At 32.9% G+C, this 57,671-nt stretch carries 57 protein-coding genes and 1 other annotated feature (1 of these 58 running past the window's edge); of the genes, 30 read left to right on the forward strand and 27 right to left on the reverse strand.

Annotated features, from left to right (window positions below):
• Nucleotides 1-261: 261 nt before the first annotated feature.
• From GMA11_RS03575 to dnaA, 18 genes are all read right to left on the reverse strand, one after another.
• A complete protein-coding gene (locus tag GMA11_RS03575; RefSeq protein WP_163545848.1) occupies nucleotides 262-1,119 on the reverse strand; it encodes a competence protein ComK in 858 nt (285 codons plus the stop codon).
• A 734-nt stretch (nucleotides 1,120-1,853) separates the two neighbouring features.
• Nucleotides 1,854-3,041 carry an elongation factor Tu gene (gene tuf, locus GMA11_RS03580; protein ID WP_163545849.1) on the reverse strand — a complete coding sequence of 396 codons (1,188 nt, stop codon included), beginning with the start codon at nucleotides 3,039-3,041 and terminating at the stop codon, nucleotides 1,854-1,856.
• 132 nt (nucleotides 3,042-3,173) lie between these two features.
• Nucleotides 3,174-5,264 (reverse strand): elongation factor G, encoded by a 2,091-nt coding sequence (fusA, locus tag GMA11_RS03585; RefSeq protein ID WP_163545850.1) that lies wholly within the window; start codon nucleotides 5,262-5,264, stop codon nucleotides 3,174-3,176.
• Nucleotides 5,265-5,378: 114 nt separating this feature from the next.
• Nucleotides 5,379-5,849 carry a 30S ribosomal protein S7 gene (gene rpsG / locus GMA11_RS03590; protein WP_163545851.1) on the reverse strand — a complete coding sequence of 157 codons (471 nt, stop codon included), beginning with the start codon at nucleotides 5,847-5,849 and terminating at the stop codon, nucleotides 5,379-5,381.
• Between the two features lie 40 nt (nucleotides 5,850-5,889).
• Nucleotides 5,890-6,309, reverse strand: coding sequence for a 30S ribosomal protein S12 (rpsL, locus tag GMA11_RS03595; RefSeq protein ID WP_163545852.1), 420 nt, complete (start codon nucleotides 6,307-6,309; stop codon nucleotides 5,890-5,892).
• A gap of 291 nt (nucleotides 6,310-6,600) precedes the next feature.
• Entirely contained in the window at nucleotides 6,601-7,962 is a 1,362-nt protein-coding gene (gene dnaB / locus GMA11_RS03600; protein WP_163545853.1) for a replicative DNA helicase, read from the reverse strand.
• Between the two features lie 18 nt (nucleotides 7,963-7,980).
• Nucleotides 7,981-8,436, reverse strand: coding sequence for a 50S ribosomal protein L9 (gene rplI / locus GMA11_RS03605; RefSeq protein ID WP_163545854.1), 456 nt, complete (start codon nucleotides 8,434-8,436; stop codon nucleotides 7,981-7,983).
• A 116-nt stretch (nucleotides 8,437-8,552) separates the two neighbouring features.
• Nucleotides 8,553-8,801: a 30S ribosomal protein S18 gene (gene rpsR / locus GMA11_RS03610; RefSeq protein ID WP_163545855.1), complete on the reverse strand. Its 249-nt coding sequence runs from the start codon at nucleotides 8,799-8,801 to the stop codon at nucleotides 8,553-8,555.
• Nucleotides 8,802-8,829: 28 nt separating this feature from the next.
• A complete protein-coding gene (ssb, locus tag GMA11_RS03615) occupies nucleotides 8,830-9,273 on the reverse strand; it encodes a single-stranded DNA-binding protein (RefSeq protein WP_163545856.1) in 444 nt (147 codons plus the stop codon).
• 23 nt (nucleotides 9,274-9,296) lie between these two features.
• Entirely contained in the window at nucleotides 9,297-9,596 is a 300-nt protein-coding gene (gene rpsF / locus GMA11_RS03620) for a 30S ribosomal protein S6 (protein WP_163545857.1), read from the reverse strand.
• Nucleotides 9,597-9,760: 164 nt separating this feature from the next.
• Nucleotides 9,761-10,645: a class B sortase, LPKTxAVK-specific gene (srtB, locus tag GMA11_RS03625; RefSeq protein WP_163545858.1), complete on the reverse strand. Its 885-nt coding sequence runs from the start codon at nucleotides 10,643-10,645 to the stop codon at nucleotides 9,761-9,763.
• Nucleotides 10,646-10,732: 87 nt separating this feature from the next.
• Nucleotides 10,733-11,749 carry a hypothetical protein gene (locus GMA11_RS03630; RefSeq protein ID WP_163545859.1) on the reverse strand — a complete coding sequence of 339 codons (1,017 nt, stop codon included), beginning with the start codon at nucleotides 11,747-11,749 and terminating at the stop codon, nucleotides 10,733-10,735.
• Nucleotides 11,750-11,940: 191 nt separating this feature from the next.
• Nucleotides 11,941-14,430 (reverse strand): DNA gyrase subunit A, encoded by a 2,490-nt coding sequence (gene gyrA / locus GMA11_RS03635; RefSeq protein WP_163545860.1) that lies wholly within the window; start codon nucleotides 14,428-14,430, stop codon nucleotides 11,941-11,943.
• Between the two features lie 385 nt (nucleotides 14,431-14,815).
• A complete protein-coding gene (gene gyrB, locus GMA11_RS03640) occupies nucleotides 14,816-16,744 on the reverse strand; it encodes a DNA topoisomerase (ATP-hydrolyzing) subunit B (RefSeq protein ID WP_163545861.1) in 1,929 nt (642 codons plus the stop codon).
• Nucleotides 16,737-17,843: a DNA replication/repair protein RecF gene (gene recF, locus GMA11_RS03645; RefSeq protein WP_163545862.1), complete on the reverse strand. Its 1,107-nt coding sequence runs from the start codon at nucleotides 17,841-17,843 to the stop codon at nucleotides 16,737-16,739. Before recF ends, gyrB begins: the two co-directional genes overlap by 8 nt.
• A 1-nt stretch (nucleotide 17,844) precedes the next feature.
• Nucleotides 17,845-18,063 (reverse strand): S4 domain-containing protein YaaA, encoded by a 219-nt coding sequence (gene yaaA, locus GMA11_RS03650; protein ID WP_163545863.1) that lies wholly within the window; start codon nucleotides 18,061-18,063, stop codon nucleotides 17,845-17,847.
• Nucleotides 18,064-18,180: 117 nt separating this feature from the next.
• Nucleotides 18,181-19,320, reverse strand: a complete 1,140-nt coding sequence (gene dnaN / locus GMA11_RS03655) for a DNA polymerase III subunit beta (RefSeq protein ID WP_163545864.1) — start codon at nucleotides 19,318-19,320, stop codon at nucleotides 18,181-18,183.
• A gap of 157 nt (nucleotides 19,321-19,477) precedes the next feature.
• Entirely contained in the window at nucleotides 19,478-20,791 is a 1,314-nt protein-coding gene (gene dnaA / locus GMA11_RS03660; RefSeq protein ID WP_163545865.1) for a chromosomal replication initiator protein DnaA, read from the reverse strand.
• Nucleotides 20,792-21,246: 455 nt separating this feature from the next.
• On the opposite strand from dnaA, the gene rpmH reads away from it, so the two are divergent.
• From rpmH to jag, 4 genes are all read left to right on the forward strand, one after another.
• Nucleotides 21,247-21,381 carry a 50S ribosomal protein L34 gene (rpmH, locus tag GMA11_RS03665; RefSeq protein WP_163545866.1) on the forward strand — a complete coding sequence of 45 codons (135 nt, stop codon included), beginning with the start codon at nucleotides 21,247-21,249 and terminating at the stop codon, nucleotides 21,379-21,381.
• 79 nt (nucleotides 21,382-21,460) lie between these two features.
• Complete coding sequence (gene rnpA / locus GMA11_RS03670) at nucleotides 21,461-21,835, forward strand: ribonuclease P protein component (RefSeq protein ID WP_163545867.1); 375 nt, start codon at nucleotides 21,461-21,463, stop codon at nucleotides 21,833-21,835.
• A complete protein-coding gene (gene yidC, locus GMA11_RS03675) occupies nucleotides 21,825-22,640 on the forward strand; it encodes a membrane protein insertase YidC (protein WP_345940877.1) in 816 nt (271 codons plus the stop codon). Before rnpA ends, yidC begins: the two co-directional genes overlap by 11 nt.
• 21 nt (nucleotides 22,641-22,661) lie before the next feature.
• Nucleotides 22,662-23,399, forward strand: coding sequence for an RNA-binding cell elongation regulator Jag/EloR (gene jag, locus GMA11_RS03680; RefSeq protein ID WP_163545868.1), 738 nt, complete (start codon nucleotides 22,662-22,664; stop codon nucleotides 23,397-23,399).
• A 181-nt stretch (nucleotides 23,400-23,580) separates the two neighbouring features.
• On the opposite strand, the gene rpoE is transcribed toward jag, so the two are convergent.
• A complete protein-coding gene (rpoE, locus tag GMA11_RS03685) occupies nucleotides 23,581-24,132 on the reverse strand; it encodes a DNA-directed RNA polymerase subunit delta (protein WP_163545869.1) in 552 nt (183 codons plus the stop codon).
• A gap of 161 nt (nucleotides 24,133-24,293) precedes the next feature.
• Between rpoE and GMA11_RS03690 the strand changes: the two genes are divergently transcribed.
• Nucleotides 24,294-24,815 carry a helix-turn-helix domain-containing protein gene (locus GMA11_RS03690; protein ID WP_163545870.1) on the forward strand — a complete coding sequence of 174 codons (522 nt, stop codon included), beginning with the start codon at nucleotides 24,294-24,296 and terminating at the stop codon, nucleotides 24,813-24,815.
• Nucleotides 24,816-24,868: 53 nt separating this feature from the next.
• Here GMA11_RS03690 and GMA11_RS03695 read toward each other — a convergent pair whose 3' ends face one another.
• From GMA11_RS03695 to glmS, 3 genes are read right to left on the reverse strand one after another with little or no spacing between them, the layout of a single operon-like run.
• Nucleotides 24,869-25,288, reverse strand: a complete 420-nt coding sequence (locus GMA11_RS03695) for a thioredoxin family protein (RefSeq protein WP_163545871.1) — start codon at nucleotides 25,286-25,288, stop codon at nucleotides 24,869-24,871.
• A gap of 8 nt (nucleotides 25,289-25,296) precedes the next feature.
• Entirely contained in the window at nucleotides 25,297-25,629 is a 333-nt protein-coding gene (locus GMA11_RS03700) for a zinc ribbon domain-containing protein YjdM (protein WP_163545872.1), read from the reverse strand.
• 8 nt (nucleotides 25,630-25,637) lie between these two features.
• Entirely contained in the window at nucleotides 25,638-27,428 is a 1,791-nt protein-coding gene (gene glmS / locus GMA11_RS03705) for a glutamine--fructose-6-phosphate transaminase (isomerizing) (protein ID WP_163545873.1), read from the reverse strand.
• Between the two features lie 341 nt (nucleotides 27,429-27,769).
• Between glmS and GMA11_RS03710 the strand changes: the two genes are divergently transcribed.
• The 9 genes from GMA11_RS03710 to GMA11_RS03750 all read left to right on the forward strand — a co-directional run bounded on the left by GMA11_RS03710 (nucleotide 27,770) and on the right by GMA11_RS03750 (nucleotide 35,190).
• Nucleotides 27,770-27,940 carry a hypothetical protein gene (locus GMA11_RS03710; protein WP_163545874.1) on the forward strand — a complete coding sequence of 57 codons (171 nt, stop codon included), beginning with the start codon at nucleotides 27,770-27,772 and terminating at the stop codon, nucleotides 27,938-27,940.
• Nucleotides 27,921-29,831, forward strand: a complete 1,911-nt coding sequence (locus GMA11_RS03715) for a PTS sugar transporter subunit IIA (RefSeq protein ID WP_163545875.1) — start codon at nucleotides 27,921-27,923, stop codon at nucleotides 29,829-29,831. The genes GMA11_RS03710 and GMA11_RS03715 overlap by 20 nt, the downstream gene beginning before the upstream one ends.
• A complete protein-coding gene (locus GMA11_RS03720) occupies nucleotides 29,824-30,111 on the forward strand; it encodes a PTS sugar transporter subunit IIB (RefSeq protein WP_163545876.1) in 288 nt (95 codons plus the stop codon). The genes GMA11_RS03715 and GMA11_RS03720 overlap by 8 nt, the downstream gene beginning before the upstream one ends.
• A gap of 3 nt (nucleotides 30,112-30,114) precedes the next feature.
• Nucleotides 30,115-31,467 (forward strand): PTS ascorbate transporter subunit IIC, encoded by a 1,353-nt coding sequence (locus GMA11_RS03725; protein ID WP_163545877.1) that lies wholly within the window; start codon nucleotides 30,115-30,117, stop codon nucleotides 31,465-31,467.
• 12 nt (nucleotides 31,468-31,479) lie between these two features.
• A complete protein-coding gene (locus tag GMA11_RS03730; protein WP_163545878.1) occupies nucleotides 31,480-32,199 on the forward strand; it encodes a transaldolase in 720 nt (239 codons plus the stop codon).
• A gap of 106 nt (nucleotides 32,200-32,305) precedes the next feature.
• The gene (gene murB, locus GMA11_RS03735) at nucleotides 32,306-33,211 is read left to right on the forward strand and encodes a UDP-N-acetylmuramate dehydrogenase (protein ID WP_240332462.1); all 906 of its coding nucleotides are present in this window, start codon (nucleotides 32,306-32,308) and stop codon (nucleotides 33,209-33,211) included.
• Nucleotides 33,204-33,536 carry a metal-sulfur cluster assembly factor gene (locus GMA11_RS03740; protein WP_163545880.1) on the forward strand — a complete coding sequence of 111 codons (333 nt, stop codon included), beginning with the start codon at nucleotides 33,204-33,206 and terminating at the stop codon, nucleotides 33,534-33,536. The genes murB and GMA11_RS03740 overlap by 8 nt, the downstream gene beginning before the upstream one ends.
• On the forward strand, nucleotides 33,533-33,940 hold the full coding sequence (locus tag GMA11_RS03745) for a DUF1934 family protein (protein WP_163545881.1): 408 nt from the start codon (nucleotides 33,533-33,535) through the stop codon (nucleotides 33,938-33,940). The genes GMA11_RS03740 and GMA11_RS03745 overlap by 4 nt, the downstream gene beginning before the upstream one ends.
• A 23-nt stretch (nucleotides 33,941-33,963) precedes the next feature.
• The gene (locus GMA11_RS03750) at nucleotides 33,964-35,190 is read left to right on the forward strand and encodes a peptidoglycan bridge formation glycyltransferase FemA/FemB family protein (RefSeq protein WP_163545882.1); all 1,227 of its coding nucleotides are present in this window, start codon (nucleotides 33,964-33,966) and stop codon (nucleotides 35,188-35,190) included.
• A gap of 396 nt (nucleotides 35,191-35,586) precedes the next feature.
• Here the strand turns inward: GMA11_RS03750 and sdaAA are convergent, their stop codons facing one another.
• The 3 genes from sdaAA to hpf all read right to left on the reverse strand — a co-directional run bounded on the left by sdaAA (nucleotide 35,587) and on the right by hpf (nucleotide 37,831).
• The gene (sdaAA, locus tag GMA11_RS03755) at nucleotides 35,587-36,492 is read right to left on the reverse strand and encodes an L-serine ammonia-lyase, iron-sulfur-dependent, subunit alpha (protein ID WP_163545883.1); all 906 of its coding nucleotides are present in this window, start codon (nucleotides 36,490-36,492) and stop codon (nucleotides 35,587-35,589) included.
• A 13-nt stretch (nucleotides 36,493-36,505) separates the two neighbouring features.
• Nucleotides 36,506-37,192, reverse strand: a complete 687-nt coding sequence (locus tag GMA11_RS03760) for a serine dehydratase beta chain (protein ID WP_163545884.1) — start codon at nucleotides 37,190-37,192, stop codon at nucleotides 36,506-36,508.
• 87 nt (nucleotides 37,193-37,279) lie between these two features.
• Entirely contained in the window at nucleotides 37,280-37,831 is a 552-nt protein-coding gene (gene hpf, locus GMA11_RS03765) for a ribosome hibernation-promoting factor, HPF/YfiA family (RefSeq protein ID WP_163545909.1), read from the reverse strand.
• Between the two features lie 154 nt (nucleotides 37,832-37,985).
• Here hpf and GMA11_RS03770 point away from each other — a divergent pair, with 154 nt between their 5' ends.
• Nucleotides 37,986-39,212 (forward strand): peptidoglycan bridge formation glycyltransferase FemA/FemB family protein, encoded by a 1,227-nt coding sequence (locus GMA11_RS03770; protein WP_163545885.1) that lies wholly within the window; start codon nucleotides 37,986-37,988, stop codon nucleotides 39,210-39,212.
• Between the two features lie 45 nt (nucleotides 39,213-39,257).
• Here GMA11_RS03770 and GMA11_RS03775 read toward each other — a convergent pair whose 3' ends face one another.
• Nucleotides 39,258-40,931, reverse strand: coding sequence for a polysaccharide biosynthesis protein (locus GMA11_RS03775; protein WP_163545886.1), 1,674 nt, complete (start codon nucleotides 40,929-40,931; stop codon nucleotides 39,258-39,260).
• 156 nt (nucleotides 40,932-41,087) lie between these two features.
• Here GMA11_RS03775 and GMA11_RS03780 point away from each other — a divergent pair, with 156 nt between their 5' ends.
• From GMA11_RS03780 to GMA11_RS03850, 15 genes are all read left to right on the forward strand, one after another.
• Nucleotides 41,088-41,648: a dUTP diphosphatase gene (locus GMA11_RS03780; protein WP_163545887.1), complete on the forward strand. Its 561-nt coding sequence runs from the start codon at nucleotides 41,088-41,090 to the stop codon at nucleotides 41,646-41,648.
• A gap of 9 nt (nucleotides 41,649-41,657) precedes the next feature.
• Nucleotides 41,658-43,034: a DNA repair protein RadA gene (gene radA, locus GMA11_RS03785; RefSeq protein WP_163545888.1), complete on the forward strand. Its 1,377-nt coding sequence runs from the start codon at nucleotides 41,658-41,660 to the stop codon at nucleotides 43,032-43,034.
• Nucleotides 43,035-43,055: 21 nt separating this feature from the next.
• Entirely contained in the window at nucleotides 43,056-44,165 is a 1,110-nt protein-coding gene (locus GMA11_RS03790) for a PIN/TRAM domain-containing protein (RefSeq protein WP_163545910.1), read from the forward strand.
• Nucleotides 44,166-44,179: 14 nt separating this feature from the next.
• Nucleotides 44,180-45,643 (forward strand): glutamate--tRNA ligase, encoded by a 1,464-nt coding sequence (gene gltX, locus GMA11_RS03795; protein ID WP_163545889.1) that lies wholly within the window; start codon nucleotides 44,180-44,182, stop codon nucleotides 45,641-45,643.
• Nucleotides 45,644-45,699: 56 nt separating this feature from the next.
• Nucleotides 45,700-47,412, forward strand: a complete 1,713-nt coding sequence (locus tag GMA11_RS03800) for an ABC transporter ATP-binding protein (RefSeq protein WP_163545890.1) — start codon at nucleotides 45,700-45,702, stop codon at nucleotides 47,410-47,412.
• Between the two features lie 58 nt (nucleotides 47,413-47,470).
• Nucleotides 47,471-48,196, forward strand: a complete 726-nt coding sequence (locus tag GMA11_RS03805) for an acyl-[acyl-carrier-protein] thioesterase (RefSeq protein ID WP_163545891.1) — start codon at nucleotides 47,471-47,473, stop codon at nucleotides 48,194-48,196.
• Between the two features lie 269 nt (nucleotides 48,197-48,465).
• Nucleotides 48,466-50,430, forward strand: coding sequence for a bifunctional metallophosphatase/5'-nucleotidase (locus GMA11_RS03810; RefSeq protein WP_163545892.1), 1,965 nt, complete (start codon nucleotides 48,466-48,468; stop codon nucleotides 50,428-50,430).
• A gap of 26 nt (nucleotides 50,431-50,456) precedes the next feature.
• Nucleotides 50,457-50,714, forward strand: a binding site (T-box leader).
• Between the two features lie 50 nt (nucleotides 50,715-50,764).
• On the forward strand, nucleotides 50,765-51,817 hold the full coding sequence (locus GMA11_RS03815; protein WP_163545893.1) for a methionine ABC transporter ATP-binding protein: 1,053 nt from the start codon (nucleotides 50,765-50,767) through the stop codon (nucleotides 51,815-51,817).
• A complete protein-coding gene (locus tag GMA11_RS03820; protein ID WP_163545894.1) occupies nucleotides 51,817-52,494 on the forward strand; it encodes a methionine ABC transporter permease in 678 nt (225 codons plus the stop codon). The genes GMA11_RS03815 and GMA11_RS03820 overlap by 1 nt, the downstream gene beginning before the upstream one ends.
• A gap of 23 nt (nucleotides 52,495-52,517) precedes the next feature.
• On the forward strand, nucleotides 52,518-53,372 hold the full coding sequence (locus tag GMA11_RS03825) for a MetQ/NlpA family ABC transporter substrate-binding protein (protein ID WP_163545895.1): 855 nt from the start codon (nucleotides 52,518-52,520) through the stop codon (nucleotides 53,370-53,372).
• 34 nt (nucleotides 53,373-53,406) lie between these two features.
• On the forward strand, nucleotides 53,407-54,255 hold the full coding sequence (locus GMA11_RS03830) for a MetQ/NlpA family ABC transporter substrate-binding protein (protein WP_163545896.1): 849 nt from the start codon (nucleotides 53,407-53,409) through the stop codon (nucleotides 54,253-54,255).
• A gap of 62 nt (nucleotides 54,256-54,317) precedes the next feature.
• A complete protein-coding gene (locus GMA11_RS03835) occupies nucleotides 54,318-55,481 on the forward strand; it encodes a M20 family metallopeptidase (protein ID WP_163545897.1) in 1,164 nt (387 codons plus the stop codon).
• 158 nt (nucleotides 55,482-55,639) lie between these two features.
• Complete coding sequence (locus tag GMA11_RS03840; RefSeq protein ID WP_163545898.1) at nucleotides 55,640-56,053, forward strand: Mini-ribonuclease 3; 414 nt, start codon at nucleotides 55,640-55,642, stop codon at nucleotides 56,051-56,053.
• A 67-nt stretch (nucleotides 56,054-56,120) separates the two neighbouring features.
• Nucleotides 56,121-56,864: a 23S rRNA (guanosine(2251)-2'-O)-methyltransferase RlmB gene (rlmB, locus tag GMA11_RS03845; RefSeq protein ID WP_163545911.1), complete on the forward strand. Its 744-nt coding sequence runs from the start codon at nucleotides 56,121-56,123 to the stop codon at nucleotides 56,862-56,864.
• Nucleotides 56,865-56,890: 26 nt separating this feature from the next.
• Complete coding sequence (locus GMA11_RS03850) at nucleotides 56,891-57,445, forward strand: sigma factor (protein WP_163545899.1); 555 nt, start codon at nucleotides 56,891-56,893, stop codon at nucleotides 57,443-57,445.
• A gap of 196 nt (nucleotides 57,446-57,641) precedes the next feature.
• On the opposite strand, the gene GMA11_RS03855 is transcribed toward GMA11_RS03850, so the two are convergent.
• Nucleotides 57,642-57,671, reverse strand: the final stretch of a protein-coding gene (locus GMA11_RS03855; RefSeq protein ID WP_163545900.1) for an A24 family peptidase. The gene runs 648 nt beyond the window's last position; 30 of the gene's 678 nt are visible here — the last part of the coding sequence; its start codon lies beyond the right edge, outside the window; it ends in the stop codon at nucleotides 57,642-57,644.

Below are 57,671 nucleotides of genomic sequence, written 5' to 3' on the forward strand. Positions count from 1 at the left end.
CGACTGTTTTCAGTCGTTTTGTCGTCCCTTGCGACGACTTATACATCATACCAACACACCTTTTTTTTGTCAACACCTTTTTCAAACTTTTTTTCTTTTTTTTCAAACTTTTTTATTTCCCCCGTCATATCAACGTTTTTGGCGAGTCGCTATTTCATTGATACTATTTTATTTTTATTTCGCTTTTATAAAAGAAGTTACAAAACCGAACTTTTATAATTGCGAAAAGTTAAATATACATAAATTATATTTTTTAAATCGTTATATTTGATCTTTATTCGGCTTTATTTGGCATATTTCTTTTATCATTCTTTCAGTTACATCACTATTCCCAATAATTTTAGACAATAACAACAATAAAAGATACGGATTGTCTTTTGCTATGTTCATTCTATTTTCTTTTTGATATTTTGTTACAACATTTTCAGAAGCGGAAAAATTCAAGAACGTTTCTATATTTGAATCATATCCATATACATCTATCATGAGATATTTTAGCCCTTCTTGTTGTAGTTGGTATAAAATATTAGCTCGTTCTAGCTGTTTTTGAAATGAATCTTTTGTTAATTCTGCCTTAATATGAATATGCTGTTTAAAAGTCAGTAAAACATCTCCGTATTCAGAGTCTTTTGTATATTTTAGAATATGGTGCAAAGCATACCACGTACATGATTGTTTCGTTGGCCCAGATGCAGGTAAATACATTTTTCCACCATAAATATAAGGTAATCTATACAAAGGCGTATTAAACATCATTTTAATAATATCACAATACTGATGATACCCTATCCCTAATTTAATAAACAGTCTACTCATAATACCATTAGTCGATTCTTTGCTAATCAATGGAATTGTACTAAATGAAAGTAGCATTGATTTATATGGTGCATATTCATCTCCCAAATGAATAATTGCGTAAACATCGTCATCCACATCCATTGATTTTACTTTTTTTGCTTGAAAAAATAGATGTTGAATAGTCGTTTGATCAATAATTCTATGTTCTCTATTATGATTTTCTAAATCATCTAAAATATAATTTCTAGGAAACTCTAATGTCTGTTCACTGCCCTCTAATTTTTCTAATATCATTAACAATTTTTCAAGTAATTGTTTCATAAAATCCACCCCTAATTATAAAAGTATAATCTTTCAAATAATTTGTATATATTTTTACCCAATTTTTTAGAAATTACATACAAAAATAGAAATAGTGGATAAAATTTTCTTATTTTGGTTAATATTCTATAATACAAGTTCCTTAAATCGAATTGATTTGTATTTGCAGCATCTATATTTAAAAGTATTTTTAATATTTAATATTTTTTTAATAAATAATCAACATACTGATATATAGTATATTTATATATTGTTTTATTTATCTTTCTATTTGTTATTTTAAGATATCACTATGTATAGGGGTACTTGATTTTGTCGAATTTTCAAAAAAGATTTTTATAAAAGTAATGAGATACCTATTAGGTTTTTACCGCAGCCTATTCAAAACATTTTACAAAGTTATTAACAATAAAAAAAGTATCAAATCAATACTTGTGGATATTTAATTTGTTTATCTAGTGTTTTCTAGTGTATTAACAGATTTGAGTATATATAAAATCAGAAAATCTATTTGCTATAAACATTGATTTTTTAACTTTTACTATTTAAGAAATTCTTATTTCAGTTATACTATATATTCTGTTTACACAATTTATTATAGTACTACATAATTCGCATGCTCCACACAGATGGTGTGTGGAGCATTACGGTTTATTTCACTCCATTGTTCAAGAGATAGCTAAACTCCACAATAAAAAGAGCATTGCGAAAGCAATGCTCTTTGGAGTTGATTATTAAGCTTGGATAGATGAAACTACACCAGCACCAACTGTACGTCCACCTTCACGGATTGAGAATTTTGTACCTTCTTCAATCGCAATTGGGTGAATCAATTCAACTGTAACAGTTACGTTATCACCAGGCATTACCATTTCAGTACCTGCAGGTAATTCAACAACACCTGTAACGTCTGTTGTACGGAAGTAGAATTGAGGACGGTAGTTTGAGAAGAATGGAGTATGACGTCCACCTTCTTCTTTAGTTAAAACGTAAACCTCAGCAGTGAATTTTGTATGAGGTGTGATTGAACCTGGTTTAGATAAAACTTGTCCACGTTCAATGTTGTCACGTGTAACACCACGTAATAATGTACCAATGTTATCTCCAGCTTCTGCGTAGTCTAACAATTTACGGAACATTTCAACACCTGTAACAGTTGTTTTAGAAGTTTCTTCTGCAATACCTACGATTTCAACTTCGTCACCAACGCGAACTTGTCCACGTTCAACACGACCTGTTGCAACAGTACCACGACCAGTGATTGAGAATACGTCCTCAACTGGCATCATGAATGGTTTGTCTGTATCACGTTCTGGAGTTGGGATGTAAGCATCAACAGCATCCATTAAGTCATAGATTTTTTGTTCGTATTCAGCATCGCCTTCTAAAGCACGTAAAGCTGAACCAGCAACGATAGGAGTATCGTCACCTGGGAAGTCGTATTCTGATAATAAGTCACGAACTTCCATTTCTACCAATTCAATTAATTCTGGGTCGTCAACCATGTCCATTTTGTTTAAGAAAACAACGATGTATGGAACACCTACTTGACGAGATAATAAGATGTGCTCACGAGTTTGTGGCATTGGACCATCAGCAGCAGATACTACTAAGATAGCTCCGTCCATTTGAGCAGCACCAGTGATCATGTTTTTAACGTAGTCAGCGTGTCCTGGGCAGTCAACGTGTGCATAGTGACGGCTGTCTGTTTGGTATTCAACGTGAGCTGTGTTGATTGTGATACCACGTTCGCGTTCTTCTGGAGCTTTATCGATTGAAGCGTAGTCAGAAGCTTCTGCGTAACCTTTCTTAGCTAATACAGTTGTAATAGCTGCTGTTAAAGTTGTTTTACCATGGTCAACGTGTCCAATTGTACCAATATTTACGTGTGGTTTTGAACGGTCAAATTTTTCTTTTGCCATTTTAATTTAATTCCTCCTAAAATACATTTGTTTTAGTTATATTAGAGAAAAATCTCTACATACCCTATCAAATTATAACTATTTTTATCAAGAAAATCAACTATTACACAAGAAGATTTTCAAAACAAAATACTAGTCTTCTTTATTTCCACCATTTTTCTTGATGATTTCTTCTGCAATAGATTTAGGAACATCTTCATAGTGATCGAATGTCATTGAGAATGTACCACGACCTTGTGTTGCAGAACGTAATGTTGTTGCGTATCCGAACATTTCTGATAAAGGAATCATACCTTTAACAACTTGTGCATTACCACGAATTTCAGATCCTTCAACACGTCCACGACGTGAGTTAACGTGACCCATTACATCTCCGAAGTATTCTTCTGGAACTGTAATTTCTACTGCCATCATTGGCTCTAAAATTGTAGGTTGAGCTTTTTTAGCTGCTGCACGTAATGCAAGAGAAGCTGCAACTTTAAACGCTGTTTCAGATGAGTCAACATCATGGTATGAACCATCATATAATTTAGCTTTAATGTCTACTAATGGATAACCAGCTAATACACCATTTTCCATAGCATCTTTCAAACCAGCCTCAACAGCAGGAACATATTCACGAGGAACAACCCCACCGACGATAGCATTTTCAAATTCGAAACCTGCTCCTTCTTCATTTGGTGTAAATTCAATCCATACGTGACCGTATTGACCTTTACCACCTGATTGACGAACAAATTTACCTTCAGCTTGAGTTGAAGCACGGAATGTTTCACGGTATGAAACTTGCGGAGCACCAACAGTTGCCTCTACTTTAAACTCACGACGCATACGGTCAACGATAATGTCTAAGTGTAACTCACCCATACCAGCGATAATTGTTTCACCAGTTTCTGGGTTTGTTGAAGCACGGAATGTTGGGTCTTCTTCAGATAATTTTTGTAACGCAATACCCATTTTATCTTGGTCGCCTTTTGATTTTGGTTCAATCGCAACTTCAATAACTGGCTCTGGGAATTCCATAGATTCTAAGATAACTTCATTTTTCTCATCACATAAAGTATCTCCAGTTGTTGTGTCTTTTAAACCAACCGCAGCGGCAATATCACCTGAGAATACTTCTGGAATTTCTTGACGTGAGTTAGCGTGCATTTGTAAGATACGTCCTACACGTTCACGTTTACCTTTTGTAGCATTTTGTACATAAGAACCTGATTGTAATGTACCAGAATATACACGGAAGAATGTCAAACGACCTACGAATGGGTCAGTCATTACTTTAAATGCCAAAGCAGCAAATGGTGCTTCGTCACTTGCAGGACGTTCTGTTTCTTCGTCTGTATTTGGGTCAATACCTTTGATTGCAGGGACATCTAATGGAGATGGTAAGTATTCTACAACAGCATCTAGCATCATTTGTACACCTTTGTTTTTGAACGCAGATCCACATAATACTGGATAAAATTCAACATTAACTGTTGCTCTACGGATACCAGCTTTTAATTCTTCTACAGTGATTTCTTCACCTTCTAAGTATTTTTCCATCAATGTTTCATCAGTTTCAGCAACTGCTTCAATCAATTTAGTACGCCATTCTTCAGCTAATTCTTGATAATCAGCAGGAATTTCTGTTTCTTGAATTTCTGTACCTAAATCATTTGTGTAGATTTCAGCTTTCATTGTTACTAAGTCAATGATACCAGTAAATGTATCTTCCGCACCGATTGGTAATTGGATTGGATGAGCATTTGCTTGTAAACGATTGTGTAATGTATCAACTGAGTACAAGAAGTTTGCACCAGTTTTATCCATTTTGTTTACAAATACGATACGAGGAACACCGTATGTAGTTGCTTGACGCCATACTGTTTCTGTTTGAGGCTCAACACCTGATTGAGCATCAAGCAAAGCAACCGCACCGTCTAAAACACGTAGTGAACGTTCAACCTCAACAGTGAAGTCCACGTGTCCTGGTGTGTCAATGATGTTGATACGTGTATTATTCCATTGTGCTGTTGTTGCAGCAGAAGTGATTGTAATTCCACGTTCTTGTTCTTGTTCCATCCAGTCCATTTGTGAAGCACCTTCGTGTGTTTCACCAATTTTATGGATACGGCCTGTGTAGTATAGGACACGCTCAGTTGTTGTTGTTTTACCAGCATCAATATGAGCCATGATACCAATATTACGTGTGTTTTCTAATGAAAACTCTCTTTTTGCCATTGGTTTTTTCTCACCTTTCTTTTTACTAACTTTAAATACAAACTAGTGAAATACCGAAGCTATATAACTTCGGCAAATCTATATGTCAATATAACACGGACTAGTTTTTCTATCTTACCAACGATAGTGAGCAAATGCTTTGTTTGCTTCAGCCATTTTATGTGTATCTTCACGTTTTTTAACAGAAGCACCAGAATTATTCGCTGCATCCATGATTTCACGAGCTAAGCGTAATTCCATTGTATTTTCTCCACGTAAACGTGCGTAGTTTACTAACCAACGTAATCCTAATGTTGTACGACGTTCAGCACGAACTTCGACTGGTACTTGGTAGTTAGAACCACCTACACGACGAGCTTTAACTTCAAGAACTGGCATAATGTTTTCCATTGCTTGTTCGAAAACTTCCATTGGATCATTTCCAGTTTGTTCTTTAACGATATCAAATGCTTTATATAAAATAGTTGCTGCTTTACCACGTTTTCCATCAACCATTAAACGGTTAATCAAACGAGTTACTAATTTTGAATTGTATAACGGATCTGGTAATACATCACGTTTTGCAACTGGACCTTTACGAGGCATTTAATTTCCTCCTTTCAAATTCTCTTATAAACAAGTTTTATTATTTTTTAGCTTTTGGTCTTTTTGTACCATATTTTGAACGACCTTGCATACGGTTGTTTACACCGGCTGTATCCAAAGCACCACGAATGATATGGTAACGAACCCCTGGTAAGTCTTTAACACGTCCACCACGAATTAAAACAACACTGTGTTCTTGTAAGTTGTGTCCGATACCTGGGATATATGCAGTTACTTCGATTAAGTTAGACAAACGCACACGAGCGTATTTACGTAACGCTGAGTTAGGTTTTTTAGGTGTCATTGTCCCAACACGAGTACATACTCCACGTTTTTGTGGAGAACTTGTATTTGTTTGAGTTTTTTTGAAACTATTATAACCTTTGTTTAAAGCTGGAGAATTTGATTTTTCAACCGCTGATTTACGTGGTTTGCGAACTAATTGGTTAATAGTAGGCATTAGTTTTCCTCCTTCCCTGATGGGTTATTCTCAAAAATTCTAGTCCACACATCCAGGTGTTTCATTTTTTCTTCAAAAAAATAATCAACACTTTTCATGTGACTAAACTTGGCTTTCATATCAGTCAGCACGACTGATTTTTCAGGAATCTGTTATAAAAGCACCTTTTAAAGAATAGCATTTTTTTATGATAAAGTCAACATTTTTTTAAAGAAAATCATACAAAAATTGCTACCTATTATATATTTATTTTTTAGCATAAAAAAGAATAAGAAGCACATGAAGTACTCCTTATTCTTGCACATATGTAACGGATGAAAATTTATTAAATTCTTTTTTAAATAAGAGTTTAACCGTTCCTCTAGCACCACTTCTATTTTTTTCAATAATAACTTCCACAATATTATTTTCGATTGTTTCTTCTTCACTATTATCTGTATCACGTTGATAATAGTCATCACGATATAAAAAGGCAACAATATCAGCATCTTGTTCAATAGAACCCGATTCTCTTATGTCACTTAGCACAGGACGTTTGTCTTGTCTTTGTTCTACACCACGGGATAATTGAGAAAGTGCAATGACAGGTACTTTTAACTCTTTTGCTATTTTTTTGAGTTGTCGTGAAATTTCAGATACTTCTTGCTGTCTGTTTTCTCGACCTGTTCCTTCGATAAGTTGTAAATAATCAATCACAATTAAATCTAACTCTTTTTTTTCTTGAACAAGACGACGGCATTTTGCACGAATTTCAGATACTTTTATTCCTGGTGTATCATCAATATAAATATTAGCACGACTTAAACTTCCCATTGCAATAAATAGATTATCCCACTCTTCATCTGTTAAGTTACCTGTTCTCATATGTCCTGCATCAATATTTCCCTCTGCACATAACATACGATTAACTAAAGATTCTGCTCCCATTTCTAAACTGAATATGGCGACCGTTCCATTTGATTTTGTTGCAACATTTTGTGCAATATTTAAAACAAATGCTGTTTTACCTACGGCTGGTCGTGCAGCTAAAATAACTAATTCTTCAGGGTGTAATCCTGTTGTCATTTTATCTAAATCAATGTAGCCTGTTGATATACCTGTTACAAACCCTTTTTGTTTTGCTAAAACTTCAAGTTGATTGACTGTATCACCAAGAATATCTGATATTTTAATAAATCCATTCCTGTTTTGATTGTTTTCTGAAATATTTAAAATCATACGTTCAGATTGGTCAATCACATTTTCCAAACTATCTTTATCATCATAACTCATTTTGATAATATCAGTCGCTGTGTGGATAAGTTTTCTTAACACCGATTTTTCTAAGACAATGTTAGCATAATATTCAACATTGGCTGCAGTAGGTACTGTTTGTGTTAGTTGAATTAAATATTCAATACCACCTATATTTTCTAAATAATTTTGTTTTTCCAGTTCATTTTGAACTGTTACAAAATCTATATTTTTATCTTCATTATTTAATTTTTGCATCACGCTAAAAATCAATCTGTTTTTTATACTATAAAAATCTGTATAGTCTAGTATACTCACTACATTGATAATAGCTGTTTCATCAAAAAATATTGAGCCTAATACAGCTTGTTCAGCCTCAATATTTTGAGGTAATTGTCTATCGAGATGTAGTTCTTCCATATTTTTCTCCTACGGCAACTAATCTAGTTTTTTGACTAATACTGTCACGACAGAATTAACTTGTTTGTGTAATTTCACTGGAATTCTAACATAACCTAGTGCTTTAATAGATGCAGGCATATCAATCTTACGTTTATCAATATCTATATTAAACTCTTTTGATAAAATTTCTGCAATTTGTTTATTGGTAATTGTACCAAATAGTTTATTATCTTCACCAGCTTTTGCATAGATTTCAACAACTGTTTCTTCTTTTTCAATTAATTCTTTTAGTTTTAATGCTTCTTCTAATTTATGTGCTTCTTCTTTTTCTTTTGCTTTTGTTTGACCTTGTAATTCACTTAGATTACTATGTGTTGCAGGTTTTGCATGCCCGTTTTTAATTAAAAAGTTTTTAGCGTATCCGTCTGCAACTTCTTTTACTTCGCCTTTTTTTCCAGACCCTTTAACATCTTTTAAAAATATAACTTTCATATAATCACCTTTCCTTATAGATATTATATCATAAATACTAGTCTTTTTTATAAAATGTTTCACGTGAAACATTTTATAAAAAAGACTATCTGGCAAAAACCAAATAGTCATCAAAATTAATCAGCTGTTGTAAATGGTAATAATCCCATCACACGTGCACGTTTAATTGCTACTGTTAAAGCGCGTTGATGTTTCGCACATGTACCTGTTACACGGCGAGGTAAAATTTTACCTTTTTCTGAAATGAAACGTTTCAATAATTCAACATCTTTAAAATCTGGGTGGTCAATATGGTTCGCACAGAAATAACAAACTTTTTTACGTCTACGCATACCGCCACGATTTCCACGTTGTTGTACAGACATCTTTATTCCTCCTTAAATAATTCGTTCATTAAAATGGTAAGTCATCATCAGAAATATCAAATGTTTCAAAATCTGGTTGACTATTATTCAATGAAAAGTCGTTTTGACTAGGAGCTGTAAAATTATTTTGTTGAGCAGGTCTTTGTTCACTAGATGCCTTTGTTTCTAAGAAATCAAAATTTTCTACCACAACATCTGTTGTATAGACTTTTTGTCCTTGCTGATTGTCATAACTGCCTGTTTGGATACGTCCTTGAATACCTATTTGGGACCCTTTATGCGTATAGTTCGCTAAATTTTCAGCGGCTTTATTCCAAATAACACAGTTTATAAAATCAGCTTCTCTAACACCTTGTTGGTTTGGTACACGTCTATTTACAGCGAGTGTAAAACGTCCGTACGCTGTTCCACTTGGCGTATAGCGTAATTCAACATCTCTTGTTAATCTACCTACTAATGATACAACATTCATTTTGCTAACTCCTTTCTAATATCTTAAGCTTCTTCTTTTACGATGATATGGCGTAAAATATCACCATTGATTTTAGCTAAACGATCAAACTCATTAATCGCAACAGCATCTGTTGCTGATAATTTAACGATATGATAGATACCTTCACGGAAATCTTTAATTTCGTAAGCTAAACGACGTTTTGCCCATAATTTTGATTCAATAACAGTAGCACCGTTATCTTTCAAAATTCCATCAAAACGTGCAATCAATTCTTCTTTTGCAGCTTCTTCGATATTTGGACGAATAATGTACAAAATTTCATAATTAGTTGCTTGACTCATTTTCCTACCTCCTTATGGACTTTGGCTCTAAAAGAGCAAGGAGAGTTGTCTTTTTATAGACACTCACACTTCTATATTATACTGAATAAATAGTTGTTTTGTCAAATATTATTGGCTGTTTACAGTAAAAATCCACCTATCAAGTTTGCTAGGTGGATTTTGTTTTATCTTGTTTTAACGTAGCCTAATTTATCTTTGTTTTTTGCTAAGAAATCTGGCAATTCTTTATCAGGAATTTGTCTGACATATAGATTAGAACGAATGGTTTCGTCTTCTTCACGACATGTTGATAAGACTAAGTATTTATCCGTTTTTTCTAATTTAATGTCTTTGTTAAAGACTTTTGCTTGTGATTTTACTTCTGTTAGTTGTTGTAAAAATTCATCATCGTCTTTAAATTCTGTTTTATAGAATGCTGTGTCTTCTGGAACAATAATCATAAATGCTACTTCGTAATAAAATTTACGTGTTGGTGTTTCAATGACAACATATTTATGTTGATCAAAATATTCTTGCTTATCGTAGTAATTTACGTCATTAAACATACGATTATCTGATACTTTACTACCTCGAGCATGTCCGAATAACCATGTTAAGCGGTCATTAAAATCTTTTTTGTTGTCCATATCCATAAAGACAGTACCTAAGTAAGGTATATTTTCACCTTCAAATGTTTTATCTAGGTAAGTGAAATTATCTGATGTTTGAACAACGGGTTCATCTAATTTAGTACCTGGTGCATATACATAGGCGATGGCATCTTGATTGATTTTTGTTAATTCATCAAAACGTTTTTTTAGATACTCTTTTTCTTCTTGACTAACAGTATATGCTTGTGTTGTTTTAGACTGCGTTTCTTGCTTTGCATCTTTTTGATTAGATGAATTTGTTAGCATTGGGAACAGAAATGCTAATGTTGCTAAAATAAGAATTAAAATTGGTGCTACTATTTTCCAATTTATCTTTTTAGTATTTTTTTCTTCAGTATTTTCTTCATTAGATTGATTTTCTAATGCATTTTCTTCATACTGTTCAAAATTTTCCGTCATGTTACCTATCCTTATCTTCTTATTAAAAAGCGGAATTTACCTAGCTAGGCTAGATAAATTCCGTCTAATGTTTGTATAAACAACTAATTATTTAGCTGCGCTTGTTTTTGGTAATACTTTTTTACCTTGTTGTGCTTGAGCACCTGCTTTTTCAGCTGGAGCTGGTTTTTTACCTTCTACAGCATCTTTTTCAGCAGCTGATAATTCTTCTGGTTCTACAACAGCTTCTGAAACAGTTTCGAAGTCGTTTTCAACTAACCAGTGGTTTAATTCTTTCAATGCACCAACGAATGCTGCATAAGCAGCTTTTTGGTTACCGATAGCTGCAACTGAAGCAGCTTGTGCATCTTCTAAATCAGCAATAGCTTTTAATAATGCAGCTTCTGCATCATCAGTCATTTTTTTAGCTTTAGCTTGTACTTTAGCTACTTCATTTTTCAAAATGCTTAATTTAATTTTGTGATCTTCTGAAGCATATTCAGTTAATTTAGCTAATCTTTCTGTAGCAACAGAGATTTTAGCATCTAAAGCTGCAACTGAATTTTCTGCTAAAACTCTAGCAGCTTCTGCGTCTAAAACTTCTTGTTTAGCAACTTCTAATTCATCTGGATTTACTAATGTAGCAACTTTTTGTTCTGCTGCTTTTTTAGCTGCTTCTGCTGCATTTAATACATTTACTGCTTTTTTTCTATCAGTGTTGTAACCATCAATTTTTGTTTGTAATGCAGATAAACCAGCAGCTGCTGTTTGTTCATCCATGTATTGATCAACTTGGGCTTGTAAAGCAGCTTCTTCTTGAGCTAATTTTTCTAAATCTTCTTGTAAACCAGCTGCAAAATAATGACGAGCTTTTCTTTCTGCTTCTTGAGCTTCAGCAAGGAATTTTTCTTTGTTGTTACGTACTTCAGTTGCTTCTTTGTAGTTATCTTGTGCTACTAAAACTTTGTGATTTAAAGCACCAAATGCTTTTTCTTGTGCTAAAGTCATACGCTCTGGTCTGAAATCAGCTGTATAAGTGATTCCTTCAGCGTTAACAACAGTGTTTGCTAATGGAGCTACTGCTAATAAAGCTACTGCAGAAGCTAAAACTAATTTTTTCTTCATAATTTTTTATCTCCTTTTTTTGTGTAAAATAGTTACAAGCATAATTATAGTACATTCATCTATAATGTCAACACTTTTTTCTATTCTTTTTCAAAAACAGAAAACTCAACTTTACACAAATATATTATTTTTTATTTCTTATATTATATCATGTTTTGTAAGTATTTCAAAGGCTTTTTGTGAATATTTTTCTATTCTTTTTCATTTTCTACTGTATTTTCTTCTATATGTTCATCATTATCTTCTCGTTCCACTTTGACCATAGACGATACGACAGCGTCATCATCTAATTTCATGAGGCGAACACCTTGTGTGGCACGTCCTGTTTCAGAAATATCATCTGAACTAAAGCGGATAATGACACCTTTATCGGTCATAACCATAATGTCTTCTTCGCCTTTGGTTGTTGTTAAGCCAACTAAATTACCATTTTTTTCAGTAATATTGGCTGTTTTAATGCCTTTTGTGCCACGGTTTTTGATGATATATTCACTTTCATCAGTGCGTTTGCCATATCCTTTTTCGGTAATAACTAATACTTTGGCTCCTTTTTCAAGAATATCCATTCCTACTATATAATCATTTTCTCTTAGTTTGGCTCCTCTTACACCGGAGGCTGCACGTCCCATAGAACGTACGTCATTTTCATCAAAACTTACTGAATAGCCGTAGTGTGTGCCTAAAATAATGTTTTGTTTACCATTTGTTAATAAGACATCAATCAATTCATCGTCTTCTTGCATGTTAATTGCTTTTAATCCACTTGTTCTAATATTGCTAAATTCGGATAATTTAACACGTTTGACAACACCTTTTTTTGTTCCAAAGAATAAATAATTCGTGTTTTCCAATTCACTTTGTAAATTGATAATGGTTTGGATTTTTTCGTCTGCTTCAATAGTCAGCAAGTTTACAATCGGTAAGCCTTTTGCTGTTCTGCTATATTCTGGGACTTCATATCCTTTCATCTTGTAGACTTTTCCTTTGTTGCTGAAAAATAGTAAAGTATCGTGCGTTGAACAAGACACTAGTGTACTAATGTAATCTCCATCATGCATGGTCATGCCTTGTACGCCACGTCCTCCACGTTTTTGTGTTTTAAATTCTGTGTTGGCTAGACGTTTAATATAGCCATTATTTGTTAATGTTACGACAATATTTTCTTCATCAATCAAATCTTCGTCTTCAAGACTTAACACTTCACCGACAAGTAATTCTGTACGTCTTTGATCTCCAAAGCGTTCTTGAATGTCTTTTAATTCTGTTTTGATAATGTCTAAAATACGTTCACGTCTTGCTAAAATATCGGTTAAGTCGGCAATAAGTGCAATCAATTCTTTGTATTCTGCGTCAATTTTTTCACGTTCTAGTCCTGTTAGTCGAACCATGCGCATATCTAAAATAGCTTGTGATTGTTTGTCTGAAAGACCGAATTTTTCCATGAAAATATTTTTGGCTTCATCTCCTGTTTTAGAAGAACGTAAAATAGAAACTATTTCATCAATGTGGTCTAAGGCAATTTGTAATCCCTCTAAAATATGTGCTCTAGCTTCTGCACGTTTTTTATCAAAGATTGTACGACGTCTAATCACTTCTTCTTGGTGTTCAACATAATTTTCGAGTATGCGTTTTAAACTTAGAACTTTTGGGACACCTTTTTCAATGGCAAGCATATTGAAACCAAAAGATGATTGGAGTGGTGTTAATTTGTAAAGATTGTTTACAACCACACTGGCACTGACGTCACGTCTAACTTCAATAACCACGTGCATACCCTCTCGTCCTGATTCATCTGCAACGTATGTAATACCGTCAATGCGTTTATCCCTTGCTAATTCTGCTATTTTTTCAACAAGTTTTGCTTTATTGACCATATATGGTAATTCGCTAATAATAATGCGTTCTTTACCATTTTTCATTTGTTCAATATCAACACGTCCTCGAACAATAATGCTACCTTTTCCTGTTTCATAAGCTTTTCGAATACCGGATTTTCCCATGACAATGCCGCCGGTTGGAAAATCTGGTCCAGGTAATACTTCCATTAGTTCAGATACTGTAACATGTTCGTTTTCCATGAGTAATTGTATGGCTGAAATTACTTCGTTTAAGTTATGTGGCGGAATATTGGTTGCCATACCTACGGCAATGCCTGTTGCACCATTTACTAATAGATTAGGAAAACGAGCTGGTAATACGTCTGGTTCACGTTCTGAACCGTCATAGTTATCGTGATAGTCTATTGTATCTTTATTGATATCTCTTAACATTTCAAGAGCCAATTTTGACATACGAGCTTCTGTGTAACGCATTGCAGCTGCACCATCTCCGTCTATTGAACCAAAGTTTCCATGTCCGTCTACTAACATATAGCGATAACTAAAATCTTGTGCCATACGTACCATGGATTCATAAATAGCACTATCTCCGTGTGGGTGATATTTCCCCATAACATCTCCGACAATACGTGCTGATTTTTTATAAGCTTTATCTGGTGTAACACCTAATTCGTGCATACCGTATAAAATACGGCGGTGTACTGGTTTTAATCCATCTCTTACGTCGGGTAATGCACGTGATACAATAACACTCATGGCATAGTCTAAAAATGATGTTCTCATTTCTTCACTTAAATTTGCTTTTGAAAATGTTTCATCACGAATAATTTGTTCCTCTGACATATCTTACCTCCTTGTGTGTGGTATCTTTTATATGAGTTAATATTGATGACTAGATAATCTATTTTTTGTTTAGTTACGTTTTTATTGATATTTTTTAATATGTTGGAATTGTTTTCTTGAATGAACGCTCGAGTTCACATCCTGTTAGTTGAGCTCATTCTCACAGAAAGACCTCCACTTCAAAAATCAATTCGGTCATTTTCATGACCTCCTGTTGATTTTTTCCAGTGTTCTCTTTCTGGACGTTCGAATTAGCATCCTGTTTTAGTCGAGTTCTCTCTCGCAGAAGGAACGTCCACTTCGAAAATGGTGCTTGCATCCTTTGGATGCATTGCACTCATTTTCTCCAGTGATTTCCTTCTAAACGCTCGAGTTCACATCCTGTTTATATATCCAAGTTTTTAACATATTTAGCATTTTCTTCGATAAATTGTCTGCGTGGTTCAACACGATCTCCCATAAGCATATCCAATACTTTGTCAGCTTCTGCTGCGTCATCTACGGTTACTTGCAACATACGTCTGTTTTCAGGGTTCATGGTTGTTTCCCATAGTTGTTCTTTATCCATTTCTCCAAGACCTTTATAGCGTTGGATATTTGGTTTTGGTGTTGCTGGTAATGTTTCTAAATAGTCTTTTAGTTCTTCATCACTTGCTAGGTATTGTACAGTTTTACCTTGTTTAACTTGATACAATGGTGGCTGTGCAATGTAAATGTAGCCTGCTTCTACCAATGGACGCATGTAACGATAAAATAGTGTTAATAGCAATGTGCGAATGTGAGAACCGTCGACGTCGGCATCGGTCATGATGACTAATTTATGGTAACGTGCTTTTTCAACATCAAATTCTGAGCCAAATCCTGTTCCCATTGCTGTGAATAGCGAGCGAATTTCTTCATTGGCTAAAATTTTATCCAGTGTTGCTTTTTCAACGTTTAAAATTTTACCTCGAATTGGTAAGATTGCTTGATACATACGGGAACGACCTTGTTTAGCTGTTCCTCCGGCTGAATCTCCCTCAACGATAAATAATTCGCAAAGTTCAGGTTCTTTACTTGAACAATCGGCTAATTTTCCTGGTAAATTACTAATTTCTAATCCTGATTTTTTACGTGTCACTTCTCTGGCACGTTTTGCTGCCAATCGTGCTTTAGAGGCTAGAATACCTTTTTCAATAATTTTTTTGGCTACTTGAGGATTTTCAAGTAAGAATTTTTCAAAATAGGTACCGAATAGACGTTCTGTAATTTTTCTTGCGTCAGAATTTCCTAATTTTGTTTTTGTTTGTCCTTCAAATTGTGGGTTTGGGTGTTTAATAGAAACGATACATGTTAATCCCTCACGGACATCTTCGCCTGTTAAGTTTTCTTCGTTTTCTTTTATCATTTTATTTTTCTTTGCATAATCGTTAATCACACGTGTTAAAGATGTTCGTACCCCTTGCTCGTGTGTTCCTCCCTCATGCGTATGAATATTATTTGTAAAACTTAACATGTTGCTATAGTAGGTGTCATTGTATTGTAAGGATACTTCGACTTGAATATCGTCTTGTTCTCCCTCAATGTAGATAGGGTCATCAAATAATACTTTTTTATTATGATTGAGGTATTCTACATAGCTACTAATACCACCCTCATAATAAAATTCATCTTTTCTTTCTTGGTTTTCACGAGTATCTTCAATACTCAAGCGCAATCCTTTATTTAAGAATGCAAGTTCTCGTACACGTGTCATGAGTTTTTCGTATTCAAAAATCGTTGTTTCTTGGAAAATTGTTGAATCGGGTAAAAAATACACTTCTGTTCCGTGTTTTGTTGTATCGCCTACTACTTTTAAGTCGTATAAGACATTTCCACGTTCATATTCTTGTTGATAAATTTTTCCTTCTTTATAGACTTTAACACATAGATTTTCAGATAAGGCATTTACAACAGATGCCCCTACACCGTGCAATCCACCGGATACTTTATATCCTCCTCCACCGAATTTTCCACCTGCATGTAGGACAGTAAAAACTGTTTCAACGGCTGGTCGTCCTGTTTTTTCTTGAATATCAACTGGGATTCCACGTCCGTCATCTATTACTGTAATACTATTATTTTTATTGATTGTAATAGAAATATGTGTTGCAAATCCTGCCAATGCTTCATCAATCGAATTATCCACAATTTCCCATACTAAATGATGTAAGCCTGCACCACTCGTTGATCCGATATACATACCAGGACGTTTTCTAACTGCTTCTAATCCTTCTAATACTTGAATTTGACTTGCATCATATTGTTGCGCCAGTTGTTCTAAATTTTCAGTCATGTGATACAACACTTCCTTTCGAAATTTCAAAGATTTTAGGTTCACTAATCATATTTTTTTTAATACCGTCTATATTGGTTGTTGTGATAAATGTTTGGACTTTATGTTCAATAGATTTTAATAAAAATGTTTGTCTATCGTCATCAAGTTCTGATAAAACATCATCTAATAATAAAATGGGATAATCTCCCGTCATTTCTTTCATTAAATCAATTTCTGCTAGTTTAATACTTAATGCTACTGTTCTTTGTTGACCTTGTGAGCCATATACTTGAACATTGACGCCATTTACCATAAAAACCAAATCATCTCGATGAGGACCAAATAATGTCATACATTGGTCTATTTCTCTTTTTTTTCCTTTTTTGAATAAAGTCATATATTTTTCATATAATGTATTTTCATCATCTTCTGCTGTATAATCAATTTGTGATTCATACACTAAGGATAAACAATCTTGTTCTTGAGAAATGAGATGATTTATTTTCATTGCCCATACTTCTAATTTTTTGATGAATTGAATACGTGCATGTAGCATAGATGCTGCTTGTAAGCATAATTGTTCCGTTAATACGTCTAAATATGTATCGTCAATTTGTCTTTCTTTTAAATATAAATTGCGTTGTTTTAATATTTTTTGATATTGAGATAGATGATACAAATATAGAGCATTCATTTGACCTAATTCGACATCAATAAATCGTCTACGAATGCTTGGAGAGCCTTTTATAATGTTTAAATCTTCAGGAGAAAAAAGCACGACATTGAGTATGCCAATATATTGGCTTAATTTTTTCTTTTCAATATTGCCAACAACAGCTTTTTTTCCTTTTTTATGAATAATCAATTTTAAAGGAATGGATTCTTCATTTTTTTTGATAAGTGCTTCAATACGTGTAAAATCATGTTCCCATTCGATCAATTCTTTTTCTTGGGATGTACGGTGACTTTTTGTTAATGCTAAAACGTGGATAGATTCCATTAAATTTGTTTTTCCTTGTGCATTTTTACCTAAAAAGATATTCACATTAGGGGAAAATGAAATCATTTGTTTTGTATAGTTTCGATATTGAACGAGTGATAAATTTTCAATTTTCATTTTAAATTTGTCTAATTACAAATGATGTTCCATCTTCAAATTCTACAACAGAACCGTGATAAATTTTTTTACCACGTCTTTGTTCCACTTCTCCGTCTAAATATACTGTATGATTCTCCAGATACCATTTAGCCATACCACCGCTACTAATCATATCAGTATATTTTAATAATTGTCCAAGTGTGATGTAATCTTCTGTTATATCAACTGTTTTTTTCATTATTTTCCCTACTTTCTGCACAAGACCTCAAGGTAAATTATAATACAAAACCTTATAAAAAGCAAAAAAACGACATTTTAAGCCGTTTTTTGTTCTTTTGGATATTTTTGTCATTTTTTAATTTCTTGTTCTTATAGGTGTAATCAATTGAACAAAGTAGTCATTTTCTTCATCTAATTTCAATGTGAAAGGTTTTCCTTCTTCAATTAAGTTAATTTCAATTTTTTGATTTTGGAATGCTTTTAAAGCGTCTTTCATATAGTTTGGATTAAATGAAATTTTCATTGGTTTTCCTTCAAAAGATAACATATCTAATTCTTCTTCTACATATCCAATTTCTGCAGATTCACTAGAAATAAAGCTGTTTTTATTTAGCGTTAAAGTAACAATATCATTTTTTCCTTCTGTGGATAAAATAGATGCTCTTTCAACAGATTGTAAAAAGATAGACGATTCTACTTTAAAGGTTGTTTCGTATTGATTTTTTAATAGGCGAGAAACATCTGGATAAATTCCTTCTACTAATCGACTATAAAAATATAAATTTTCTGTTGTGAATAAGACTTTATTATCCGATACTGTCATTTTAACATCTTCTTCATCACTTAAAATACGTGATAATTCCACTAAACTTTTGGCTGGAATCGTACATTGATAAGAAATATCTTTTGAAATAGATGGTAATAAAATAATACGTCTACTCATTCTATGGCTGTCTGTTGCTGTTGTAATGAGTTGTCCATTTTCAACAACTAAATGGATACCTGTTAAAATAGGACGATTTTCGCTTGTTGATGCTGCAAAAATAGTTTGTGATAATACATTTTTAAATAAAAATGATGCGATAGAAATTGTTTGATTTTCTTCTATGTCAATATTTGAAATGATTGGATATAATTCTGCATCAATTCCATTGATTGTAAAGACAGATTTATCGGATACAATTTCAACTTTATTGTTTTCTAGTAGTGTAATTTGAACATCTTTACCCGATAATTTACGAATAATTTCTCCAAAAAAGCGAGCAGGTAATACGATACTTCCTGTTTGGATAATATCTAATTCATTTTCTTTTATATCAGAAGAGATTATTTTTTCTATTGAAATACTTGCATCACTTCCTGTTAACACTAATTCATTTGTTGTGAGTGCTAATTTCACACCTGTCAAAACTGGAATTGTTGTTTTTGATGTAATGGCACGTTGTACATCTGATAAATGTTTTAAAAATACGTGACGGTTAATAGTGAATTTCATGGTTACTCCTTTTATTATTTTATTTTTATATAAAGGTAATAGTATTAGTAGGGGTTGTGGATAATGTGTAAAGGGCTAAAAAAGTATTTATTTATCATCATTCACATGTGGAAAACTTTTGTAAAAATCTGTGTAAAAAAGAATGAGTTATCCACAATTATTTTTCAAGTTTTTTACGAATTTGTTCAATTTGTTTGATTAAAGCCATGTCGCTATTCGTATCTATGGTTTGCTGTATTTTATCACATGCATGCATAACTGTGGTGTGGTCTTTTCCACCAAATTCTTGTCCAATTTTTGGAAGAGAATTTCCTGTGATTTCTCTTGATAAATACATCGCAATTTGTCTTGGAATAACGATGTCTTTGTTTCGTTTTTTACCTTTTAGTTGTTCAATGGTGACACTAAAGATTTTTCCAACTTCGATTTGTACGTCATAAATAGATATTGTTCGTTTGGCATTTACAGATACAATATCTTTTAGTGCTTCGGCAGCTAAGTTTGTATCAATATCACGATGATTGGTTAAAGAATAAAAATTAACACGTGTTAAAGCAGCTTCTAGGTCACGAACATTTGAGTTGACTTGTCCTGCAATATAATTAAGTGTATCATCTGGAATATTGATATGATTACTAATGGCTTTTTTTCTTAAAATAGCTGTTCTTGTTTCTAAATCTGGTGGTGTAATATCAGATGATAAACCAGAACCAAAACGAGAAACAAGGCGATCGGGTAATTCTGGAATTTCAGAGGCAAGTCGATCACTTGTTAAAACGATTTGTTTACCAGATTCGTGTAAAGCATTAAATGTATGGAAAAATTCTTCTAATGTACTTTCTTTGTTTGCTAAAAATTGAATATCGTCTACCATCAATAAGTCAACATTTCGGTAATGATTTCTAAATTCTTCTTGTGATTTTGTTTGAATAGAATTGATAAAATCATTTGTAAATGTTTCACTTGTGACATAGTGGATATTTGCAGAGGGATTATTTCTTAAAATAGTATTTCCAATAGCGTGCATTAAATGTGTTTTTCCTAGTCCAGATCCACCATAAATGAATAAAGGATTATAGGCTGTTCCGGGACTTTGTGAAACAACTAGTGCAGCAGCATGAGCCATTGTATTACCAGAACCAACAACAAAACTATCAAATGTATAATTAGGGTTTAAGTTGATACGACGTTGATTTTTAATTTTTGATACAGGTTGTTTTGGTAATTGTTCTTCTAAAATAAGTGAAATATCTGCCTGTTCAAATTTTGTACGTAAAATGTAAGTTGCTGAATTTAAAATTAAATTTTCCCATGTTTGTTTATGAATCATTTCAGGCAATAATAATGTTAAACAATTTTGTTCAAATTTTATTGGTTTAGCTGATTCAATATAAATTTCGTACATGCCTTTAGTGAATAATTTTTTTAATTCAACAAGTAAATAATGCCAAATATCGTCTAAATGATTCATCTTTAGTGTCCTTTCTATATTGTTCATTAGAGTATTTTAACACATTTAAAAAAAGTTATCCACAGTTTTTAGAAAGAGATATAAGATTGATAGAAATTATCCACAAAAAATAAATTTGTGGATAAAAAATGTGGATAACTTTATGATAAAAGAAATATATTCACAGTAGTTATCCACATAAAAAAGTGGATATATAAAGGTTTTTTATTATTTTACACAAGGTCTGCGAAAAGATTATACATGTGTGTGTAATTGTGGATAAATTTGTTTAAAACGTAGATAAAAAGAAAGAAGTCCTTTTTTATTGTGGATAATGTGTGTATGATGATGGGATATTTTCAATGAAATTCATAAAAAAAGATTGACAATATTTGCTTATTTTCATATACTATTAGGGACTGTCTGAATGTTTTACATTTGAAAAGATAGACATATTTATCTAGGAGGTGCACATTATGAAAAGAACTTACCAACCAAAAAAACGTAAACGCCAAAAAGTACATGGTTTCCGTAAACGTATGAGTACAAAAAATGGTCGTCGTGTATTAGCTAGCAGACGCCGTAAAGGTAGAAAAGTATTATCAGCTTAGGAGGATCACTGACAAAGTGGTCTTTTTTTGTTTTATAAAGCGTAGTATAATGGTGGTGTGTATATAGGAGTAATTGTTAATGAAAAAAACATATAGAGTAAAAACGAATAAAGATTTTAAGATGATTTTTGATAATCGAAAGTCAAAGGCGAATAAGCAATTTGTCGTTTATGTGTTAAAAAAAGAGGAGCAGGAGCATATTCGTGTAGGATTGTCTGTTAGTAAAAAACTTGGAAATGCGGTGATACGAAATCGTATTAAACGTAAAATTAGACGTGCAATCTTTGAAATAAACGACATATTATACAAAAATTATGATATAATTATCATTGCGAGAAATCCAGTTGTTGAGATGAGTGTGGAAGATATGAAATCGAGTTTAAAACATGTTTTTAAATTATGCCAGCTCATTAAAACAGATGAAAAGGTGGAGGAAAAAAAGAGTGAAGAGTAAAAAGTTACAAAGAGGTTTGATATTATCATCTTTCATTTTTTTATTAGCAGGTTGTGGTAATAGTCAAACGGGACAAAAAGGTTTATGGGATCATGCGATTGACCATTTGTCTGAATTTATTAAATATTTATCTCATTTGGCAGGTGATAATTACGCTTTAGGTATTATTTTATTTACAATTATTACGCGTATTATTTTGTTGCCGATTATGCAATATCAATATAAAGCAACTCGAAAAACAGCAGAATTACAACCTGAAATAAAAAAATTAAGAGAAAAATATTCTGCTAGGGATAGACAAACACAATTAGAATTGCAGCAGGCAATGAAAGAATTAAATGAAAAACATGGTGTGAATCAATTGGCAGGATGTTTACCAGCTTTAATTCAAATGCCTATTATGATTGCTTTGTATCAAGCAATTTTAACAACAAAGGAATTACAAACAGGTCATTTTTTATGGGCTGAATTGGGTAAAGTAGATCCTTACTTTATTTTACCTGCATTGGCTGCATTCTTTACATGGTTAAATGGTTATTTAACATTACAAGGTCAAACAAAAGATGCACAACAACTGAAATTCATGCAATTATATATGTTACCTGCAATGATTTTCTTCTTTGGTTTTTCGTTAAATGCAGCATTATCTTTATATTGGGTAGTCGGAAATATTTTTGCTGTTGGACAAACATTATTGTTGAATAATCCATATAAATTAAGACGAGAACGTGAACAAAAATTAAAAGAAGAAAAAGCAAAAGCAAGAGCGTTGAAAAAAGCAATGTTAAAAGCAACGAAAAAATAAAACTCATTTGGAGGGAAAGCAATGGAATCATTGATTATAACAGATGTGACTGTTGAAAAAGCAATTCAAAAAGGTCTTATTAAATTAAATATTAAAAGAGAAGAAGCAACAATTATTGTAAAAGAAGAAGGTAAAAAAGGTCTTTTTGGTTTTGGTCATAAAGATGCCGTTATTGAAATTAGTAAAAAAGAAGTTAAAGAAGTTGTTCAGCCTGTTGTAGAAGAGGTTGTTTCAGAAGTTGTTGACTATGATCCACCTTTTGTTGTGGAAGAAATGGTTATTGTAAAACCAAATCAATCTGATGAATCACATGAAGATTATAGTAAAGTTTGTGACTATTTAGTAGATGTGGCACGTGCATACGGAGCAAAGATTGATGTTACTGTTAAAGAAGTATCTAAAAAATTAGTTTTCCAAATTGAAACAGAAAAAGCAGGTTTATTGATTGGAAAACATGGTAAAATTATCAACGCTTTACAAATATTGGCACAAACAATGGTATATAAAAAGAATGAAAAAGCACCAATGGTTGTTGTGAATATTGGCGATTATAGAGAAAAACGTGAAGTAAAATTAAAAGATGTTGCGGATAGAACAGCTAAAAAAGTGTTAAGAACAAAACAATCAGTCTTTTTAGAACCACTTCCTGCATTTGAAAGAAAAATTATTCATGCAAGATTGAGTAAATACGATAACATTACAACACATTCAGAAGGTAATGAACCATATCGTTATTTAGTGGTTGATTTTCAAGATTAAAAAGTAGAATGATGAAATAATCTAACATTCAGTTTATTAGATAAAAGTGGTGAACCAATGCTTTTAGGCATTAGCTCACCACTTTATTTGTTTGTGTTGGTAGCTTTTGAAGTGTACGGAAAATAAAAGGAAGCAAATGACAAATGCCATTTGCTTCCTTTTTATATTGTGTGAAATATTATTATAATTCTTCAAAAACATCTTCGTCTGATACAATCGTTAAATCTTCTTCGATTGCATCATCAAAATCATCAGAATCTTCGTCTGTATCGTCTACTAAGTCATCAAAATCAGAACGATATCCTAAATCATCGTCATCTGATGTTAATAAGTCTTCATCATCTAAGTCATCCATATCTTCTGGATCGTCATTGCTGTAATCCACATCATCTTCACTTGTAACGAATGCACTAAGTTTTTTGCGTTTTTTGCGTGGTGCTACGGTTTCTTCTAGGGCAGATACTAATTCTTCATCAATAGAATCAATAGGGTACCATGAACGTAATCCCCAACGATTGTCGCCTAGTGAGATGAAACTACCGTCAATATTTAATTCTGTATAAAAAATTGACATTTTCTTTTCTAATTCATCTTCAGATAATTCCAAAAAATTTTGAACAGCAACTAGTAATTCATTAAATTCTATGATAGAACCTTTTTCTTCTAAAATAGCATGTGCTACTTCAATCATAGATAATTCACGTTTATCAATACCTTGAAAATTATTTAACATTTTAGGCTCATCCTTTCAACAGTCTATCTCTCATCATATACTAAAAAAAGCTATTTTTCAATATATTTGTAAAATATATTCGATGTAACAAAATTGTTGCTTTAAAATACGATTTTTTTTTGATATATTTTGAATAAATTCATCGCAAAGGAGTAGGGGTTATGGAAAAAGATTTAGGAAGTCTTTTAAAAAAAGCAAGAGTGGATAAAGGATTGTCACAAGAAGAAGTCGCTAATGTATTATTCGTGACGAGGCAAACGATTTCTCGTTGGGAACAAAATAATACATTACCAAATATTTATGTTTTAGAAACATTAAGCCAATTATATGGTGTGGGACTTGAAGAATTGATAGGCTATACAAAAGAGAAAAAACTTAATGTCATGGCAATCATTGGCAGTGTATTTTTTAATATTTGTTTATTTAGCGGTATTTTTATAACAATAGTTGTGTTGCTAGCTGCTTTGTGGATAACGATAGGTGCTTTTATTATTAGCCCAATTCTTTATATGATTAGTTCAATGTTTGGTCCTCAATCTTTTGAATGGTATCAGCTTGTTTTAACTATCTTTTTATGTATGATAAGTTTAAAAGGTATTCATTTTTGTAAAAAAGTAACGATACAACTGATAGTGTATTTTAACAAATACATTAAATTTAATAAAAAAATCATCTACAAATAGTGTTTGTAGATGATAAAAGATGAAGGTGGTAACAAATCTTACCACCTTCATCTTTATTTTATAAATGTTTTAAAAACTTCTGTGATATTTTCTTGTTTTAAATCACTTGGTTTTAATGTTTCTTTAGCTGTATGATTTCCAGCTATTTTAACAACAGTTGGAACAGATGAAAAATTGTAGGTTGATAAAATATCACTTACTTTATCTGCGTATTTGTCATCTGTATATTTATCAAAGTTCAAATAGTACATTGTTTTGTTTTCTTGTTTTAAAACCGTTTCTAAGATAGGTTTTGCTTTTTGACAGGCTGAACAAGAGGCTTTTCCAAATAAAACAATACTGTTTTCTGGTAATGTATCGACTTGTTCAATGTTTATTTCTTGTATGGCTTGTGATACTTGATGATTTTGTTGACAAGCTGCAAGTATTAAAAAGAAACTGAAAATAGTTAATAATTTAGTTATTTTTTTCATGGTGTGTCCTATATTTTTTTTACAAATTCTGATTTTAATTTCATGGCACCAAATTCATCAATTTTACAATCAATGTTGTGATCACCTTCAACAAGACGTATATTTTTTACTTTTGTACCTTGTTTTAAATCTTTTGGTGCACCTTTAACTTTTAAGTCTTTAATAATACTTACTGTATCTCCGTCTTGTAGTAAAGTACCGTTAGCATCTTTTACAGTTAATTCTGTTTCGTTAACATCGTCTAATGTAAATTCATTGGCACATTCTGGACAAATGATGACATGATTGTCTTCATAAGTATATTCAGATTGACATTTTGGGCAGTTTGGTAATTGTTCCATAAATCCTCCTATTCTACTGTAACGCTTTTGGCTAAGTTTCTTGGTTTATCTATATCATATCCTAATTCTAAAGTTGCATAATAGGCAAGTAATTGGGTTGGTATGATTGAAATAAGTGGAGAAAAATAGTCGCAAACATGAGGTAATAAAAATTGGTCTTCTTGAGTTGCGAATGTTTCATCTACAAAGGTACATGTTTTTGCACCACGTGCTTTTACTTCTTGAATGTTTCCTCTTGTGTTTAAGACAAGGTTTTCTTGTGTCATGATAGCAAAAACAGGAGTATTTTCTTCAATTAATGCTATTGTACCATGTTTTAATTCTCCAGCTGCAAAACCTTCTGTTTGAATGTATGAAATTTCTTTTAGTTTTAATGCAGCTTCTAAAGAAACAAAATAGTCTAAACCACGTCCAATAAAGAATGCGTTTCTTGAATGTGCTAGAAAATCTTTAGCAATCTCATGAATGGTTTCTTTTTGTTCAATAATGCTTTCCATACCATTGGCAACAAGAGATAGTTCATGTTTTAAATCAAATGATAATGGTTCTTTTGATAGTACATAAGCAAGGATTGCTAATACAGAAATTTGTGCTGTATAGGCTTTTGTTGATGCAACAGCAATTTCTGGTCCTGCATGCAATAATAATGTATAGGTTGCTTCTCTTGATAGTGTAGATCCTGCCACATTTGTTATCGTTAAGGATGGATATTTAAACTCATTGATTTTAACGAGAGCTTGTCTGCTATCAGCTGTTTCTCCACTTTGTGAAATAAAGATAAAGAATGGCTTTTCTGATAAAAGTGGTAGTTGGTATGAAAATTCACTAGCAATGTGTACTTCAGTTGGTATTTTTGCAAATGTTTCAAGGTAATATTTTCCAATTAATCCTGCATGATAACTTGTTCCACATGCAATAATATATATTCTATCACATGATTGAATAGTTGTTTTAATGTCATTTGGGATAGTTAGTGTGTCGTTTTGTGTATAAGATTTAATAATTCGTCTTAAAACAGCAGGTTGTTCATCAATCTCTTTTAGCATGTAGTAAGGATAAGTACCTTTTTCTATGTCCGTAGCATCTATTTGTGCTGTAAAAGGTTCTCTTGAAATAGGTATATCGTCTTTTTCTATGATAATGGTATCTTTTGTTAACACAACAAATTCTTTGTCGTGTAATTCGATAAATTGATTGGTTTGTTTAATTCCTGCCATTGCGTCACTGCATACCATATTGAAGTCTTTTCCAACACCAATTAACAGAGGGCTTTTATTTTTTGCCACAAATAATGTATTTGGTGTTTGTGCATCAATGAGGGCAAAAGCATACGAACCATGAATTAAGTTTAATACTTTTTTAAAAGCATCTTTTGTTGATAATGCGTCTTTTTCAACAAATAGAGCAATAAGGCAAACAATGATTTCAGTGTCTGTTTGTCCTTTTAAGTGTATATGTTGTAAGTAAGTTTCTTTTAATTCTTTGTAATTTTCAATGACACCATTATGAACAAGTGTAAAACGTTGATTGTAAGATTGATGAGGATGTGCATTGACAAGACTTGGAACGCCATGTGTTGCCCATCGTGTGTGTCCTATTCCATAAGTTGCAGGAATAGAAAAATCTGTGTGATTTTTTAATTGAGCAATAGGTCCTACTTCTTTAAATAAATGTCCAACTCCGTTAGATACAACGTAAATACCGGCTGAGTCGTAGCCTCTGTATTCTAATGTTTGTAATCCGTCTAATAAAATTGTTTGTGCTTGTTTGTTACCAATGTAACCGACAATTCCACACATGTTAACCTCCTAAAAAATAAATTTGCTTTTTAGGTGAATGAATATATGTTTGTCAATAAGTATTGTTTTGTTATATTCTTTAGATTTCACAAACCTGAAGTCATCCGCCGAATGTTCGATAAACTTCTTCCTCGTCACCAATTTAATGGTCTGGCGCTATCTTTATTCCTTTCTAAAGTCTTTCTAAAAAGCATACCATATTATAAAGTATTTTTAATAGATGTCAAAAAAATGGATTATCTTTGGCACAAATGAAATTGTTTTCAGTAGCATTTATTTGTGCCAAATTTCTTTTGATAACGTTTTAAAATTGCTTTATATTAGTAATGGGAGGAATTGAAATGTTATTGAATGAGCTCATTAAAAAAATTCCAATTTTTTCTAAATATCATGCACACAAAATAGAGGAATTTGAAAAAATTTTAAATACGAATCGTCGAGGATTATTGTCAGATATTGAAAAAATGAATAGTTTTTTTTCAAGAATACAGTATGCCAACTATTTTGATTGAAAACGATAGGATATATGTACCAAGTATTACAGAAACGGATATATTTTCTAAAATAAAACATCGTATTTATGACTATGCTGGACAAACAGAACGTTTGTATTTGATGATTTTATATATTGTGACAAATAAACAATTTGTGTCAAATTATCATTTACAAAGTTTATTGCAAATGAGTAAAAATTCTATTTTACTTGATTTAAAAAAATTAAAAGAAAAAATATCTATTTTTGATGTAACGGTACATTATACAAGAAGTAAAGGATACCATTTTAAAGGAAGTGCATTATCCATTCGTCAAATGATTGAATATGCCATTGATCATTTATTATTGTTTGATACTGGAAAATGGTTAATTCAGTATATTGCACTTGAAAATGATTTAAATTTAAAGATAGATGATATAACGGCTTTATTTATTGAAACAGCAAGAGAATGTCATTGTTATTTTATTGCAGAGAAATCAAAAGAAGTCTGTTATTTGATTAGTATTTTAAATGAAATCGCTTTAGAAGAATGTGTTGTTTTTACAGATATAAATGAAAAAAATTTATCTTATACACCTGCTTACATCATTACTGAAAAATTAGTTGAAAAATATCCGAATATAGAAAGAGAAAAATTATTTATTTTTAGTCGTATATTAGGGTGCCTACAAGGAGAAAAAGAAGATTTTTCGAATCGTGAGGTCTACGATATTATGAATAAAATTATTGATTTAGTAAAAGCAAATACAGCAGTTCAATTTGAAGATTCATTATTATTCAGAAAAAATTTATATCATCATTTAGTACCGTCATATTATCGTCTATTATTTGGTATTCATTTAATCAATCCACTAAAGGAACAAATTATGAAAGAATATCATGCTTTATTTTATTTGATTAAAAAAAGTTTAGCTCCTTTAAGTGATGTTGTTCAAAAACCGATTAGTGATGATGAAGTTGCTTATTTTACTATACATTTTGGTGGATATTTAAAAATGATAAAGACAACAACGAAAAAATCTTTAGTTGCTTTATCCGTTTGTCCAAATGGTATTAGTTCTTCTTTATTGTTACAGTCAGAATTAAAAGCACTAATGCCAGATATTTTCTTTAAAGAAGTTCATCAATTAGATGATATAGAACATCAATCTCTCGATGATTACGATATGATTTTTTCAACAGTTTTTTTTGAATCTTCTAAGAAAGTTTATGTTGTGCAGCCGTTAATGAATGCTATTGAAAAATTGTTATTAAAACGAATGGTATATGAAGATTTTCAAATTCATCAAGAACAATACATAGATATTAAAGAAATCATGAAAATTATTTCTACATATACAACCATTCATGAATCGGTTTCTTTAGAAGATGCATTGATGCATTATTTTGTGGGTAATCAACAAGCAAGTATCAATACGGAGGGATTAGCATTGACAACATTATTGGATAAAAAATTAGTCCAACAAGTAGAAAGTGTCAGTGATTGGAAAGAAGCAATTCATATTGCATCGAAACCTTTATTAGAGCATGGGTATATTCAATCAGCTTATATAGATGACATGATTGCATCTATTCAAACATTAGGACCATATATTGTTTTGGCACCAAAAGTTGCTGTACCTCATGCAAAACCTGACAATGTTTATAAATTAGGTATTAGTTTATTGCAGTTAAAAGAAGCAGTTGATTTTAATCTTTCAGAAGAAAATGATGAAGATAAAAAAGTGCATTTAATTTTTGTGTTAGCAGCTGTGGATTCTATTTTACATTTAAAAGCATTACAACAATTAGCAAGTATTTTAGATGATGAAAATGCTATTGAGTTAATGATTCAAGCAAAAACAGTTGATGAGCTGATGTCTATTATCGAGCAAACAGTACAAAAAGGAGAGGATGAAGATGATTAAAATTATTACGGTATGTGGCAATGGTATCGGCAGTAGTTTGTTGTTGAAAATGAAAGTTGAAAGTATTGCTAAAAGTTTAGGTATTGATGTTGTTGCAGAGTCATGCGATTCAAATGCAGCAACTGGTCAACAAGCAGATTTATTTGTGACAGTAAAAGAATTTAAAGATATTTTTCCAGAAAATACACGTGTTTGTATTGTTCAAAGTTATACAAATCGTAAAAAAATTGAAGAAGATTTAATACCAGCATTAGAATTATTGAAAAATGAGGAGGTATAGAAAATGGAATTTATTAAAGATATTTTAAGTGAGCCGTCTTTTTTAATGGGATTGATTGCGTTTATTGGTCTTGTTGCGTTAAAAAAACCTGCACATAAAGTCATGACGGGTACATTGGGACCAATTTTAGGTTATTTAATGTTAGCCGCTGGAGCAGGTGTTATCGTTAATCATTTATCTCCATTAGCAGAAATGATTCAAAAAGGATTTCATATTACAGGTGTTGTGCCAAATAATGAGGCAGTAACTTCCGTTGCACAAAAAATACTTGGTGTTGAAACAATGTCTATTTTAGTCATGGGACTTGTTTTTAATTTACTAATTGCTAGATTTACACGTTATAAATACATCTTTTTAACAGGTCATCATAGTTTCTTTATGGCGTGCTTATTATCTGCAGTTTTAGGTGCTTTGAAATTTTCAGGAGTAACATTGATTATCGTTGGTGGATTTATTATGGGTGCTTGGTCTGCTATTTCACCAGCTATTGGTCAAAAATATACTTTAAAAGTAACTGACGGTGATGAAATTGCCATGGGACACTTTGGTAGTATAGGTTATTATTTATCTGCTTTTATTGGAAGTTTAGTTGGTAAAAATAGTAAAAATACAGAAGATTTACAAGTATCTGAAACGTGGAGTTTTTTAAGAAATACGACAATTTCTACAGCTTTAATTATGGTGTTATTCTACTTGATTGCTGCTATTGCGGCAGGTCCAGAATTTGTGTCTACTTTATCTGATAGAAAAAATCCATGGATTTTTGCTGTAACAAGTGGGTTAACATTTGCTGTTGGTGTAGCTATTGTTTATGCCGGTGTTCGTATGATTTTATCTGATTTAATTCCTGCCTTTGAAGGTATTGCTACAAAAATTATTCCGAATGCTGTTCCAGCAGTGGATTGTGCTGTATTTTTCCCTTATGCACCAACAGCCGTTATTATTGGGTTCGCATTTAGTTTTTTAGGTGGATTTATTGGTATGTTGATTTTAGGTGTTACAGGTGGTGTACTCATTATTCCTGGTATGGTTCCTCATTTCTTCTGTGGTGCAACAGCAGGTATTTATGGTAATGCAACGGGTGGTAGACGAGGTGCGATGATTGGTTCTTTTGTTAATGGTTTATTATTAGCCTTTTTACCAGCTTTATGTTTACCAGTTTTAGGAAATTTAGGATTCAGCAATACAACTTTTGGTGATGTTGACTTTGGTATTTTAGGTATTTTACTAGGCCGTTTAGGTGAAGGTTTTGGACAAATTGGTATTTTTGTTATCGTGGGCTTATTAGCATTGGTTTTAGTGATACCATCATTTATGTCTAAATCAAAAGAAGCGTTAAATAATAAAGCGGAATAAAGGAGCATATATATGGCTGAAGATTTAACAATTAAAATTTATTCAGACGGAGCAGTTTTAGAAACGATGTTACATGATTTATCATTAGGAATCGTAACAGGTTTTACAACTAATCCTAGCTTAATGAAAAAAGCTGGGATTGATAGCTATATAGATTTTGCTAAAAAAGTATTAGCACATATTAAAGATTATCCAGTTTCTTTTGAAGTATTTGCAGATGACTTAGAAACAATGGAAAAAGAAGCAGAAGTATTGAATGCTTTGGGAGAGAATGTTTATGTGAAAATTCCTGTGACAAACGGAAAAGGAGAGTCAACAGCACCTTTAATCGAGCGTTTGTCACAAAGAGGCATCAAGTTAAATGTAACAGCAATCTTTACACTAGAGCAAGTTAGAACGGTTGTTGATTCTTTAACAAGTGGTGTGCCATCTATTGTTTCTGTTTTTGCTGGAAGAATTGCTGATACGGGTGTTGATCCAATGCCTATTATGCAAAAATCTTTAGATATTTGTCGAGAGAAAAAAGCGATTGAGTTATTATGGGCAAGTCCTAGAGAAACATTTAATATTTATCAAGCAAATGCTTTAGGTGTAGACATTATTACGTGTACATCAGATTTAATTCAAAAATTAAGTTTAAAAGATAAAGATTTAACGCAATATTCATTAGAAACAGTACAAATGTTTTTAAGAGATAGTCAAAGTTTAGGATTTTCAATTTTAACAGATTAAACAAGAGCTAGTTGGGTACATCTCAACTAGCTCTTATAATTTTAAGTGCTTTTTTTTTCATTTTGTACTATTATAAAGTTAAGCTTAATAAAGAGAGGCAATGAAAATGTGGAGAAAAGAATTGTTAGATGTATTTCCAACAATCAATATTTTGCTTGATGAGCCATTAAACCGTTATACATATACGAAAACGGGTGGAAAAGTAGATGCTCTTGTGTTCCCAGAAACGAAAGGGCATATTCGTGATTTAGTATTATTTTTAAATGATAAAAAAATTCCATTTTTAGTGTTGGGAAATGCTAGTAATGTGATTGTGACAGACGGAGGTATTCGTGGCGTTGTCATTATGCTTGAGAAAATGACTAATCTTGTGGTGGACGATACGACAGTTCGTGTAGAAAGTGGTGTTGTACTTACTGAATTAACAGACTATGTTGCACAACAAAGTTTAACAGGTTTAGAGTTTGCTTGTGGCATTCCTGGAAATGTTGGGGGTGCTGTATTTATGAATGCTGGTGCTTATGGTGGTGAGATAAAAGACGTTTTATATTCTGTGGATGTTGTGACAAAAACGGGGGAGTACAAAACTTATACGAATAAAGAAATGGTATTTGGATACCGTCATAGTTTGATACAGGAAACTGGCGATATTGTTGTACAAACGACTTTTGTTTTACAAAAAGGTCATAAAAAAGATATTCTGGCAGAAATGGACCGATTGATGCAATTAAGACGAGAAAAACAACCATTAGAGTATCCGTCTTGTGGAAGTGTTTTTAAACGTCCAGAAGGGTATTTTGCAGGAAAGCTAATACAAGATGCACATCTACAAGGGCATCGTATTGGAGGAATAGAAGTTTCTAAAAAACATGCGGGATTTATGGTCAATGTTGATTCTGGTACAGCGACGGATTATAAGCAGTTGATCGCTTATGTTCAAGAAAAAGTTTATGAAGTATTCGGGGTTCGTTTAGAAACAGAAGTTCGATTTATAGGAGAAGAGAATGAGTGAAGTAAGTCAAGAAATGATCGAAAAAATCAAAAATGATATTTTAGAGGCTTTAGAAAATGTGATTGACCCAGAGTTAGGCATTGATATTGTTAATTTAGGTTTAGTCTATGGTATTGAATTAGAGGAAAAAGGGCATTGTCATATAAAAATGACACTAACAACGGTGGGCTGTCCTTTAGCAGATATGATTATTGAAAATATACAAGAAGAATTATTGAAATTAGAACATGTTCAAAGTGTTGATGTTGAATTAGTTTGGGAGCCCGTTTGGACAACTGATAGAATGTCACGCTATGCTCGTATTGCACTAGGAATAAGATCATGAGAAAAGTAAAAATAAATTTTATATCAACCATTAAACAAGAGAATGTTTTAAAAGTAAAAAAAGAATATATTGGTCATCTCATAGAGAAAAATCATTGTTACTATTTGCGTTACAAAGATGCTGAGTATGGAAAAGTGACTGTGAAATATGATAAAGTCACACATACCATCACGTGTTTGTGGGAAAATCATCATGTCAAACGTATGGTATTTTCAATGGAGTATGTCACGGAAATGCTTTATCAATTACCACAATCTCATTTGTTGTTAGATGTGCATACAATGATGTTAAATGTGGATATTTTTGAAGATTTATTGAAAAAAATAGTATTTGCATATCAGTTAAAAGAAAAAGATGATATTTTTGGAGAATACACAATTCAATATGATATACGTCCTTGTTAAGAATAAAAATAATGGAGATAAATATGAGTGTTATAGTCAAAAAAGTAACAGATGAGATTTATAAACAAAGTCAGTTAAATTATAGTACGAGTAATTTTTTACAATCAACGGAAATTGCGAGTACGCAGTTAGAAAGAAGAAATTTTTTAGATAGTCAGCGTGTTGTCTTTGAGAAGAATGGACATGTGATTGGTCAAGCCATTATCAATATTCGTAAAAGGTATCGTTTTTTTAAGGAAGCAATTATTTTACAGGGACCTTTGTTAGATTATACAAATATGGACATTGTCAAAGAATGTTTTGAAGCGTTGGAGATATACTTTAAACATGAAAAAGTATCACGTTTTATGATACATCCTTATTTAATTCAACAACAAATAGATACGTCATTAAATATTGTAAAAGACAATCAGTACAATGATGTTATTGACTATCTAACATCATGCGGTTATGTACATACGGTGCATTCGGAAGATACGGTTCATGTTGTTGGGCAAATGTTTGTAAAACCATTGCATCAATATGACAATGAAGAAGCCATTTATGATGCATTTTCGAATGCTTTGAAACGTGATTTGAAAAAGTTTGATGAATCACATGTCAAAGTTCGGGAATTACAAGAAGATGAGTTAGATACATTTTATCGTATTCTAGTGTCGACAGGTGGCAGAAAAGGTTTTGCTGTGCAACCCTTTTTATATTTTGAGCTATTGAAAAAATATTTTAAAAAAGATGCACGTTTTATGTTGGCATATTTAGATTGTAAAGCGTATACGGATTATTTGCAAAATAAGATTGATGCTTTTCAAAATCGCATTGTTGAACTTGAAAGTAGCCCTTTAAGCAAAAAAACAAAAGGGTATATAACAGATGCTAAAGATCAATTGCAAAGTTATGTCAAACGTCAAGAGCAGTTTGAACAGCTACATGTGACAGAAACATTTTTACCGTTGTCGTCCTATTTGTTCATGTGTTATGGGCAAGAGGTTGTTTCGATTTTGGGTGGTTCTTATCGTGAGTATTTGAATTTTGGTGGTTCGACGATGATTAACTGGGACATGATTCGATATGCATATCGTGAAAATAAGGATTATAATTTTTACGGTACTATTGAGGTGGCGGATAGCCAAAATAAAACGGGAAACTTCAATTATAAACGTCAATTTGGTGGCGAGCTGAACGTGTTGATTGGTTCGTTTACTAAAACAATAAATCCATTGATGCACTTGGTTGAGAAAATAAAAAAATAGACGTGCGAAGATGATACATCCCCTCCTTACTGGTTTGTCCAGTAAGGAGGGGATGTATCATCTGTTGTCTTCGTGCTTTATTTTTTAGATGAGTTATTTGTATATTTTCTATTTTTGTTTTCTCCGATTGGCATTAGTATATTACTGGCTATCAATTCAGATAATAATTTTGTTCTGGAAGATTTACGTTCTAATCATTCTTCTATATCCTTTGTTGAAAAACATTTGTTTTCACTTGGGAATTGAATAATACTCTCTGTTTTTCTATCTTTTATCGCCGTTTTTCTCTATGTTTTTCTCTATATTTTGTCATGTTCTTTAAATTTTTTATACAATGTAAAATGAACTTGTTTATGTAAAAAATGCAATGACATCGTGGAGAAGTCATTGCATTTTTTAGTCTGTATTATCAGGGTGTATCGACATATCTCTGCCTAGTATTTTTATAGCAATATCAATACCTGTTTTTGTGGCTGCTGTACCACCTAGTCCGGTTTCTTTTAATTCTCTTGGCATGCGTAGTCCGATAGAACGCATCGCATCAATCGTTTCATCGGCTGGTATTGGGTTGGTAATCCCAGCAAGTGCCATATCGGCAGCGATGAGAGCATTTGTTGCACCAATAGCATTGCGTTTGACGCAAGGAATTTCCACTAGACCTGCAACGGGATCACATACAAGACCTAGTAAGTTACCAAGTGAGATAGAAAAAGCTTCTGAGCATTGTTGTGGTGTGCCACCAGCTGCTTCAACAGCAGCTGCGGCTGCCATAGCGGAGGCACTTCCGACTTCAGCTTGGCATCCACCAACGGCACCGGCAATCATGGCACGGTTAGCAACAACCATACCAAATAGAGCAGACGTGAATAAACAACGAATTTGTTGTTCTTTTGTTAATTTTAGTGTGTCTGCAATGGAAAAAATAACACCGGGTAAAGTACCACTTGCACCTGCTGTAGGTGTGGCACAAACGACACCCATAGCGGCATTGACTTCATTTGTGCCTAAAGCATATTGAACACCGGCTAGAACAGCGTCGCCAGAGAGTGTTTTACCATTTTCTCTATATTTTTTCATTTTAACGGCATCTCCTCCAGTTAAACCTGTTGGAGAAAAAACACCATCTCCAGTTGAGCTTCTCTCTACTGCTTTTTTCATCACATCTAAGTTTTTTTCCATTTTTTCCCATATCACATGTCGGGGTAAATCTGTTGTTTTCATTTCTTGTTGAATCATCAGTTCTGATATGGAGCATTGATGTTGATTAGCAGCATCAATAATCTCTTTAATCGTCATATACATAAAGTTGTAACTCCTATTCTAAAATATAAAAAGTTTCGTGTTCCAAAATGCGATACAATTCTGTTTTTATATGATTGGTAATGAGTTGTCCTAATTCAAATACATATAAAGTATGTGTTTCATTTTGCGTTTCTTTTATATCCAGAATGTCCATTTTTAGTTTTGTAAATGTATCTTTTAAGTGTTGTTTTAATAATGTGTTTTTTGTTAAAAGCACTACAATCGGAATAGGACCATTTGGTTCAATGACAAATGTATCTAATTGTAAATAACGAACTTCTACCATGCCTCCACCGATAGATGTACCAATAAGACGTACAATTTTATTATTATGACGTAGTGTTAAATCTGCTGTGTTAGCATGATTAACAGGACTTGGATGATTATCTTCAATAAATTCAATGTCTATATTTTGTGAAAGAGCAATGTTTACAGCATTAGGAACACGTGCATCGTCCATTTCAAAACCTAAGACACCACTAATAATAGCATAATCTGTTCCATGTCCTTTATGCGTTTGTGCAAAGGACTCATAATATCTGCAAGAAATACTAGTAGGTGTTCCACCAAATAAAGTACGGGCTAAAGCACCGATACGAATAGCGCCTGCTGTATGTGAGCTTGACGGTCCAACCATGATAGGTCCGATAACGTCAAAGCAACTTTTATAATTGATAGCTTTTAATTCATGGTGCTCCATATATTGAGTCCTTTCTTTGTTTAGTGTTTTGCATAAAAAAAGTGAAATCCCTATATAGTATAAAGGAAATTTCACTTTTTATCCATATTATCTTTCAGCTTCAATCAAACCATATTTTCCATCTTTACGACGATATACCACACATAGTTCTTCTGTTTCAATGTCAATGTAAGCAAAGAAGTCATGTCCTAAAAGGTTCATTTGTAATAATGCTTCTTGGCTATCCATTGGTCTAAATGGAATACGTTTGATACGTGCAATTTCTAATTCATCTGTTTCTTCATCTTTAGTAGTTTCTACTGGAGATGTTGTTGGTTCAAAAGAATATCCGTGTTCACGCGATTTCTTTTGAATTTTTGTTTTATATTTGCGAATTTGTCTTTCTAATTTTTCAATGACTAAATCAATACTACCGTATAAGTCACTTGTTGTTTCCTCAGCACGTAAGACAATGTAAGGTAAAGGAATGGTTACTTCAACTTTTGCATTTTTGTCTGGATAAACTTTTAGATTAACATGGGCGACAACATTTGGTACGTGGCTAAAATATTTTTCTAGCTTTCCAATTTTTTTCTCGTTGTATAGGCGTAGTGCCTCTGTTACTTCGATGTTTTCTCCCCGAATATTGAATGTTAACATAATCATCGCTCCTTTATATAACATTTATGAATGTTTATTCATGCTTCTATTATAGCATAAAAATTTAAATTTGTCTGAAAACGTTTAATAAAAAATAAAGATAAATTTTTATGCTATAATTTAAGGATAATTTATTGATAAAGGAGGAAAAATTATGCAATTTTTGGAATTGGATATAGACACATTAAAAGCATATCAAATAAAAAATACATCTCGCTATTTTTTCTCGCAAAGTTATGACTATGCACGTATGGCAGAAAAAAATAAGTTAAAACATCGTATTCTTGCCGTAATAGAAAATGATACATTATTGGCTTATGGTATTTTTTTGTATTTTAGACATAAAAAAATATTTTATCGTGTGACAGCACAATATGGTCCGATAATGGATTATACAAATAAAGAGTTGGTTACTTTTTATTTTAAGCAGATTAAACAATATTTTATGAAACAGTGGCGTGTGGTATCTGTTAGAGTAAATCCATTCTTATCTCAACGTTTTTATGAAGATGTGACGTATATGGGTGATAATCAAGTAGCTACAGATGTGGATGCTATTTTATCTAATTTACAATTTAAAGCATTAAATATGGATATGTTTGATGATTTAACATTGCCAACACAATGTGTTTATACGAAGTCATTAGGTGATATAAATGGAAAAGATTTATTGAAACAATTTCCTCAAAAAACGCGTTATACTATCAATAAAACGATGAAGGAAGGCGTTTTAGTTAGAGAAATAGATATATTTGATACACATGATGCTCATATTTTCAATACAATCAATAAGGAAACGGAATTGAGAAATGGTGTTAAAACAAGAGATATTGCTTATTTTCAAACGATGAAATCTGTTCTGGGTAAGCATGTTCATTTTATGGTGACCTATATAGATTGTCCTGTTTATTTAGAAAATATAGAACAAACGATTGATCAGTTAGAGCGTGAACAATTAGATTTATCTGAAAAACTAGCATTAGGAAAAGTGAATGTTAAGAAAACGGAAAATAAATTGAAAGAACTGAAAGAAAATACGGTTGTTTGGCAAGCAAAACGTGAAAAAACTCTTGAGTTGCAAGCACAAGAGGGGGATATGATTTATTTATCGTGTGCTAGTTTTATTGAATCGGGTCAAGATTTTATTTATTTTTCAAGTGGAAGCATGGATAAGTTTAGTCGTTTTGAAGGTCCGTCTGCGATGATTTATACAATGATGCTATATGCTATTAAGAACAAATTTATGTATTTTAATTTTTATGGGACATCAAAACAATTTTTAGAGATGGATGCAGCTGATTATGGCGTTTTGCAATTTAAGCGTAGTTTTGAAGGAAATATTGAATACTTTATGGATAATTATGAATTAAAACGATTTTAAAAGCTGTGAAAAAATAGAGTAAACCGGTGTTGGTTTACTCTATTTTTATAGATTCCATTTTTTCAATAATCGTCTGAATTGAAGTGCTTGTTTTGGTAAAATACTGTCCATAATATTTAATTTTAATGTAAAGTAAATATAGGTAAGACCACCAAAAATAGCTGTTATAAAGACAATAAATAGGTTTGCCATATTATTGTTTGCTGGTAATAGGATAACCAATATGTTGTAAATGATTAAGGATACAGCGGTCATGGCTAGCGTGGCAAAAATAATATTAGTCGTTTTTTTGATGATGTATGTTGTATCAAATTTTGTTAACTTAAAGAGTTCATCGAATAGATAAATGGTTGCTAAAATGGTTGCTACAACAGAGGATAGACCGGGACCATTTTCTTTAAAGATAGCTGTTAAAATAAGTGTAAAGGTTAATTTTGATAAAAGTAAAATGGATAAACTTTTAATAGCAATCATGTGTTTTCCTGTACTTTGTATGATGCTGACGAACATACTGAAAAATCCAGTAATAATTAAGTTAATGCAAAAGATTTTTAAGACATGTGCACCGTCGATTGAGCCGTAAAAAACAGCATAAATAGCATTAGATACGATGAATAAACCAATGGCACTTGGAATGACTAAAAAGCAAAGTAATTCAATGTCTTTTGTTACGGCTAAAGATAATTGTTTTTTGTCTTTTCTATGGTATAGTGCGGCAATGTTTGGAATAGCACTTGCTGTAATTGCCATAGTGATAGAGCCGACAATATTTGTTAATTTAGCGGCATTAGCACTAAACCAAGCAAATGAATTGGCAATTTCGTCTTTTGTCATTGTTGAAAATTCGTTCATAATGCCGTTGTAGCTGAAGTTATCAATCAGTGCTAATAAAGATGTTCCGGTACTCATGACAACAAAAGGAATAGAATCTTTTAAGACAAGTTTAAAGCTGTCTAAAATAGAAAAAGAAACGGTTTGTTTGCCGAGTTTTATTTTTTCAAAAATATAGTAACGTTCTTTATACAATTCAAACAGTAAAAAGATGAGTGTGACAAATGCTCCAATAAATGCTGCAAATGTTGATTGTGATACAGCCTCAACTAAAGAGCCTTTGGCTATTTTCATAATATAAAAAGTAGCACCTAGCATGTATGACACACGTACGACTTGTTCTAATATTTGAGATAAAGCAGGTGTTGTCATCTGCTGGAATCCTTGGAAAAAGCCTCTTAGTAAACTAATTGGTGGGATAATTAAAATAGCAGGTGCAAGAGAGCGTAGAATGAGTACACTATCATTGACATTACCTGTTGGTACAACGCTTATGGAAGCGATATAATCTGCTAATCCGTAGAATGTTAGGCAAGAAAAAGCTCCTAAACCAATCATGATGAGCATACTATTTTTGAAAAGTGACATACTGGCTTTGTATTCGCCTCTAGCGTTGAGTTGAGAAATTTGTTTTGTAATGGCTAATGGAAAACCTGCCGTTGCAATATCCAAAAATAAAATATAGGGTGCATAGGCAAGTGCATATAGTCCATTGGCAACATTATAGTGTTCTCCAATCCACCTTGACCAAGGGATAATGTATAAAGCACCGATAATTCTTGAAATCAGCAATCCAATAGATAGCCATGCTGTTCCGTGTAACATTTTTTCATTTGTTGATAGATTTTCTACTTTGGAAAATTTATTTTGTTTCGTTTTATTTAACACAATGATTCTCCTTACGAGATAAAATGTAAGTATATTATACATTCTTTTACTCTTAATAACAATTTTTTAAAAAATTGTAGGTGAAATCGCACGCAATAGTTCAAAATAAGTCAATTTTTTGGTATAGTAGGAATAGCGACTTTTAGGAGGTTTGACATGAAAAGAGGATTTGAAGTAATTAGTCAATATAAAGATAAAAATATCAATTTACCAAAACGTGCAACACATAAAGCGGCGGGGTATGACTTTGAATCTGCTGAAACGATTGTTTTACCAAGTATTTGGAAAATCATCTTTAAGTCAGTAGCGATTGATGCTAAGCAGTGGATTTACGATACTTTTTTATCTAAGGAAACACAAGAAGAAAGACAAGAGCGTGAGAAAGCGTTAAAACCAATTTTAGTGCCAACGGGTATTAAGGCGTATATGCAAGAAGATGAGTATTTACAATTAACAAACCGTTCAAGTAATCCATTAAAACATTTTTTAGTATTGCCTAATGGTGTGGGTGTGATTGATGCCGATTATTACAATAATGAAAGTAATGAAGGACATATTTATTTTCAAATGTGGAATTTTGGGTTGACGGATAAAGTGATTGAAAAAGGCGATCGTATTGGACAGGGCATTTTTATCCCGTTTTTAAAAGCGGATAATGATGAAACTGTCGGTGCAAGAACAGGTGGGTTTGGTTCATCTGGTTCTGCTTCACATTAGAGGATTGATATGGCGAAGAAAAAAGAAATAAAATATGTCTGTCAATCGTGTGGTTATGAATCTGCTAAATGGATGGGAAAATGTCCAAATTGTCAGCAGTGGTCAACCTTAGAAGAAGAAACGGTACATGTATCAAATCAAGCTGTGTCAAAGCGTCAAGATTTTTCAGGAAATACAACAAAAGCACTTCCTATTAAAGATATTTTATATACAAAAGAAAATCGTCTATCCACAAGAATAGATGAGTTAGATAGAGTTTTAGGTGGAGGCATTGTATCGGGGTCACTTGTGTTAATTGGAGGGGATCCAGGGATTGGGAAATCGACGTTGTTATTACAAGTATCTGCTCAATTACATGCATTAAAACAGCGTGTTTTATATGTGTCTGGAGAAGAAAGTGCCAGTCAAATTAAAATGCGAGCGGAGCGTTTAGGCATTAAAGACGGAGAGTTTTATATTTATCCAGAAACCGATATGACAAGTGTTTTACAAGCCATTGAAACGATAAAACCTCAGTATGTCATTATCGATTCCATTCAAACAATGGTACATGAGCAAGCGTCCTCAGGTGTAGCGGGCAGTGTTTCTCAAATAAGAGAGAATACGGCTACGTTGATGCATACGGCTAAAGCGAATAATATTGCTATTTTCATTGTTGGGCATGTGACAAAAGAAGGGACAATAGCCGGGCCTAGAATGTTAGAACATATGGTTGATACAGTATTATATTTTGAGGGAGAAAAACATCAAAGTTTTCGTATGTTAAGAGCGGTGAAGAACCGTTTTGGTTCAACGAATGAAATAGGTGTTTTTGAGATGAGTCAACATGGTTTGAAGCAAATTAAAAATCCATCTGAATTTTTCCTTGAAGAACGTATCAAAGGTGCTAATGGTTCAGCTGTTGTGGTTTCGGTTGAGGGAACACGTCCTATATTAGTTGAAGTTCAATGTTTAATTACGCCAACAGCATTTGGGAATGCAAGACGTACAGCAAGTGGGTTAGATTATAATCGTGTGGCTTTAATTATGGCTGTTTTAGAAAAAAGAGCTGGTATGCTTTTACAAATGCAAGATGCTTATTTTAAAGTGGCAGGTGGTGTTAAATTAGACGAACCGGCTATTGATTTAGCGATTGCTGTGAGTTTGGCATCTAGCTATTGGGAGAAGGAAACTGCTTTAACTGATGCTTTTGTTGGTGAAATTGGTTTAACTGGGGAAATAAGACGTGTTAGTCAAATTACGGATCGCATTAAAGAAGCGAGTAAGTTAGGATTTAAACGTATTTTTATTCCAAAAAATAATTTGGTAGGTTTACCAGAGTATAAAAATATTGAAGTGATAGGCATTGCTACTATAAAAGAAGCATTACATATTATTTTTAAATAGAGGTTGAGTATGAAAAAAAATATTGGAAAATATATTATACATTTTATTTTCACCCTCGTTGGTAGTAGTGTTGCGTTATTATGGTTACCAACGGTGTGGGAACTATTATCCATGAAGCATGGCTTATTCGAAAAAGATATTACAAATATTGTAATTGGTGGTATTTTTGGTTTATTATGTTCATTTCTCTTATCGAATAAGATTATTGCTATATTAGAGTCAGTTGAAAAATTTTTAGATAATAAATCACCATTGTATTTATTATTCGGAAGTATAGGTGCTATTGTTGGATTGGTGATTGGTACCTTATTGAGTATTATTTTTAATTATATTCAAATACCCGGTGTTTCGGATATTTTACCAGTTGTCTTAATCGTATCTTTTGGCTATTTAGGATTCCGTGTTGGAACAAGACGTCCAGATAATTGGAAAAAAGTTGCGCAGCAATTAAAACCTCAACAAGTTGAAACTGAAATTTTACAAAGACGAGAGGGCGATACATTTTATCGACATAAAGTATTGGATACGAGCGTGATTATAGATGGTCGTATTGCCGATATTGTTGATACGGGTTTTTTGGAAGGAACTTTAGTTGTACCATTATTTGTTGTTCATGAGTTGCAATATATTGCAGATTCGGCAGATTCATTAAAAAGAGCAAAAGGTCGACGTGGGTTAGATATTTTGAATAGATTGCAAAAATCAGAAAGTATCACTGTTGATATTTACGAGGGAGATTTTGAAGATATTCCAGAAGTAGATAGCAAACTTGTGAAATTAGCCAAAGTTTTAGAAGGTACGGTCTTAACGAATGACTATAATTTGAACAAAGTTTGTGAATTTCAAAATGTAAAAGTGTTAAATGTCAATGAATTAGCCAATGCAATTAAACCGGTTGTCTTGCCTGGAGAAGAGATGACGGTATTAATTGTCAAAGACGGAAGTGAGCGTCAGCAAGGCATTGCGTACATGGAAGACGGTACGATGATTGTTGTTGAAGATGGAAAACATTATATGAATGAGCAGCTAGATGTTGTCGTAACGAGTGCGTTGCAAACGGCAGCGGGACGCATGGTTTTTGCAAAACCAATTCATTCACAAAGAAAAATAAAAGAACATCATAAAGGATAGAAAGAAGGATACACATGTCTAAAAAAATGAGATTACGCTATGCACCAAGTCCAACAGGAAATCTACATATTGGGAATGCTCGAACAGCATTATTCAATTATTTATTTGCTAGACATCATGGTGGTGAATTTATTATTCGTATTGAAGATACGGATAAAAAACGTAATATAGAGCACGGAGAAAAAAGTCAGTTAGAAAACTTAGATTGGTTAGGTATTACATGGGACGAAGGTCCGGATAAACCAAATGAAAAATATGCTCCATATCGTCAATCAGAAAGAGAGCATATTTACAACCCACTGATTGAACAATTATTAAAAGAAGATAAAGCTTACAAATGCTATTGTACAGAAGAAGAATTAGAGGCTGAAAGAGAAAGACAACAGGCACGTGGAGAAATGCCACATTATAATGGTGCCCATGCGCATTTAACAGAGGAAGAAAGACAAGCCTTTGAGGCAGAAGGACGTACACCTGTTATTCGTTTCCGTGTACCAGAAAATCAAGTATTTGCGTTTAATGATCTTGTAAAAGGTGATATTTCGTTTGAATCAAAAAGTATTGGTGGAGATTTCGTTATTTTAAAACGTGACGGTATGCCAACGTATAATTTTGCGGTAGTTGTGGACGATCATTTTATGGATATTACACATGTGTTGCGTGGAGATGAACATATTGCGAATACACCGAAGCAGTTGATGATTTATGATGCATTTGGTTGGGAAAGACCTCAATTTGGACATATGACATTGATTATGAATAGTCAAACGGGTAAAAAATTATCTAAACGTGATGAGTCAGTATTACAATTTATTGAACAATACAAAAACTTGGGGTATCTACCTGAAGCGATGTTTAACTTTATTGCATTATTAGGTTGGTCACCAGTGGGTGAAGAGGAAATCTTTGATCAAGAAGATATTATTAAATTATTTGATGAAAAACGTTTGAGTAAATCGCCAGCGGCATTTGATGCGAAAAAATTAGAGTGGGTCAACAATGTTTATATGAAAAAACAATCTTTACACCGTGTTGTTGAATTGGCAATGCCTCATTTAATTGAAGCAGGATATGTGAAAGAACCGGTGTCTGAATTAGAACTTGTTCATGTAGCAAAAATTGTAAAATTATTCCATGAGCAAATTAGTTATGGTGCGGAAATTGTTGATTTAGTGAAATTTTTCTTCGAAGATGAATTACATTTATCAGATGAAGCAAAAGAAGTGTTAGAAGCAGAAACAGCCAAAACAGTTATCGAAGCGTTCAAAGAACGATTGGAAGTATTGGTGCCATTCCATGAAGCAGAAATTTCTGCAGCAATTAAGAGTGTGCAAAAAGAAACAGGCATTAAAGGTAAAAACTTATTTATGCCAATTCGTGTGTCTGTCAGTGGACAAACACATGGTCCAGAGTTAGGAAAAGCTATTGAAGCATTAGGTAAAGAAAAATGTTTGGAGCATATCAATAGTATTTTATAGTATTTTATCGTGTTGGAATTTTTATTCCAACACGATTTATTCATAAGGAGAGGGAAATGTTAAGAAGATTTTACCGTTATTATAGACCTTATAAAAAATTATTTTTTTTAGATTTTGGGTGTGCTGTTTTGGCAGCTATTTTAGAATTGTTATTTCCTATTGTTGTGAAGTATGTTATTGATACGATTGTGCCTCAAAATCATTTTTCAACTGTTTTATTTGTATCAATCGGATTATTAGGTTTTTATTTGTTGAATACTTATTTAAAATATATTGTGGTTTATTTTGGTCATTTACTTGGTGTGTATATTGAAAACGATATGCGCTATGAATTATTTGAACATATTGAAAAACAATCTTTTCGTTATTTTGATGAAACGAAAACAGGTACATTGATGAGTCGATTGACAAGTGATTTATTTGAAATTAGTGAATTGGCACATCATGGTCCAGAAGATTTATTTGTGACGTGCATGACTTTTGTTGGTGGTTTTGTGTTGATGTATCAAATTCATCCGACTTTAGCGATTTTAACGAGTATTTTAGTGCCTTTAATGGCTGTTGCGGTAGCTATTTTTAGTCGTAAAATGAAAAAAATCAATACACGTATTTATGAAAATTTAGCAGAGTTTAATGTTGGGTTAGAAAATACAATTAGTGGTATTCGTGTTGTTAAGGCATTTTCAAATGAAGCGTATGAAAAAGAAAAATTTAAACGATTGATTATCATTTATAAAAAAGCAAAAAGACAGTTTTATAAAACAATGGGAAATGTGTCGTCGTTTAATTATTTGCTAATTCGTTTAGTGAATTTGTTTGCATTGCTTTTTGGGGCGTATTTTACAATTCATGATAACTTATCGCCGGGTGTTTTTACAGGTTTTATTTTATTGACAAATGTTTTTGTTAGGCCGATTGAGCTTATCAATATTATGATTGAAATGTATCCTAAGGGATTAGCAGGATTTCAACGATTTACCGAAGAACTTGCTAGAGAACCTGAAATTGTTGATAGTCCAAATGCGATTGATATTGAAACATTAAAAGGCGATATTGTCTATGATCATGTTTCTTTTCAATATAATGATGAGAATGTTGTGTTAAAGGACATTCATTTATCTATTCGTGAAGGAGAAAAAGTGGCTCTTGTTGGACCGAGTGGTGTAGGAAAATCAACGTTGTGTCATTTATTACCACGGTTTTATGAGGCAAGTAGTGGGGATATTCTTGTTAATGGAATCTCTATTAAGGATATGACACAACATTCGTTAAGAAAACGCATTGGTATTGTACAACAGGATATTTTTCTGTTTGGTGGCACGATTAAAGAAAATATTTTATATGGTAAATTAGATGCTACTGATGAAGAAGTGTGGGAGGCAGTGAAACGAGCACATTTATTAGATGTGATTGAAAAAATGCCAAATGGTATTGATACCGAAATTGGTGAAAGAGGCGTTCGCTTATCTGGTGGGCAGAAACAACGTTTATCTATTGCCCGTATTTTTTTAAAAAATCCAGATGTGCTTATTTTAGACGAGGCGACAAGTGCTTTGGATAGTCATACGGAAAAAGTTATTCAAGAATCTTTTGATGAATTAGCACAAGGAAGAACAACATTGATTATTGCGCATAGATTAGCAACGATTCAACATGCGGATAGAATTATCTTTATGACTGAAAATGGTATTCAAGAACAGGGTAGCCATGAGGAATTGATGCATCAAAAAGGGTTGTATTATCAGTTATATCAAACGCAGTTTAGATAGTTATCCACAGAAAATGTGGATAAAAATGTGAATATGTGGATAAGTTAGGTGGATAACTATGGGAAAAGTATACAGAGAATCTTTTGAAATAAAAAATTATGAAGTAGATAGATATGGAAAATTAAGTATTTCTATGCTTATTCGACTTCTTTTACATGTGTCGGGGAAACAAACAAATCTGTTATATGATAATCAAAATGTTTTAAAAGAAAAACATTTATCGTGGTTTATTTTACAACATGATTTATCTATTAAACGATTGCCCAACGCACACGATGTGATAGATATTGAAACGGAGCCAGTCGGATATAATCAATTTTTTACGTATAGAATGTTTAAAGTATACCATGAAGGTGAATTGATTATTCAGACGATGATACGTTTTGCCATGGTGGATTTGTTACAAAGAAAAATGGTGCGTATTGTTGAGGAGTTATTGGAACCTTATGGTTCGGAAAAAATAGAGAAAAATATTCAAATGACAAAATTAGCATTTAAATCACTTTCTGAGCCTTATACGGTAACGCCGTGTTTCCCACGGTATGTAGATATTGATGAAAATCAGCATATTAACAATGCTGTATATATGGATTTTGTGATGACATCTATTCAACCGGAGTTTTTAATGCATCATCAGCCAAAACAGATTAGTATTGTCTATGATAAAGAAATGACAGAAACAGATGTGCATGTATGTTACACACAAATAGACGGTGATGTGACACGTCATTGTATTGGTGATATTTGCCGTTTGCAAATGATGTGGGAGAAAATAGAATTATAATTTTTTTACAATGATATTGGTGGTGAATGGCGTTAGACATTCACCACCTTTTTAATATAGTGTTGTATTTTTATTTGTTTACATAAAAATAATTATTTATCAACCTTCAGATGTTTTATTTTAAATCCGGTTTTTTTATTTGGAGATATAAAAATTGTTTGTTTTTTAGTTGTAAATATTCTTGAAAATCATTTTTTAAATCAGTATAATATAAAATATCCGAACATTAAAAAATGATGTGTTAGGTAAAATATTATTGGAGGGGTATTATGAGTGTAAAAAAATGGATGAAAGGCTTATTTGTCTGTGGAATTGTTTGTGGTTTATCAACAACAGCGTATGCGGCAGAGGTGCCTATTCAATTATTAGGTGTCAATGATTTTCACGGAGCGTTAACATTGGGCGGTACAGCCTATATGCCTGAGGGGAAAATATCAAATACGGGTGGTGCAGCAAAATTAGCAACAGCATTGGATAATGCGAGAGATTCATTTTTAGCGAATGCACAAAATGGGCAAAGTATTCGTGTGCAAGCTGGTGATATGGTTGGTGCTAGTCCTGCTAATTCTGCTTTGTTACAAGATGAACCAACTGTTCGTATTTTTAATCGTATGAAATTTGAATTTGGAACACTTGGTAATCATGAGTTTGATGAAGGTTTAGAAGAGTTTAATCGCATTTTAACCGGTCAAGCACCTGAGCCAAATAAATTTTATTCGATTGTGGATAATTATCCGCATGAGGCATCTAATATGACATTAGTCATTGGGAATGTGGTTGATAAAAGTGGAGCTATTCCATTTAACTGGAAACCTTATGCGATTAAAGAAATAGAAGTTAACAATGAAAAAGTAAAAATTGGATTTATTGGTGTTGTCACAACAGAAATTCCAAATTTAGTTTTGAAAAAGAATTATGAAAATTATACGTATTTAGATGAAGCTGAAACGATTGTAAAATATGCAAGAGAGCTTCGTGAAAATGGTGTCAATGCGATTGTTGTATTAGCGCATGTCCCTTCTACAAGTAAAGATGATGTGGCTCAATTTTGGGCAGCAGATATGATTAAAAAAGTGAATGCACTAGATCCGGATAATAGTGTCGATGTTGTGTTTGCTGGACATAATCATGTGTATACAAGTGGTGTAGCTGAACATACACGTATTGTACAGGCTTTATCTCAAGGTAAAGCATACGCAGATGTTCAAGGTGTATATGACACAACAACAGGTGACTTTAAATCTGTTCCAACAGGAAAAGTGACGGCTGTAACGAGTGATTTACCAGAAAACAATGAAGTTAAAGCTCTTGTTGATGAAGCAACAGCATTAGCTAAGCAAGTAACAGATTCTAAAATTGGTACGGCAGAAACAAATCAGCCGATTACTAGAGAGTTATCATCTACAAAAGAATCAGCTGTGGGTAATCTTGTGACTGATGCACAAAGAGCGATTGCTAAATTATCTGGCTATGCTGTTGATTTTGCGATGACAAATAATGGTGGTATTCGTGCAGATTTGGCTGTACAAGAAGACGGTAGTATTACGTGGGGTGCTGCTCAAGCCGTACAACCATTTGGTAATATTTTGCAAGTGGTGTCTTTAACGGGTCAACAAATTGTTGATGCATTAAATCAACAATATGATGAAGAAGAACGCTATTTCTTACAAGTTTCTGGTTTGAGATATGAGTATACTGATGCGGATGATAATGCAGAGGGTATCAAGTATAAAGTACATAAAGTTTATACAGAAGATGGGCAACCATTAGATTTAACAAAAACATATAAAGTTGTCATAAATGACTTTTTATATGGTGGTGGAGATGGATTTAGTGTTTTCCCTAAAGCAACATTATTAGGTGCTATTGATCCAGATACAGAAGTTTTTGTTCAATATATTAAAAACTTAGAAGCTAAAGGTGAAAAAGTATCTTCATTCGCTGAAGGTAGAAAGGTTTACAAATCAAAAGAAGATATAGAAAAAGCACGTGTACATGAAACGGGAGCACCAGCTTTTGCCGAAGAAAAACCAATTTTCCGTTTTCCTTTTATAAGAGTACCGTCTACGACTACAACAGTAGCTGTTTCAGAAAAATCAGATGCTAAAACAAAAGAAGTATTATTACCAAAAACAGGTGAACATCAGTCGTTTGTTATTTTATTTGTTGGTACTATTTTTATGGGAGCAAGTTTAAGAATATTAAATAAAAATAAAAAAAGTGTTGACAGATGATTAAGTTTCTTGTATAGTCAACGTATCGAAACACAATGAAGTAGAAAGTAAATCAAAAAATTGTTTTAGAGAGCTTACGTGTGGTGAAAGTAAGTACAAGTATTTGTTTGAAAATGGCTACTGAGTGGGTTACCCGAATGATTAAGGTAACACGGATGCACCCGTTACAGTGACACAGTATAAATATACGTGTGTATATCGTACTGGGTGAGGCTTATATAGTGATATATAAGCGAATAAAGGTGGTAACACGAGATTATAATGATATAACGCTCGTCCTTTTACTAGCAAGACTAGTAAAAGGACGAGTTTTTTGTTTTGAAAGGAGATTGACATGATTGTTTTAAAGGATGTAGGGGTAACGTTTCATCAAGGAAGTAAAGAGATTGTTGCCGTGGATAATGTGAATTTAACGATTGAAGACGGTGATATTTACGGCATTATTGGATATAGTGGTGCTGGTAAGAGTACATTGGTTCGTACAATCAATTTGTTGCAAAAATTAACAACCGGAAAGGTAACGGTATCCGGTGTCGATTTAACGGAGCTAAGTCCTAGTGGATTGCGTGAGGCACGTAAAAAAATAGGAATGATTTTTCAACATTTTAATTTAATGAATAATCTTTCTGTATTTGATAATGTGGCATTTCCACTGAAAAAATCGAATTTATCCAAAACAGAAATTAAAGAAAAAGTAGATGGATTATTACAATTAGTTGGGCTTTTAGATAAGTCGGCATCTTATCCACGTCAGTTATCTGGTGGACAAAAGCAAAGGGTTGCCATTGCTAGAGCATTGGCGAATGATCCGGATGTGTTGTTGTGTGATGAGGCAACGAGTGCGCTAGACCCAAAAACGACGTATTCTATTTTGGAATTATTAAAAGAAGTGAATCAAAAATTGGGTATAACGATTGTGATTATCACACATGAGATGCAGGTGGTAAAAGAGATTTGTAATAAAGTTGCCATTATGGAAAATGGGCGTGTCATTGAAAAAGGAACGGTTTTAGATATTTTTACAAATCCGAAGAATGATTTGACGAAAGATTTTATTGATACGGCGACACATATCAATAAAGGTATTGAAACGGTACTAAGTCATCAACATTTATTAAATTTAAATAACGGAGATGTGTTAGTGAAGATTTCATTTGTTGGGACATCGACAGGAGAGCCTTTGATTACGAAGTTATCGACACATTATCAAGTTTCAGCGAATATTTTATTTGGGAATGTGGAAGTGGTTCAAGAAACAGCGGTTGGAACATTACTTGTTGCGCTGTCTGGGTTGCATGAAAATGTAACGAATGCAATAGAGTATATTCAAGAGAGTGGTGCAAAAGCTGATATTTTACAAGATTTAAGAAAAGGAGGGCAAGCATAATGGATTTAAGACCAGTATTTCCAAATATTGATGAGCGTGTGTTTCAGGAGATTATTAAAAGTACGAGTGAAACGATTTTAATGACGTTAATTTCAGGAGGTATTGCTTTTGTTTTAGGGATTGCGTTGGGTGTTTCTCTTGTTGTGACAAGACGTCAAGGTATTTTAGAAAATAAAACTTTGTATTATCTTTTGGATAAATTAGTCAATGTATTTCGTTCGATTCCGTTTTTAATTTTATCCATGTTAATTATTCCATTTACACGATTATTGGTTGGTACAAGTATCGGTATTGCGGGTGCGATTGTTCCATTAACAGTAGCAACCATTCCGTTTTTTGCACGACAAGTTGAGTTGGCTTTATTAGAAGTTGATTATGGTGTGATTGAGGCGTCTGTTGCCATGGGATGTACACCTGTTGATATTATTTTTAGAGTTTATTTAAAAGAAGGTCTACCTAGTTTAATTCGAGCTTCTTCATTAACGATTATTAGTTTAATCGGATTAACAACGATGGCAGGTGCTTTTGGAGCGGGTGGTTTAGGAAACCTAGCAATTTCAAGAGGATACAATCGTTTCCAAGGAGATGTGATGATTGTTGCCACACTCATTATTTTAATCATTGTATTTATTAGTCAAGCAATTGGATCGTTTTTAGAAAGACGAGCAACAAAATAAAAAATATAAGGGAGGATATGAATATGTCATTGAAAAAATTAGCGATTAGTACATTAGCTCTTTTTACATTAGGAGCTTGTGGTACGGGAACAAATAGTGTAACACAATCTTCAGAAAAATCCGAAGCAAATTCTCAACCAAAAGTGGTTAAAGTTGGGCTATACGGCGAAAAAAATGAAGATTGGGATTATTTGAAAAAAGAATTGAAAGAAAAAGAAAATATTGAGTTGGAATTGGTGAAATTTACAGATTATGTGACACCAAATACAGCTTTGGAAGAAGGTAGTGTTGATATCAACGCTTTCCAAACGGTTGGTTATTTAGAAACATTTAATAAAGAACATAAAACACATATTGTACCGATCGGTTGGACACTATTACAACCACTTGGTATTTATTCAAATAAAATCAAAAATGTATCTGAATTAAAAGAAAATGATACGGTAATTATTCCAGATGGGGCTTCAAATGGAGGACGTGCATTGCTTTTACTTCAAGAAGCAGGTTTAATTAAAGTTGACGCATCAAAAGGTGTATTGCCAGCTATTTCAGATATTACTGAAAATAAATTGAATTTAAATATTAAAGAGGTAACGGCAGCACAAACGATTCGTTCATTAGATGATGCAGCGGTAGCTATTGCTAATGGAGATGTAGCGATTGATGCAGGCAAATCACCAAAACAAGATGCTATTTTCTTGGAAAAAGTAACGGAGAAATCAAAACCGTATTATAATTTTATTGCGGCACATGAGAAAAATAAAGATGATGCTGTGTTAAAAACTATTGTGAAATATTATCAAACAGATGCGGTTGCAAAAGTTTTAGAAGAATCTACAAAGGGTGCAAGTATTCCTATTTGGAATGAAGCAAAATAATATATAAATAGATAAAGAAGAGGAGAATTTTATTATGAAATTAAAAAATATTTTTGTAGCAGGTTTAGCATTGATTACATTAGCAGCGTGTGGGGCAGCAACGACAACGAAAGAAGATTCAAAAACAGCAGAAGCGCCTAAAAAGGTTGTTGTTGGTGTAAATGGTACAAAGCATGAACAATGGGATTATTTACAAAAAGAATTAAAAGAGAAAGAAAATATTGAATTAGAAATTAAAGAGTTTGAAGACTATGTGACGCCAAATACAGCTGTTGAAGATGGTAGTGTAGATTTAAATGCTTTCCAAACGATTATTTATTTAGAAAAATTTAATAAAGAAAAAGGAACGCATGTGAAACCAATTGCGTACACAGTGATTGCACCAATGGGTGTATATTCTAAAAAATTATCTGCATTATCAGAATTAAAAGACGGAGATAAAGTCGCTATTCCAAATGATACATCAAATAATTCTCGTGCTTTACGTTTATTACACGCAGCTGGTGTAATTAAATTAGATGATGTGAAAAATACATTGGTGACAAAAGATAATATTGTTGAAAATCCTAAAAATATTGATATTATAGAATTACCAGCAGGTCAAACATATCGCGCTTTAGATGAAGTGGCAATTTCTGTTATCAATTCAGGCTATGCGGTTGAAGCAGGTTTAGATCCAAAAACAGAAGCAAAATTTTTAGAAGAAGTAACAGATTCTTCTCAACCATACTACAATGTTATTGCTGTTAAAGAAGGTCGTGAAAATGAGGAGATTTTCAAAACGATTATTAAATACTATCAAACAAAAGAAACAGCTAAAATCATTGAAGAATCTACAAAAGGTGCAAGTATTCCAGTTTGGGAAAAAGCAACATTAAAATAATGACAGACAAGGTAGCTGAGATGTCATCTCGGCTCTTTGTGTTTTAGAAAGAAGGCGTAAATATGACATTACAGCAACGTGTAGAGGCGTTAGAACCGTATTTAATTGAGTTAAGACGACATTTTCATCAGTACCCAGAACCAAGTTTGAAAGAATATGAAACGAGTAAATTTATTCAAGAGGTATTAGATAAGCATGATATTCCTTATGAAACAGTCGATGAAACAGGTGTTTTGGCGATTGTGAAAGGGGAAAAAGGAAATGGAAAAACGATTTTATTACGTGCAGATATTGATGCTTTAGAAATTGAAGAAAAAACGGGTGCGGTGTATGCTTCCAAGCGTGAGGGATTAAGCCATGCTTGTGGGCATGATGCGCATACGGCAATGGGACTAGGAACAGCCATTGTGTTGAATGAGTTAAAACAGACTTTTTCAGGAACTGTTAAAGTTGCCTTTCAACCTGCTGAAGAAATTGGAGCGGGTGCGAAACAATTTATCAAACATGGGAAAGTTGCTGATGTTGAGGAGGCCTTTGCAATCCATGTCAACTCTGGATTACCTGTGGGACAATTAAATGTTCGAGGCGGTGCTGTTAATGCTTCGTGTGATATTTTTAAAATTCGTATTACGGGGCGTAGTTCACATGTTGGGTTACCACAGCTAGGCCGAGATGCTCTTGTAACAGGAAGTGAAGTGGTTGTGGCATTACAAACAATTGTGGCACGTGAGGTAGCTCCAACAGATAATGCTGTTGTTGGTATTGGTAAATTCCATTCAGGTTCAAGATATAATATTGTTGCAAATGAGGCAATATTAGAGGGGACTATTCGTGCTTTTAGTCATGAAACAAGAGCTTACTTACAAGAAGCGGTGACACGTATTGTTAAAGGGATTGCAACAACACATCGTTGTGATGTGGAAATTGATTGGTATGATGCGGCAGCACCTGTTATTAATGATGAGAAAATGGCGCAATGTGCAGCAGAAGTTGGTCAACGTGTTGAGGGTATCGAACGTGTAGTAGTTGATTATGGAAAAAGTATGGGTGCCGATGATTTTGCGGACTATTTGGTACATGTACCGGGAGTATATGCGTTACTAGGTTCTCAAAGTGATGAACGTACGGCATACGGACATCATCATGAAAAATTTGATATTGATGAGCGTGTGTTACGTTTAGGCGTGTTGTATGAAGTTTCGTATTTATTAGATAGATTATCATAGTTGTATAGACTTTAATGGATATAGCTAAATGAAGTGGTGAATGGGTAGCTTAAAAGCTCTGTTCACCCTCTTTTTTATTGCGAATATATTCATTTTCATAAAGTTTTAGGATGTGTGGTATACTATCAATGAATATATTCGTCATAAAAGGAGAATCAATGGAAAATTTTGAACATTTGAATGGGCTGACGTTGGCATATATAGGAGATGCTGTCTATGAAGTATTTATTAGAGATTATTTATTAACTACAGGATTAACAAAGCCAAATCATTTACATAGAGCTGCAACGCGATATGTATCAGCTAAGGCACAAGCGTTTTTGATGATGCGCATGTTATCAATAGAGGCATTTTTAACAGAAAAAGAAATAGATATTTATAAGCGAGGACGAAATACGAAAAGTCATACGAGTGCTAAAAATACGGATATTATGACGTATCGTATTGCTACGGGTTTTGAGGCGGTCATGGGTTATTTACATATTTGTAAAGAAGAAGAGCGTTTAAATACCCTTTTAAATTGGTGTGTAAGAACAATAGGAGAAGAAGATGAAAAAGCAACCGTTAAATAGACGAAAAGAGCGTTATAATGACAAAAAACACGTTCAAACAATAAAAAAACCGAATGAACAGCATGTGATGCCGGATTTAGACGATTTTGTTATGGGTCGCATACCAATTATTGAGTTGTTAAAAGGAAATCGTGATGTGAATCGTTTGTTTATTCAAGAAACATTGTCTGGTGATAAAATTTCTGACATAATATCTTTAGCAAAACAAAAAGGGATACAGATACAAACGGTGCCTAAAACGAAATTAGATACTATATCTCAAGGTGGTGTGCATCAAGGCGTTATCGCAGCCGTTGCAGCGTATGATTATGCCACATTAGAGGATTTGTTTAAGAAAGCAGAAGACAAACAAGAAGATCCTTTTTTTCTTATTTTAGATGGCATAGAAGATCCGCATAATTTAGGGTCGATTATGAGAACAGCAGATGCGGTAGGTGTTCATGGCATTATTATTCCAAAACGTCGAGCAGTCGGTTTAACATCTACAGTGGCGAAAACATCTACGGGTGCTATTGAGCATGTACCAGTTGTGCGTGTAACGAATTTACATCAAACGATTGAACATCTGAAACAACGTGGGGTTTGGATTTTTGCAACAGATATGAGCGGCCAGTCTTATACGTCGTGGCAAGTAAAAGGTGCGTTAGCGTTGGTTATTGGAAATGAGGGAAAAGGTGTGTCACGCTTAGTGAAAGAAAGTGCAGATGCATTATTAACCATTCCAATGGTAGGGCATGTTCAAAGTTTAAATGCGAGTGTGGCTACGGGTATTTTATTGTATGAAGTATTTAGAGGTAGACGTTTATCATAATTCCTTGATAGGAAGGGGTATGTTTATTGGATAGTCATGAGTTAATCGACGATACAGTATTTATTCATCGGTTTTTATTGGGTGAAGAACAATCTTTTAATGTGTTGGTAAAAAAATATAAGCCGCTGATGAACAAAATGGCGAATAAATATTATTTACCGAATATGGAAAAAGAAGATTTTATACAAGAATGTTGTGTTGTAATGTATGATGCAATTCTGAAGTATGATTTACAAAAAAATGTTAAGTTTAGTACATTTTACCGTTTTTTATTAAATAATCATTTTAAGCAGTTATTAAGATACCATTATGCATCAAAGAGATTGGGAGATTTTTTAATGGTGAATCAAGATGATGCCTTTTATGAGAATTATACGGGCATTCGGTATAATCAAGCACTTAATCCGATTGATGTACTAGTTGTTCGAGAAACTTTTGACGAAGCGTATGAAACATTATCCAATCAAGAAAAGAAAGTTTTTTATTATAGTCAAAAATATCCATATAAATGTGAAAAAAAGTGGATGAACAGTTTATATCGCTCTAAATATAAGATAAGGCGATATATCAAATCAAAATAATAATATTTAGTGTGAGCAATAAATGCTCCCGTAGGTGAAAATCGTGTTGGTCAATAAAAATACTGGCACGATTATTCATTTATTCACGTATGATAAAGAAAAATGTGGACAATTTTGTTAATTTGTGGAAAACAAACTTGTGAAACATAGTCAAAAAGTGTGTTTTTATCTTGTGGAACAAAGTTATCCACAAAAATCAGTGGATAAGTGGATATAAATTGTGGAT

The organism is Granulicatella sp. zg-ZJ, assembly GCF_010892355.1.
In the GTDB taxonomy this organism is placed as follows: domain Bacteria; phylum Bacillota; class Bacilli; order Lactobacillales; family Aerococcaceae; genus WM01.

What these genes read in the sequence shown, in the direction of transcription:
- GMA11_RS03575 (WP_163545848.1), bottom strand. Translation starts at nt 1,119, where the DNA reads ATGAAACAATTACTTGAAAAATTGTTAATGATATTAGAAAAATTAGAG.
- tuf (WP_163545849.1), bottom strand. Translation starts at nt 3,041, where the DNA reads ATGGCAAAAGAAAAATTTGACCGTTCAAAACCACACGTAAATATTGGT.
- fusA (WP_163545850.1), bottom strand. Translation starts at nt 5,264, where the DNA reads ATGGCAAAAAGAGAGTTTTCATTAGAAAACACACGTAATATTGGTATC.
- rpsG (WP_163545851.1), bottom strand. Translation starts at nt 5,849, where the DNA reads ATGCCTCGTAAAGGTCCAGTTGCAAAACGTGATGTATTACCAGATCCG.
- rpsL (WP_163545852.1), bottom strand. Translation starts at nt 6,309, where the DNA reads ATGCCTACTATTAACCAATTAGTTCGCAAACCACGTAAATCAGCGGTT.
- dnaB (WP_163545853.1), bottom strand. Translation starts at nt 7,962, where the DNA reads ATGGAAGAACTACATCTCGATAGACAATTACCTCAAAATATTGAGGCT.
- rplI (WP_163545854.1), bottom strand. Translation starts at nt 8,436, where the DNA reads ATGAAAGTTATATTTTTAAAAGATGTTAAAGGGTCTGGAAAAAAAGGC.
- rpsR (WP_163545855.1), bottom strand. Translation starts at nt 8,801, where the DNA reads ATGTCTGTACAACAACGTGGAAATCGTGGCGGTATGCGTAGACGTAAA.
- ssb (WP_163545856.1), bottom strand. Translation starts at nt 9,273, where the DNA reads ATGAATGTTGTATCATTAGTAGGTAGATTAACAAGAGATGTTGAATTA.
- rpsF (WP_163545857.1), bottom strand. Translation starts at nt 9,596, where the DNA reads ATGAGTCAAGCAACTAATTATGAAATTTTGTACATTATTCGTCCAAAT.
- srtB (WP_163545858.1), bottom strand. Translation starts at nt 10,645, where the DNA reads ATGACGGAAAATTTTGAACAGTATGAAGAAAATGCATTAGAAAATCAA.
- GMA11_RS03630 (WP_163545859.1), bottom strand. Translation starts at nt 11,749, where the DNA reads ATGAAGAAAAAATTAGTTTTAGCTTCTGCAGTAGCTTTATTAGCAGTA.
- gyrA (WP_163545860.1), bottom strand. Translation starts at nt 14,430, where the DNA reads ATGTCAGAGGAACAAATTATTCGTGATGAAACATTTTCAAAAGCAAAT.
- gyrB (WP_163545861.1), bottom strand. Translation starts at nt 16,744, where the DNA reads ATGACTGAAAATTTAGAACAACTGGCGCAACAATATGATGCAAGTCAA.
- recF (WP_163545862.1), bottom strand. Translation starts at nt 17,843, where the DNA reads ATGAAAATTGAAAATTTATCACTCGTTCAATATCGAAACTATACAAAA.
- yaaA (WP_163545863.1), bottom strand. Translation starts at nt 18,063, where the DNA reads ATGAAAAAAACAGTTGATATAACAGAAGATTACATCACACTTGGACAA.
- dnaN (WP_163545864.1), bottom strand. Translation starts at nt 19,320, where the DNA reads ATGAAATTCACTATTAACCGTCACGTATTTTTAAAACATTTATCAGAT.
- dnaA (WP_163545865.1), bottom strand. Translation starts at nt 20,791, where the DNA reads ATGAATCATTTAGACGATATTTGGCATTATTTACTTGTTGAATTAAAA.
- rpmH (WP_163545866.1), top strand. Translation starts at nt 21,247, where the DNA reads ATGAAAAGAACTTACCAACCAAAAAAACGTAAACGCCAAAAAGTACAT.
- rnpA (WP_163545867.1), top strand. Translation starts at nt 21,461, where the DNA reads ATGAAAAAAACATATAGAGTAAAAACGAATAAAGATTTTAAGATGATT.
- jag (WP_163545868.1), top strand. Translation starts at nt 22,662, where the DNA reads ATGGAATCATTGATTATAACAGATGTGACTGTTGAAAAAGCAATTCAA.
- rpoE (WP_163545869.1), bottom strand. Translation starts at nt 24,132, where the DNA reads ATGTTAAATAATTTTCAAGGTATTGATAAACGTGAATTATCTATGATT.
- GMA11_RS03690 (WP_163545870.1), top strand. Translation starts at nt 24,294, where the DNA reads ATGGAAAAAGATTTAGGAAGTCTTTTAAAAAAAGCAAGAGTGGATAAA.
- GMA11_RS03695 (WP_163545871.1), bottom strand. Translation starts at nt 25,288, where the DNA reads ATGAAAAAAATAACTAAATTATTAACTATTTTCAGTTTCTTTTTAATA.
- GMA11_RS03700 (WP_163545872.1), bottom strand. Translation starts at nt 25,629, where the DNA reads ATGGAACAATTACCAAACTGCCCAAAATGTCAATCTGAATATACTTAT.
- glmS (WP_163545873.1), bottom strand. Translation starts at nt 27,428, where the DNA reads ATGTGTGGAATTGTCGGTTACATTGGTAACAAACAAGCACAAACAATT.
- GMA11_RS03710 (WP_163545874.1), top strand. Translation starts at nt 27,770, where the DNA reads ATGTTATTGAATGAGCTCATTAAAAAAATTCCAATTTTTTCTAAATAT.
- GMA11_RS03715 (WP_163545875.1), top strand. Translation starts at nt 27,921, where the DNA reads ATGCCAACTATTTTGATTGAAAACGATAGGATATATGTACCAAGTATT.
- GMA11_RS03720 (WP_163545876.1), top strand. Translation starts at nt 29,824, where the DNA reads ATGATTAAAATTATTACGGTATGTGGCAATGGTATCGGCAGTAGTTTG.
- GMA11_RS03725 (WP_163545877.1), top strand. Translation starts at nt 30,115, where the DNA reads ATGGAATTTATTAAAGATATTTTAAGTGAGCCGTCTTTTTTAATGGGA.
- GMA11_RS03730 (WP_163545878.1), top strand. Translation starts at nt 31,480, where the DNA reads ATGGCTGAAGATTTAACAATTAAAATTTATTCAGACGGAGCAGTTTTA.
- murB (WP_240332462.1), top strand. Translation starts at nt 32,306, where the DNA reads ATGTGGAGAAAAGAATTGTTAGATGTATTTCCAACAATCAATATTTTG.
- GMA11_RS03740 (WP_163545880.1), top strand. Translation starts at nt 33,204, where the DNA reads ATGAGTGAAGTAAGTCAAGAAATGATCGAAAAAATCAAAAATGATATT.
- GMA11_RS03745 (WP_163545881.1), top strand. Translation starts at nt 33,533, where the DNA reads ATGAGAAAAGTAAAAATAAATTTTATATCAACCATTAAACAAGAGAAT.
- GMA11_RS03750 (WP_163545882.1), top strand. Translation starts at nt 33,964, where the DNA reads ATGAGTGTTATAGTCAAAAAAGTAACAGATGAGATTTATAAACAAAGT.
- sdaAA (WP_163545883.1), bottom strand. Translation starts at nt 36,492, where the DNA reads ATGTATATGACGATTAAAGAGATTATTGATGCTGCTAATCAACATCAA.
- GMA11_RS03760 (WP_163545884.1), bottom strand. Translation starts at nt 37,192, where the DNA reads ATGGAGCACCATGAATTAAAAGCTATCAATTATAAAAGTTGCTTTGAC.
- hpf (WP_163545909.1), bottom strand. Translation starts at nt 37,831, where the DNA reads ATGTTAACATTCAATATTCGGGGAGAAAACATCGAAGTAACAGAGGCA.
- GMA11_RS03770 (WP_163545885.1), top strand. Translation starts at nt 37,986, where the DNA reads ATGCAATTTTTGGAATTGGATATAGACACATTAAAAGCATATCAAATA.
- GMA11_RS03780 (WP_163545887.1), top strand. Translation starts at nt 41,088, where the DNA reads ATGAAAAGAGGATTTGAAGTAATTAGTCAATATAAAGATAAAAATATC.
- radA (WP_163545888.1), top strand. Translation starts at nt 41,658, where the DNA reads ATGGCGAAGAAAAAAGAAATAAAATATGTCTGTCAATCGTGTGGTTAT.
- gltX (WP_163545889.1), top strand. Translation starts at nt 44,180, where the DNA reads ATGTCTAAAAAAATGAGATTACGCTATGCACCAAGTCCAACAGGAAAT.
- GMA11_RS03800 (WP_163545890.1), top strand. Translation starts at nt 45,700, where the DNA reads ATGTTAAGAAGATTTTACCGTTATTATAGACCTTATAAAAAATTATTT.
- GMA11_RS03805 (WP_163545891.1), top strand. Translation starts at nt 47,471, where the DNA reads ATGGGAAAAGTATACAGAGAATCTTTTGAAATAAAAAATTATGAAGTA.
- GMA11_RS03810 (WP_163545892.1), top strand. Translation starts at nt 48,466, where the DNA reads ATGAGTGTAAAAAAATGGATGAAAGGCTTATTTGTCTGTGGAATTGTT.
- GMA11_RS03815 (WP_163545893.1), top strand. Translation starts at nt 50,765, where the DNA reads ATGATTGTTTTAAAGGATGTAGGGGTAACGTTTCATCAAGGAAGTAAA.
- GMA11_RS03820 (WP_163545894.1), top strand. Translation starts at nt 51,817, where the DNA reads ATGGATTTAAGACCAGTATTTCCAAATATTGATGAGCGTGTGTTTCAG.
- GMA11_RS03825 (WP_163545895.1), top strand. Translation starts at nt 52,518, where the DNA reads ATGTCATTGAAAAAATTAGCGATTAGTACATTAGCTCTTTTTACATTA.
- GMA11_RS03830 (WP_163545896.1), top strand. Translation starts at nt 53,407, where the DNA reads ATGAAATTAAAAAATATTTTTGTAGCAGGTTTAGCATTGATTACATTA.
- GMA11_RS03835 (WP_163545897.1), top strand. Translation starts at nt 54,318, where the DNA reads ATGACATTACAGCAACGTGTAGAGGCGTTAGAACCGTATTTAATTGAG.
- GMA11_RS03840 (WP_163545898.1), top strand. Translation starts at nt 55,640, where the DNA reads ATGGAAAATTTTGAACATTTGAATGGGCTGACGTTGGCATATATAGGA.
- rlmB (WP_163545911.1), top strand. Translation starts at nt 56,121, where the DNA reads ATGCCGGATTTAGACGATTTTGTTATGGGTCGCATACCAATTATTGAG.